Genomic DNA, 56,817 nt, shown 5'->3' with positions numbered 1-56,817 from the left:
GTGCACGACGTGACGGCGGACGTGCGCACCTTCGTCCTCGCGCCCACCGAGCCGCGGCTCTTCCGGCACGACCCCGGCCAGTTCCTCACGCTCTGCCTGGACATCGACGGCGAGCCCGTCGAGCGCTGCTACACCCTCTCCTCGGCGCCCACCCGCCCCGACCTCGCCACCATCACGGTGAAACGCGTCCCCGGCGGCCATGTGTCGAACTGGCTGCACGACCACCTGGCACCGGGCGGCACAGTGTGGGCGCGCGGCCCCCTCGGCCGGTTCACCATCAGGCGGCACCCCGCCCCGAAATACCTGTTCCTCTCGGCGGGCAGCGGTGTCACCCCGCTGATGTCGATGACCCGCACGCTGTACGACCTGGCCCATCCCGTCGACGTCGTCTTCGTCCACAGCGCCCGTACCTTCGACGACATCATCTTCCGCCGCGAACTGGACTTCATCGCCGCGGCGTCCCCCAACGTCCGGATCCGCCATCTCCTCGACGACCACGGCGAGCAGCTGAACGCCCAGGTGCTGCACGCGGTGGCCCCCGACTTCGCGGAACGCGAGGTCTTCACCTGCGGCCCGGCCGGCTACATGCGGGCGGTACGAGAGATCCTCACGTCCGAGTGCTTCGACATGACCCACCACCACGAGGAGAGCTTCACGTTCGACGCACCGGCGGCGGCCGAACCCGGCACCGGCTTCAAGGTCCAGCTCGCCCGCACCGGCCGCACCGTCGAGTGCGACGCGGAGACCCCGGTCCTGGCGGCCGCGGCCCGCGAGGGCATCACGCTCCCCGCGTCGTGCGCGCAGGGCCTGTGCGGCACCTGCAAGACGACCCTCCTGTCCGGGTCGGTCGACATGCGGCACGCGGGCGGCATTCGGCCCCGCGAGATCGCCGACAACAAGATCCTGCTGTGCTGTTCGACGCCGCGGGAGGACCTGGTGATCGACGTGTAGCGGGCGTCACTCGGCCCACGGGAGCGGGATCCTGTCCTCCTCCTTGCCGGGCAGCATCGCCCTGCCGCCGACCGCCATGGCGACCAGCGCCTGGGCGGGCCCGCCCACCGCCCTCACCTGCCGTACGACCCCGGCGGGCAGGACGACCACCTGCCCGGCCGTGGCCCGCTCGACCTCGCCCTCGACGTCCACCTCGAACTCGCCGCCCAGCGGCATCCAGACCTGCTCACGGTCGATGATGTGCACCGGCGTGCCGGACTCGGCGTTCAACTCCACCCGCCACGTGCTGACTTCGGTGCTGCCCTGGCTGGGGGCCGCGAGACCGAACGTCGTGCCGGCCGGGCTCTTGGTCGTTCGCTGTGCACTTTCACTGATCACGCTCATGACTCCTCCTGTGTAAAGTGGCTTTACTCGTCGCGAGTAAAGCCACTTTATTCAGGTGTGTCAAGATGAGGGCATGGCGACCAGTGACCCCCTCGAGCGCACCGAACTGACCTTCCTGCTCGGGATGGCGTTCCAGTTGGTCCTCACCGAGTTCGTGAGCCGCGTGGACGCCGCCGGATACGCCGACCTCCGCCCCGTGCACGGCCTGGTCTTCCAGATGCTGAAGAACTCCGGCGCGACCAGCAGCGAGCTCGCCGAGGGCCTCGGCGTCACCAAACAGGCCGCCGGCCAGATCATCGACGACCTGGAGAAGCGGGGATACGTCGAACGGCGGCCGCACCCCGCGGGCGGCCGCCGCAAGCTCGTCGTGCTGACCGACAAGGCCACGGAGCACCTCGCCGTGGCCGGACGCATCCTCCATGACCTGGAGGGGCACCTGGCCGCCCGGCTCCGCGAAGCCGGGCGGGAGATGCCGCGCGCGGAACTCGCCGCCATCGTCCGCACGTTGGCGGGCGACACGATTCCGCCGTTGCGGCCGGTCTGGTGAGGCGTCCGGGTTCCGCCAGCCGGTGACCCTGCCGCCCCGCCCGCCGTGTCGGCGCCGTAGCGGCAGATCACGCCCTGTTTCATGGCCCGCATGCCTGGCACAGCCGTACACGACGCACCCCCGCCCACACCGCAGGAGCAGTCGCTCGACCGCAAGGGCGGACCCGGGCACACGCTCCTGATGGCGCTCGCCCTCGCGATCCCCACCGTGAAGGTGGCCTACACGGTGGGCGGAGGGGAGCCCGCCCGGGACGTGTTCGTCGGGATGGAGCTGGGCAACTGGCCGGACGTGCTCATCGGCATGCTGCTCACCGAACCCGCCCTCGGCTCGGTGTTCGGCGTCGTGGTGTCCCGCGTCGTGTTCGCCCTGTTCGCCGCGCGCGGCTCCGTGCCGAAGGGGAGCGGGGTGGCGCGGGCGGCACGGCGGGTGGCGCTCACCCTCGTCAATCCGGTCGCCGTCGGGATCATCGCCGCCTGCTTCTACGGCCCCTGGTGGGGGCTCGGCACCGGGGCCGTGGCGTACGCGCTGCGGCTGGGGGTGGTCAGCGGGCACCGGTGGGAACAGGGACTCTCCCTGCTGCTGACCGTGGTCGTGCTGCCGCTGCTCGCCTTCGGCTCGGCCCTCGATGGGAGGGCGTGGACGTCGGTCCTGGAGTGCCAGGTGCAGGAAGGCACCCGGAACACGTCCCAGCGCCTCATCGAACTCGGCCGCAAGGGCAACGGTGTCGTCGGCTGGAGCCTGGACACCGAGGAGGTCGTCAACGGCGCCGGCTGCGTGGACACCGGAAGCCTGCGGGCGCGCCGCGCCTGGTGGTGACCGGCGCGGCGCCCCCGGCAGGTCAGGCCTTACTGCCCGCCCCGTTCGGCTGCGATGTGTCGGCCACCGGCGCCGCCACCCTGCAGCCGCGGCCGCCCGCCCGGTGGGCTGAACCGGGCCCCCGGTCAGTCGCGGGGCCCGGCCTCCTTGTCGTACCGGCCCCGCAGGTCCTCCCAGAAGCCGAGGCCGACGGAGTCGAACAAGCCGCGCACCGGCAGCTGCCCGGCGGTGTCGAGGTCGCCGGTGGCCGCGCGGGCCAGGGCGTCGCGCATCGCGGCCGCGGCACTGCCGACGTTGAGGAGCGGCATGATGACCAGCGCGTATCCGGCCTCGCGCAGCACGTCGAGGTCCGCTTCCGGTGTCTTGCCGCCGGGGACGAGGTTGAAGAGCGCGGGCGCGGCGACCTCGGACGGCACCCGCCGCACCTCCTCCACCGTCTGCGGCGCCTCGACGAACACCAGGTCCGCGCCCGCCTCGACGTACCGGTTGACCCGGCGCACGGCCTCGTCGAAGCCGTGCGTGGCGCGGCAGTCGGTGCGGGCGATGAGCACGGTGTCCGGATCGCGGCGCGCCTCGGCCGCCGCCTCGATCTTCGCGGCGAATTCCCCGGCGTCCACCACGCGCTTGGCGTCGAGGTGCCCGCAGCGCTTGGGGAACTCCTGGTCCTCCAGCTGGATCGCGGCCACCCCGGCCTGCTCGTACAGCTGGACGGTCCGGTACGTGTGCGTGATGTCGCCGAACCCGGTGTCCGCGTCGGCGATCAGCGGGACGTCCAACACCCCGGCGAGCAGCCCGGCCTGCCGCACCATCTCCGTCTGCGTGGCGAGCCCGATGTCCGGCAGCCCGTTCGCGGCGGCCACGGCCGCGCCCGACATATAGGCCGCACGGAATCCGGCGCCCGCCGTCAGCGACGCCGACAACCCGTCGTACACACCTGGCGCGAGCACCGCCGACCGCTCCCGCAGGATCTCCCGCAGCCGATTGCGCGTGTCCGTCATGAGTCTGCCTCCACCGGGTCGGTTCCTCGTTCGAGATCAATTTCTCATTCGACCCTTTGAGGGGCCGTCAGGGGAAGTGGGTGAGGGCTGTTGGGTGTGCCCGTCCGGATCGGCCGGGAGGGGGGAGAGGCGGTAGGCGCCGTCGTGGGGGACGACGCGGCCCGCCGTGGGCGGGGCGAAGTGGGTGCCCAGGACGAGTGTGTCCGTGCCCGCGAGTGAACCGAGCAGTGCCCGGCGTGTGCGCTCGGACGCCTGCGGGTCGATGTCCACGCAGGCGCCGATGGCGGGGTGGGCGAGCTGTACGGGGTGGTGGACGCTGTCGCCCGTGATGAGCGCCGTGGCACCGTGTCCGGCGAGTTCGACGGCCACGTGGCCCGGGGTGTGCCCCGGCGTGGGCAGCAGCCGCAGGCCGGGGGCGACGGTGACACCCTCGGCGGGGACGTCGACGAGGTCGAGCAGCCCCGCCTCCTCCACCGGGACCACGGAGTCCCGGAACATCTGCTCGCGCGCCTGGTCCATGTCGTACGAGGCCCAGAACTCGCGCTCCGTGCGGGAGACCAGGTAACGGGCGCGCGGGAACGTGGGTACCCAGGCGCCGTCCGCCTTCCGTGTGTTCCAGCCGACGTGGTCGGCGTGCAAGTGGGTGAGGACCACCAGGTCGACCGAGTCCGGTGGGAATCCGGCGGCGGTGAGAGTGCGCAGGTAGTCGGTGCTCAGGTCGTGCCAGGCGGGGTTGGCCCGCTCCTTGCCGTTGCCGATACCGGTGTCGACGAGGACGCGCAGGCCGCCGACGGTGAAGGCGAAGCTGTGGCTGTCGAGGCGGAGGGTGCCGTCAGCGTCCGCGAAGTGCGGGTGCAACCAGTCCTGTTCGGCGACGAGGCCACGGGTGGCACCGGGCAGCAGCCACGGTCCCGTGGCGGGCGGCAGGGGCGTCTCGTCGATGCGGTGGACGGTGAGGTCACCGACGGTCCAGGAGGGGGTCGTGGTCATGAGGGTCCGTCCTTCGAGTCGACACCGAACGCTAAAAGCAATCTGTTTGCGTTAGTGGACCATAGGCGCTACGGTCCACTAACGCAAAGGTTTTGCGTTTGGAGTGCAAGGGGGAACCGCCCATGTCCGAACCCGAGCGTCATGTCGGGGTCGTCGCCGCCACCGTCGAGCACATCCGTTCCGTCGTCACGGTCCTGCGGGAGCTGGACTTCGGCGACACCCCGCCCGCGCTCACCTACCGCGCGGAACAGCCGCAGACGCCGGAACAGGAGAAGTCCGTTGCAGCCGTTTGAGATGACCCTGAGCGAGGCCGCGGACGCGATCGGGCAACGGCGGTTGTCGCCCGTCGAGTTGGTGGAATCCGTACTGACCCGCATCGCACAGGTGGAGCCCGGGCTCGGGGCCTACGTCACCGTCACCGCCGAACATGCCCGTGACGCGGCACATGCGGCCGAACGCGAGATCGCGGCCGGGCGCCGTCGCGGCCCGCTGCACGGCATCCCCATGGGGCTCAAGGACATGATCGACGTCGCGGGCCTGCCGACGACGGCCAGCTCCCGGGTGCGGTCCGGTCATCGCGCCGAGGCCGACAGCACGGTCGCCGCCCGCCTGGCGGAGGCGGGTGCCGTACTGCTGGGCAAGATGCACACCCACGAGTTCGCCTACGGCCTGACCACGCCGCAGACCCGCAACGCCTGGGACGCCGACCGGATCGCCGGCGGCTCCAGCGGCGGATCCGCCGTCGCCGTCGCCGCGGGCATGGCGACCTTCGCGCTGGGCACCGACACGGGCGGCTCGATCCGCGTGCCCGCCGCGCTCAACGGTGTCGTCGGCCTGAAGCCGACCTACGGTCTCGTGCCCCGCCGGGGTGTCACCTCGATGTCCTGGTCGCTAGACCACGTCGGCCCGATCGCCCGCACCGTCGAGGACGCCGCGCTGGTGCTGAATGCTCTGGTCGGCCACGACGCGCACGACCCGGCCTCGCTCGATGTCCCGTCCGCGCACTACCGGCCCGGCGCGGACGCGCGTCTCGAGGGGCTGCGTGTCGGGGTGCCGCGGACCTACTACTTCGACCACGTCCACCCCGAAGTGGAGGCCGAAGTCCGGCATGCCATCGGCCAGTTGGCGGACCTCGGTGCCCGGCTCGTCGAGGTCGATATCCCGATGACACGCTACGTGCAGGCCACGCAGTGGGGGCTGATGGTCCCCGAGGCCACCGCGTACCACGAGAGCACCCTGCGCACGGTCCCCGAGCTCTACCAGGCCGACGTCCGCACCCTGCTCGAAGCGGGCGAGGCGATGGGTGCCGGGGACTACCTGCGCGCCCAGCGCTCGCGGACGCTGATGCGGGAGGAGTGGGCCTGTGCGCTCCGGCATGTCGACGTGGTCGCCGCCCCTGCCGTCCCGGCGACCGCCGTCGAGGCCTCCCAGGAGACGATCGCCTGGGCCGACGGCACCGTGGAGGCGGTGTCCGACGCCTACGTACGTCTGTCGTCCCCCGCCAACATCACCGGAATCCCCTCCCTGTCCGTACCGGTCGGCCACGACACGGCCGGGCTGCCCATCGGCATGCAGCTGCTCGGCCGCCCCCTCGGCGAGCACACCCTCCTGCGGGTCGGACACGCCTACGAGCGGACCCGGCCCGCCCGCGCGCTCGCCCCCACGGCACGAGGAAGCCGCGAATCCGTAGACGCAACGATTTCGCTTTAGCATGGGTCCCATGAGCAGGCAGATGGCACGCCCCGGTGGGCGCAGCGCCCGGGTCCAGGCGGCCGTGCACGAGGCCGTCCGCGCACTCGCCGCCGAGGTGGGCAGGGACGCGGTGACGGTGCCGCTGGTCGCCCAGCGTGCGGGCGTGACACCGTCGACGATCTACCGGCGGTGGGGAGATCTCCAGGCGCTCCTGTCCGACGTGGCGGTCGAGCGGCTGCGGCCCGAAACGGAGCCGGAGGACCACGGCAGCCTGTCCGAGGACCTGACGGCCTGGGCCGAGCAGTTCCTCGACGAGATGGCCTCACCCGCGGGGCGTGCCTACGTCCGCGACGCCCTGCTCGGCGACCCGGACGGCAGCAACGCGGGCCAGTGCTCCGCCTACGCCGCCGAACAGATCGACGTCGTCCTCGCGCGTGCGAAGGCGCGCGGGGAGCGGACGCCCGACGTCGAGGCGGTCATCGACGGCGTCGTCGCACCCCTCATGTACCGGATCCTCTTCCGCCCGGCTGGCCTCGACGCCGCGTACGCCCGCCGCCTCATGGGGGAGACGCTCGAGGAGGCGGGCCCGGCGACCTGACCGTCCGCCCCACCTCCGCCCGCAGCTTCACGAACTCCGGCAGCCCCCGTGTCGCGATCTGGTCGCGTTCCACGGGGAGTCGGACCCGCAGGTCGAGGGCGATGCCCGAGTCGGGGGCGGGGGAGAGGGCGACCACGCGGTCGCCGACGTAGACGCTCTCGTCGATGTCGTGGGTGACGAACACGATCGTGGTGCCGTCGCTGCGGTGGACGTCGAGGAGGAGGTCCTCCAGGTCCTCGCGGGTCTGTGCGTCGAGGGAGCCGAAGGGCTCGTCCATGAGGAGGAGCGAGGGGCGGACCACCAGCGCGCGGGCGATGGCGACCCGTTGCTGCATGCCACCGGAGAGCTGCCAGGGGTGCCGGCGGGCCGAGGCTTCGAGGCCGACGCGGGCCAGCATGCGGTCGGCCGCGGCCCGCCGTTCCGCGCGGCCCAGGCCCTGGCGGCGCAGCGGCAGCGCCACGTTGTCGCGGACCGTGAGCCACGGCAGCAGGGAGCGGCCGTAGTCCTGGAACACGATCGCGAGGCGGTCGGGCACCCCGGTGACCGGCGCCCCGTCGAGCGTGATCGTGCCCTCCTGTACGGGGAGCAGCCCCGCGATCGTGCGCAGCAGGGTCGACTTGCCGCACCCCGACGGGCCGACGACACACAGGAGTTGGCCGCTCGGCACGGTCAACGACACATCGTGCAGGACGCGATGGGAACCGTACGACTGGCTGACGGCGGTCAGGCGCAGCAGGTGCGGGCCTTCCTCCTCGCCGTGGTGTGGCGTCATGCCGTCCTCCCCGTGCCGAGGACACGTTTCTCGATGGCCAGCAGGCCGGTGTTGAGCAGGTAGCCGAGGACGCCGAGCAGGGCCAGCGCAGCCCATACGGTGAGCAGGTCGGAGCGCGACTGGGCGTCGGTGAGGACGAAGCCGATCCCGTTCTCGGTGCCCGGCAGCAGCTCCGAGAAGACCATGAGGATCAGGGCGAGCGACAGGCTGAGTCGCAGTCCGGCGAAGATGCGGGGCAGCGCGGACGGCACGATCACGAACCAGAGCCGCTCGGCAGTGGTGAGCCGCAGCGCGGCGGCGACCTCGAGGCGCAGCGGATCCGTGTTGCGGGCGCCCTCCGCCGTGTTCACGAGCACCGGCCACACGGCGCTGAACACGATCGACGTGATCTGCATCGGCGTGCCGAAGTCGAGCACCACGACGAAGACCGGGACCAGAGCGGGCGGCGGGACGGCCCGCGCGAACTGCAGCACCGGATCGCACAGCGCGTACACACGGCGGGAGCGGCCGATCGCCACCCCGAGCACGATCCCGGCGAATGCCGCGAGCAGAAATCCGGCGGCCATCCGGCCGAGACTCGGGCCGATGGTGTCGAACGCGGCGTCGGTGAGGAACACATGGGAGACCGGCCCCGAGAACCACAACTCGTAGGCATGGCGCGCGATGCGTGACGGAGGCGGGAAGAAGACGCTGCTGTGCGCGCGGGCCGCCACCTCCCAGAGCGCGACGGCGAGGGCCAGGACGGGCCAGCGGAGCAGGGCGCCGGACCGGCGGCGCACAACCTGCTTGCGCGGAAGGCGTGGTGGCGCCTGAATCGTCCGCGTCACGCCCGCACCGCCCGCCGCTCGGGCGTCCACGGGAACAACCGCCGTTCGCCCCACACCAGTACGCCGTTGATCAGCAGGCCGAGGGCGCCCGCCCACACCACGCCCGCGAGCACGTCCCGGTTGCCGTCCGTGGCCTGCTGGGCCTGGGCGATGAAGATGCCGAGGCCCTCACCGAACCCCGACAGGAGCTCCGTGGCGACGGCCACGACGAGCGCGACGGCCGCCGAGATGCGGATGCCCGCGGCGATGAACGGCGCCGCGCCGACCAGTTCGACGCGCAGCAGCACCGCGGCCCACCCGAAGCCGAAGGCGCGCAGTGTGTCCTTGGCCAGCGGCTCGCTCTCCCCGAGGCCGTACATCGTGTTGAACAGGATCGGCCACACCGAGGCGTACGTGACGAGCGCGACCTCCGTCCCGGTGCCGGAGCCCAGCAGTAGTGACACCAGCGGGATCAGCGCCACCGAGGGCAGCGGCCGCAGGAACTCCACGATCGCGCGGACCGCGGCGTCGACCACGGGCACGCTCCCGAGCAGCAGGCCGGCCGGTACGGCGATCGCGCAGGCGAGCGCGAGCCCGAGCACCCAGGCGCGCAGCGTGGCACCGACCCCGTCGAGGAACCCGGAGTCGCCCGCGAGCTCGACGGCACGGGTCAGGACCTCGGACGCCGGCGGCAGATAGGTGTCCCGCACGATCCCCGCGCGGGACACCGCCTCGCAGGCACCGAAGGCCAGCAGCACGCCGAGGAGGCCGAGCCCGGCGTCCCGGCGGCCGCGCCCGGTCACTTGACGACGAGTGTCGACGGGTCGACGGTCTTCTTCAAGAGCCCCTGCTTGTGCATGAGTTCGGTGAGCCGCCGCAGCTGTTCCACGTCGGTCCTCGTCGGGTACGCGGGCAGCCCCATCGACGCGGCCTGCGCCGACTTGACCTTGCTGTACGTGGGCACCACCTTGCGGACGACGGCCGGATCCTCGTCGGCGATCCTCGACGCGGCCTCGATGGCACGCTTGAACTTGGCGGCGGTGTCGGGGTTCTTCTTCGCGTACGTGGCGGTGGTGACGTACCCGCTGATGGGCAGTGACTCGACGGGGCTCGCGGCGCCGTCGAGGAGGACCTTGGCCTTCAAGTCGTGCTGAATCGCGCCGTCGAAGGGCTCGACGACATGCACCGCGTCGACCTGCCCCTTCTCCAGGGCGGCCCCCATCTGCGGGAACGCGATCTGCCGGTACGCGGGCCCGCCGGCGCCCCGCTTCTCCAGGATCGCGTCGAGCGTCAGCGTCTGGATGTTGTTGAGGATGTTGACGGCGACCTTCTTGCCCTTGAGGTCGTCCGCGCTCTTGATAGGGGAGTCCTTGGGCACCAGGACGTCCATCATGTGCGGCGCCGTCCGCACCCCCTCCGCGAGGATGCGGACATCGAGCGTGCCCTTCTCCTGGGCCTGCAGGAAGGTCACGTAGTTCGCGCTCGCGATCACGTCGACCTGCCCCTTGGACAGGGCGGGCAGCGCCTGGATGCTCTGCTGCACGGGCTGGATGCGGACATCGAGCCCTTCCTTCTTGAACAGTCCGCGGTCGCGGGCGATGTACAGCGCGGCGGAGTCGGTCAACGGCAGGGCGGCGACGGTGACTTGGCTGTCCTGGCCGCCGCCCGCTCCGCCCGATGCGTCCGACCCGCTGTCCCCGCACGCCGTCGCCAGCAAGGCGAGTGCGGTGACGGCCACCGCCGCCCCGACCGTTCGCGTCTTTCCCTGACGTAACGTCACCATCCTTGCCTATCAGGCGATCGACGGTGATCGCCACAGGGCCTCGGCCGCCGACACCGGATCACCGCTGGTCGCGGCGGAGCAGCAGATTCATCGCGGTCAGGGTCAGGACGGTCTCGCCGTGCTGGTCGAGGACCTCGACGTCGGTGTGGACGAGGCCCCGGTCGGGCTTGCTGCGCGAGGGGCGGGCCGAGCGGACCGTGGTGCGGATCGAGAGGCTGTCGCCGGGACGGACCGGGCGCGTCCAGCGCAGTTCGTCGATGCCGGGCGAGGCCAGGCTCGCGACCTTGCTGACGTAGTGGTCGGCGTACAGGCGCATCATCACCGACGCGGTGTGCCAGCCGCTGGCGATGAGCCCGCCGAAGGGCCCCGTGACGGCAGCCTCGGGGTCGGTGTGGATGTCCTGCGGGTCGAACTCCCCGGCGAAGCGGAGGATGGCCTCCTCCGTGACGGTGATGCTGCCGTACGTGTACGTCGATCCGGGGACGTAGTCCTCGAAGTACCGCTTCTCGACGGGGGTGTCGAAGTCGGGGCCGATGGCATGCGTCGATGAGGTGGTCATCGAGCGCACGTTAGCGGACGGGCGCGCCGGGCGTGGGCCGGCGGACCCGTCCGCGGGTGCGGTCGTCAGTCCCGTCCGGCGCCTCCGGCGATGGCGCGGACGACGGCCTCGGTGAATCCGGAGGTGGAGGCGGATCCGCCGAGGTCGCGGGTGGAGGTACCGGCGGCGATGGCCTGGGCGACGCCCGCCTCGATGATCTTCGCTGCCTGCGCGAGCGCCGGGTCCTCGTGGCGCGCGGCCAGCCACTCGAAGAGCATCGCGCCGGACAGGATCATCGCGACCGGGTTGGCGAGGTCCTGGCCCGCGATGTCGGGTGCGGAACCGTGCGAGGCCTGGGCCATCGCGCGGTCGGCGGAGGCGTTGATGGAGGGCGCCGTGCCGAGCGAGCCGGAGATCTCCCCCGCGAGGTCGGAGAGGATGTCGCCGAACATGTTCTCCGTGACGATGACGTCGAAGTCCTGGGCGCGGCGCACCAGATGGACGGTCATGGCGTCGATGTGGAAGTCGTCGACGGCGACGTCCGGGTACTCCTTCGCCACGTCCAGACAGACCGACTTGAACAGGCCCGTCGTCAGCTTCAGGACGTTCGCCTTGTGCACGATCGTCAGCTTCTTGCGGCGGGAGCGGGCCAGGTCGAAGGCGACGCGGGCGACGCGCTCGGTGGCCTCGCGGGTGATGATGCCCAGCATGATCGCGGTGTCGGGGGTGGGCATGAACTCGCCCGTCCCGGCGAAGGTGTTGCGGTCGGCGTAGAAGCCCTCGGTGTTCTCGCGGACGATGACGAGGTCGGCGTCGTCGCAGACCGCCTCGGCGCCCGGGAAGGACTTGGCGGGGCGGATGTTGGCGAACAGCCGAAAGTGCTTGCGCAGCGTTCCCGAGGGGTTGAGCTCGGACTTGTGGGGTTCGGGGTAGGACACCGAGTCGTGCGGGCCGAGGAACCAGCCGTCCAGCTCGGCGAGTGACTTCTTGGTCTCGTCCGGGACCGGGGTGCCGTGCGTCCCGATGGCGGAGGCGCCCAGCGGCAGCCCCACCCAGTCGACGCTCACGCCCGCCGCCCCGGCGGCGGCGCCGGCGATCTCGACGGACGCGGGGACGATCTCGGGCCCGATGCCGTCGCCTTCGAGGACACCGAGGCGATAGGTCTTGTTCACGGGGCTCATGCAGGTGGTTCCTTACGTGTGAGGGGTCGGGGTCGGGGCGAAGCGGGCGCGCAGCGCGCGGGCGGCGGCCCCCGCCCCGTCCAGGACGGGCACGCCCAGGAGTTCGGCGAGGGCCGGGCCCGCAGCGGCGAGCGAGTACTGGGCGAGGAGCACGGCCTGCACGCCGTCGTCGGGCGCCGCGGCCCGCAGTGCCTCGGCGAGGTGGCGCGCGGTCTGCTCCGGCGAGCCGGCCGCTGCCGCCTTCTCGCTGAGCGCGGTCGTGATGCGCACCGGGCGGTCGGCGCGCAGGTCGCCGGTCAGCGCGTCGAGCTGGCCGACGGCCGCGGGTACGGCGGGCGGCGTGGAGGCGAGCACCGCGAGGCGCTCGTACGGGCCCGTCAGCGCCGCCCGGAACATCGACTCGTCGGACTTGAGCAGCGGGACGTCCCACAGCGCCCGCGCCTCGTCGACGACGTCACCGTACGAGGAGCAGGTCAGGAGCACGCCGTCGGCGCCGCCCTCGACCGCGTGCTCGATGAGGCGGAGCATCCGGCGGCGCAGTGCCGCGTCGAGGCCGCCGACCGCGAGGGCGTCGTCCAGGAGGCGGTCGTCGAGCAGGTTCCACAGGCGGGCCCGAGGGAACTCGCGGGCGAACGCCCGCTGCGCGATCCGGGCGCCGGTCGGCACCGCGTGGATCAGCGCGATCAGGGGGCGAGGCGTGGTCATGCCGCCTCCGGGGACGGGTACAGCAGGCAGTCCTCGGGCCGGATCAGCAGATTGACGGTGTCGCCCTCGTGCCGGAGCGGGCTCTCGGCGTGCAGGTCGAGGCCGTCGACCGACAGCTCGTACTCGAAGCGGGCGCCCGTGTACGAGCACTGCTTGATCGTCGCGGGGAGGACGTTGAGGCCGGCGGTCGCGGCGTCGGCGTCCGCGCGCCGGGCGAGGGTGATGCGTTCGGAGCGCAGGCCGATGGTGGCTTTCTGTCCCGCCCGTAGTCCCTCCGGCCGCTTGGCCTTCAAGTGCCGCCCGGTGGTGCCGAGTTCGACGCTCACCGTGCCGGCCTCGCCCGGAGCCTCGTCGATCCGGCCCTCCAGCAGATTGCAGCGGCCGATGAAACCGGCGACCTCCGGCGTGGCGGGTGTCTCGTAGATCTCGGTCGGCGTGCCGATCTGCTGCAGCTCGCCGTGCATGAAGACGGCGATGCGGTCGGACAGGGACATCGCCTCGACCTGGTCGTGGGTGACGTACACCGTGGTGATGCCGACCTCGCGCTGCAGCGACTTGAGCCAGACGCGGGCCTGGTCGCGCATCTTCGCGTCGAGGTTGGACAGCGGCTCGTCGAGCAGCAGCACACCGGGCGCGTAGACGATGCCGCGGGCGAGCGCGACGCGCTGCTGCTGGCCGCCGGAGAGCTGATGCGGGTAGCGGTCCCGCAGGTGCAGCATGTCGACCTTGTCGAGCGCCTCGTCGATGAGGCGGCGCCGCTCCTCCTTGGACACCTTGCGCAGCTTCAGCGGCAGGGCCAGGTTGTCGGCGATCGTCATGTGCGGCCACAGCGCGTACGACTGGAAGACCAGGCCGAGGTTGCGGCCCTCGGGCGGCACCGCCCCGGCCGCGTCCCCGTCGAAGAAGGTGCGATCGCCCACGCGTATCGTCCCGGCGTCCGGGTGCTCAAGTCCCGCCACACAGGACAGGGTTGTCGACTTCCCGCAGCCCGACGGGCCGAGCAGGGTGAAGAACTCGCCGTCCGCGACGGTGAAGTTGATGTCCTCCAGGACGGCGTTGCCCGCGAAGGACTTCTTGAGGTTCTCGACGACCAGTTCAGGCATTGCTCTTCCCCTTCAGGAGGATTCCGGCCAGGCCGGCGACGACGGCGGTGACGGCGATCTGCAGGGTGGCGAGCGCGGCGACCGAGCCGGTCTCCCCCTGCGTCCACAGGTCGATGGCGGTGGTGCCGATGACCTGCGACTCGGCCCCGGCGAGGAACATCGCGGGCGCGTACTCGCGGATCATCTGGGTCCAGATGAGCAGGAACGAGGCGAGCATCGCCGGGACAAGGAGCCGCAGCAGGATCCGGGAGACCGTGCGCCACCAGTCGGCGCCCGCGACCCGGGCGGCGTTGTCGAGCTCCGAGCCCAGCTGCATCGTCGCCGGGGAGATCGCCCCGTACGCCGACGGCAGCGCCCGCAGACCGAACGCGATGATCAGCGCGAAGATCGTGCCGCGCACCGCGTCCCCACCCGGCATCCAGGCGAACGCCCAGAAGAAGCCGATGCCGATGATGAGGCCGGGCACCGCGTGCGGGGACTGGGCGGCGATCTCCAGGGCGCGGGCGAAGCGGAAGGAGGACCGGCGTGCCACCAGCACCACCACGGTGCCGAACACGGTCACCGCGACCGCGCCGATGAAGGCCACGGTGATGCTGTTGGTGATGGACTCGGTGTACGGACCGTACGCGAAGATCAGCTCGAAGTTGTCGAGCGTGAGCAGCTTCAGCGGGTTCACGAGCGGGGTGAGCAGCGTCGTGAACGCCCGCAGGACCAGCGCGATCATCGGCAGCAGCGCGCCGAACACGACGTAGATCCCGACGAACGCGAAGCCCGCCCACTTCCAGCGGCCGATGTCCAGGAGGTTCGAGCGGGTGGCCTTGCCGCGCACGGACACGAACCGCTGGGCGTGCTTGAGCAGCCGGGCCTGGAAGACGACGAGGCCGATCGTCGTCACGAGCATGAACGTGGAGGCCGCGCCGAGCAGTCCGTAGTCCGGGCTGACCGAGTCGATGCCCTGCTCGTACAGGAAGCTGGAGAACAGGGTGATCTCCGCGGGCTCGCCGAGGATCAGCGGGATGGACAGGGTCTCGACCGCCGTGCCGAAGATCAGCAGGCCCGCGTAGAGCATCGGCGGGCGCAGCATCGGGACGACCACGGACCGCAGGATGCGGACCGGTCCCGCGCCGACGGTGCGCGCGGCGTTCTCCAGTGAAGTGTCCGACGCAGCAAGGGCATTGGCGCAGAACAGGTACGCCACCGGCACCTGCGCGACCGCCTCCACGAACGCCATCCCCGGCAGCGTGTACAGGTCCCACGGCACCCAGCCGAGGCCCTCGCGCAGGGTGGTCGTCAGAAAGCCGGCCGGTCCGTAGACGACGATCCAGCCGAACGCGAGGACGAGCGGCGAGATGTAGATCGGCCAGCGCAGCACCTGGCCGATGACGCGGGCGGCGGGGAACTTCGTCCGTTCGAGGAGGATCGCCATGGGGACGGCGATGGCGAGCGCGAACACCGTGGTCAGCACGGCGAATTCGAGCGTGTTGAGGATGATCGAACCGAACCCGGCCTCCGTGAAGAGGTGCACGTAGTTCGAGAGCGTGAAGGCGCCGCCCGCCTCGTACAGCGGCTGGTTGCGGATCGACTGGAAGAGGATCGGGACGACGGGCGCGAGTACCAGTACGGCGGTGACGAGGAACGTCACCCAGTGGATGGTGACCTCGCGCCCGGCACCGAACAGGCGCCGGTAGTGAGGTGTGCCGAGCTCGCCCGCGCGCAGTCCGCGCGGTGGTGCGGGTGCCGGGGATGTCCGGATGGCCATGGCGACTCCGTACGAACAGGCCGATGGGGAAGGGGAGTTGGAGAGGTACGGGCGGGGTCAGCCCATGGCCTTCTCCCAGCGGGCCACGTACGTCTCCTGCGTCTTCGCGGGCACGCGCGTATAGCGGTACAGGTGCACCCGGTCCGCGCCGAGCTTGCGCTTGATGTCCCGGAGGGTGTCCTGGCCGTCGGGGTCCACCCCGTCGCGGTACGCGGTCAGTCCGCCGTCGGCGACCGCGCGCTGGCCGTCGGCGGAGAGCAGGAAGTCGAGGAAGAGGCGGGCGGCGGCCGGGTGCGGGGCGCTCTTCACCACGGACGCGGCGCGCGGCACGACGACCGTTCCCTCCTCGCAGTACGCCCAGCCGAGGAGCCCGCCGCTGTTGTCGGCCGCGGGGACGGCGACACCGCCGCTGAGGTTGAACGACGCGTCGTACTCGCCGGAGACGACCTTCTCCACGAGCGTGCCCGAGGAGTGGTCGGCGCGGGCGAACGGCAGCAGCCGCCCGAAGGTGTCCCAGCCGTGCCCGACGGCCGCGGTGTACCCCTGGTTCGTGGAGTAGCCGAACGCGTTGGTCGGGTCGTACACACCGAACTTGCCACGGAACCGGGAGGGCTTGGCCTCTCCGAGCTCGGCCAGCGAGATCAGACCCTTGGGGTACTGGGACGGGTCGAGTGTCTTGCGGTTGTACAGGACGACGGACGGGTCGACCGTGAACACCCACACACCGGGCAGCATCTGGGCCCAGTCCGGCAGACGGTCGCGCTCGGGCGAGAGGTACGCGGCGCCGACCTCGCGGTCCGCGAAGTCCGCCCACAGCGGGCCACCATTGGATACGAGCAGGTCGGCGGGGGAGCCGCCGGTGGCGTGCTCGCTGTAGTAGCGCTCGTAGACGGCGGAGCTGCCGAGGTTGGTGGCGCGGATGTCCTCCAGCCACGGGTAGTGCGCCGTGAACGCGTCGAAGATGGGCTGCCAGTTGGTCTGCGAGGTCTGCGAGTAGATCAGCAGCTTCTTCTCGCGCCGCGATGCGTCGACGAGCTTCTTGTACGAGGCCGGGTAATAGGCGGGGGTGGGTCGCCCGGCCGCGTGCGCGTCGGGGCCCGCGCAGCCGCCGAGCGCGCCGCCGGTGGCGGCGAGGGCGCAGGCGGCGCCGGCCCCGCGCAGCACGGTGCGGCGGGTGGGACGGAGCGCCGGTGGTGGTGCGGCGGCGGCCCGGCCGGAACGGGAGGCAGGCATGGCGGCTCTTCTCGTGGTGGTAGGGGCGCGACGGGGGAGGGGTGTGCGGGCTCAGGCGGTGCCAAGGGCCCGGCGGACCACGTACGGGAGGATCCCGCCGTGCCGCAGGTAGAGCAGTTCCTGGCGGGAGAAGATCCGCAGCCGGAGCGGCACGGTGGTGCGGTGTCCGGTCGTGGTGTCCCGCAGGTGGAGAGGGACGTGGTTCGTTCCGACGCCCAGGGCGTCCAAGTCGCCGAAGGACAGCTCCTGTTCGGCGGTGAAGGGGTGCGAGGAGGCGGTCTCGCCCTCCGCGAACTCCAGCGGCAGCACCCCCATCCCGATGAGGTTGCTGCGGTGGATCCGCTCGTACGACTCGGCGATCACGGCCCGCACACCGAGGAGCGCCTGTGCCTTGGCGGCCCAGTCCCGGCTCGACCCGGCACCGTAGTTGCGGCCCGCGACGACGACCAGGTCATGGCCCGCCTCCCGGTACCCGGGCGCGGCCTCGTGCACCGGCAGGACCCGGTCGCCGTCCGCGGCGTACGCGTGCCCGCCGGGCGGGGTGGTGTCGAGGAGCCGGTTGACGACGGCCGCGTTGCTGAAGGCGCCGCGCAGCATGACCTCGTGGTTGCTGCGGCGGGTGGAGTACTGGTTGAGGTCGCGGCGTGCCACCCCGCGCTCGGTGAGCCAGGCGCCGGCGGCGCTGCGGGCGGGGATGGAGCCGGCCGGGGAGATGTGGTCGGTGGTGACGTCGTCGCCGAGCCGCAGCAGGATCCGTGCCCGGTCGATCCGCAGCCGGTCCCGCGGTCGCGCGGGCAGGTCGGTGAGATGCGGCGGGCGCCGGACGTACGTCGACTCCGGGTGCCACGGGAAGCGGGTGCCGCCCGGTGCCTCGATCTCCCGCCAGGCGCGGGTGCCCTCGCGGATGCGCGCGGCGTTGGCGCGGAACATCTCGGGCCGCACGAACTCCCCGACGCACGCGGCGACTTCCTCGTCCGAGGGCCACAGGTCCTTGAGGAACACGGGCCGGCCGTCGGTGTCGGTGCCCAGCGGCTCGCCGTCGAAGTCGTGGAGGACGGACCCGGCCAGCGCGTAGGCGACGACGAGCGGGGGTGACGCCAAGTAGGAGTGCGAGACACGGGGATTGACCCGGCCTGCGAAGTTGCGGTTGCCGGACAGCACGGCCACCGGCTCCACCGCGCCGTCCTCGGCGAGCCGCTCCATCGTCGGGTGCAGTGGGCCGGAGTTGCCGATGCAGGTCATGCAGCCGAACCCGACGATGTGGAAACCGATGGCTTCGAGGGACGGCAGGAGCCCGGAGGCGCGCAGGTACTCCTCGACGACCTGGGAGCCGGGGGAGAGGGACGTCTTGACCCAGGGCCTGGTGCTCAGGCCCGCCGCCACCGCGCGCCGGGCGAGCAGGGCCGCCTGCACGATGAGCGCCGGGTTCGCCGTGTTGGTGCAGCTGGTGATGGCGGCGATGGCGACGGGCCCTTCCGGCAGCCCCGAGTCCTGCCCACGGACCTTCTGTGCCGTGCGGAAGGACTCCGGCACGCGCGCCAACGGCAGCCGCTGGTGCGGCAGATGGGGTCCCGCCACGCTCGGCCCGACGGTCGCGAGGTCGAGGTCGAGCAGCTGGTCGTAGTGCGGCACGGGCCGGTCGTCGGTGCGCTTGAGGTCCTGCGCGGTGAGATAGGCGTCGACGAGCCGGACGTGCTCCTCGGTGCGTCCGCTGAGCCGCAGATAGTGGGCGGTCTCCTCGTCGTACGGGAAGAAGACGCAGGTGGCGCCGTACTCGGGAGCCATGTTGGAGACGGCCGCGCGTTCGGCCCAGCCGAGGGTGGTGACACCGTCGCCGCAGAACTCGACGAACTTGTTGACCACGCCCGTGGCCCGCAGCAGTTCGGTGAGGGTCAGGGCGAGATCGGTGGCACCGACACCCTGGCGCAGCCGGCCGGTGAGCCGCACGCCGACGACCTCGGGATATGGGATGGTGACCGGCTCCCCGAGCATCGCGGCCTGCCCCTCGAGCCCGCCGACGCCCCAGCCGACCACACCGAGGGCGTTGATCATCGGGGTGTGGCTGTCGGTGGCGACGAGGACGTCGGGGTGGAGGACGGGCAGCCCGTCCCCGGTGTCGTCCGTCCAGACGACCCGGGCCAGCGCTTCCATGTTGACCTGGTGGATGATCCCCGTGCCCGGGGGCACCACACGGAAGTTGGCCACGCTCTTCTCGGCCCATTTGACCATCTCGTACCGCTCGCGGTTGCGCCGGAAGTCGATCAGCAGATTGCGCTCGACGGCGTCCGGGCGCCCGTACTCCTCGACGATCACCGAGTGGTCGACGGTCAGATCCACGGGGACGGACGGCTGCAGGTTCTCGGGCTCCCCGCCCAGTTCGGCCACGCAGTCGCGCAGGGCCGCGAAGTCGGCGAGCGCGGGTAGGCAGGTGGTGTCGTGCAGCATGATCCGGTTCGGCCGCACGGGGACTTCGCACGGCCCTGATCCGGCGCGGGTGCGGGAGACGACCTCGGGGAGCGCCTCCGGTGTCCCGCGGGCCACGTTCTCCAGCAGGATCCGGATCGCGTACGGGACTTCGTCCAGCTCTGCGGGTGTCAGGACCCGGTCGAGGGGGTGGTGGCGGTAGCTGCGGCCCCCGACGGTGAGCACGGCGGTGCGGTCGACGTTCATGTTCCCCTGCGGACGTAGGCAAGACGGCGGTCGAGGGACTGCATCGGCCAGCAAGGGAAGTGCGAACAGGGCTTCCCGTGGCCCGATGCCTCGGCCTGGTGGACACATATTGTCCTACGCCGCTGACTGATACAACCCTCGTGCAATCCCGCGGTCCGCCCGATCGTGACCGCCGCCGGTTACGCGCCGCCTTCGCCGCCGAAGCGTCGGCGGAACTCCTCGGCGAGGGTGCCGCCGGCCGCCGCCACGAGCTGACCGACGACGGGGTGGACGACGAGGCTGGTGACGGCGCCCGCGAGCGCGGGCAGGTGGCGGGCGAACCAGCGGCGCACGTACTCCATGGTGGAGAGGTCGGGCTCCGGCGCGGTCGCGGACTCCTCCAGTTCGTCGAGGAGTTCACCGGCCCGCTCCGGGGCGTCGTCGGGCAGAAGTGCGCGGACACGGGCGAACTCGGCGCGCAGCTCGGCCAGTTGTTGCTCGCTCACGGCCGCGGGGGCGGCAGGCCCCTCCACCCGGGACACGGTGTTGTCGCGGCCGACGACCACCTGGCCGGACACACCGCCTTCGGTCCGGATCTCGTAGTGGTCGCCGCCTGCTGTGTGGGACATGGGCTCTCCTCAGTCGATGCCCGGGGCGGGCTCGGAGGGGGGTTCCGTGCTGGACAGGGTGGGAGGGGGCGTCGGGGAGGGCGGGTCGGTGGTGACGGGACCGGTGGGGCCGACGACGGCCGTCCCGGCCACCGGCATCGACACGTCCTTGTCGCCCTCGTCGTCGGGCATGGTGACGAGCGCCTTGTAGGAGCCGGGTTTCGTGGGGGCGAAGGTGACCTGGAAGACGCAGTCGTGCGAGCCGCCCGCGGGCGGGCACGAGGTCAGGGCGGTCTTCCAGTTGGCGGGGTCGCTGGACCTCAGGGCCTGCTCGTCGTCGCACTTGAGCCACGAGGTGAAGTGGACGGTCTCGGTCCTCGTCTCACCGACCCGGACGGCGCCGAAGTCCCGTGCGGGCAGCCCGACCGGCGGACAGCCGTCCGAGCGCGGCATGGGCGTGATGCCGCGCGGCCCGGTGGGAGTCGTGGTCACCGGGGACGTCTCCTGCGTCGGGCTCGGGCTCTGGCTGGTGGCCGATTCGGTGGGGCTCGTGCTCAGGGACTGTGTGCCGAGCGAGGAGGTGGGCGTGGGCAGGGGGATGGCGCCCGGCGGAGCGCCTCCGACAAGGGTGGCGGTGCCGAACGCCACGCTCGCCGCCGCCAGTGCGCCACCGACTCCGACACCGACGGGGTGGGCCGCGACGGTGTGGTGCACGGCGTGGCGCGCCCGGTGCAGCCCCCAGCCCCGGGGGTGCGGTGATCCGGCGCCGACCACGTCCGGACTGCCCGCGCCGGGCGGGCCGCTCGGGGCGGCCGGGCCACCCTGGCCGGGCCCCGGCACTCCCTGACCGCCAACCCCGGCCCCGCCACCGCCGCCACCCGCATGCGCCGCCGCGTATCCGACGCCCCCGCCACCGCCGACGAGCCCCGAGGACGCCGTGCTCAGCGCGACGACGCGCACGTGCACCTCGTGGGCGAAGTACGACTCGTCCGCCACGGCGCCCAGGAACTGCGCCGCCGCCCTGCCGTAGCGCAGGACCTGCCCCCACGCTCCCCAGTGCAGCGAGAGCGCGAGCAGCGGGGCGGCGGCCCGGGCGAGGTCCCGCACGCCGCGGTGGTCCTCGACCATGGCCAGATTCCCCAGGACCCGCCGGATCGCCGCGGCCTCGGCGCACGCCTCCTGCCGGGTGGCGCGGGTCCGCAGCCAGTGGGTGAGGGCGGGCGCGAGTCGGGCGGCGCCGGGCAGCGCCCCGGCCTGCTGGGCGACGAGCACGGCGAACGGCCCGCAGGGACAGAGGTTCTCGCCGTCGACCTCGACCAGCCGGAGCGCGGTGAGTTCGGCGAGCGCCGCCGGATCGGGACGCACCCCGAGCGCCGCCAGCAGGACGGGGGACGAGGGCAGCGGGGCGAGGACGCACAGCGGCCGCAGCAGCCCGACCGCCCGCTCCGAAAGGCGGGCCGCGGTGCCGACGGCGAGGGCGGTGTCGTCGACCGGGAAGAACCCGGGCGGCCAGGGCGGGCCGCCGTGGGCACCCCGTCGCTGCGCGGCGTTGAACGCGGCGGCTGCCTGCAGGATGCTCTGCGGGTGCCCGTGGACGGTCGCGATCAGATGCCGGGCCGCGTCGGCCGCGGGCCCCGTCGGATACTGCCCCGTCTCACGGGCCAGCAGCGCGAGCGCATGCTGCTCGTGCAGCCCCTCCAGGCGCAACGGGCGGGCGTCGGGCCGCTCGACGCGGTCCACGGCGGCCGTGAGCAGCCGGCACCCGGGTGTCGCCTCGATCAGCGCGCCCAGGTCCTCGGGGGAGACCTGGAGGTCGTCGACGACGAGCACCATGTGCAGCGCGCCCAACAGCTGCCGCAGGGTGGCGGGTTCGGGTTTGTAGCCCTCGCAGGGGCGGCCGTCGGGAAGCTCGTAGCAGGCCTGGAAGATCTCCTGGAGCAGGTCCTCCACCGTTCTGTCGGCGGCGTGGAGATGGAGGACGGGCCGGCCCAGCGCGAGCTGTTCGGCGCTGCAGCGGCGCAACAGCGCGCTCTTGCCGATGCCGGGCGGCCCGAAGACCTGCACCCGCCTGCCCGCGCTCAACCAGCCGCCGATCGCGGTGAGTTCGCCGTCACGGCCGAGCGGCACCTCGCCCTGCCCGCGCAGCGCGGAGCCGCCCGGATACGGTCGCGCCCGAAGCCGCAGCTGTGGCGGTCCATCGGGCCGGTAGGCGACGTACGCGCCCTGTTCGGCATTGATGACGACGTTGTTGCGGCCGACGACAACCTGCCCGTTCACTTCCCCGCGTACGTCGACCCTGCCCACATCCCCCATGGGCTCGCCCTTCCCCCGTTGCGCCTTGACAGCGTTCTACGCCGACCGGCCGCCCCCTTCAAGGCAGTTACGGCGGATAGGGGCAAGGGGTGGAATGTGGGGCGGAAGTGGGGGACAGGTCAGGTCAGCGGCGGGAGTCGATCCCCGTCTTCTTGGCCCGCACCTTGTCGAGGTGCACGCTCAGGAACGCGGACGCCTCCGCCACCTTTCCGCTCTCCAACAGGTCGAGAAGTTCCAGGTGTTCGCGGGCCTGGCCCGCGACCCGGGCCCGGTCCAGCTGGTGGCGGTACTCGAGCAGGCGGCGCAGCCGGTTCTGGCGGCGTACGGAGTCGAGCAGGAACTGGTTGCCGGAACAGCCGACCAGCATCTCGTGGAACGAGGCGTTGACCTGGAACAGTTCGGCCCGCGGCAGCAGCAGGATGTCCCCGTGCAGCAGCGCCTCCTGGCGGCGGCGGTGCAGCGCGAAGGCCTCGGTGTCGACGGCGAAACCGGGTTCGAGCAGCGCGGCCGGCTCGACGATCATCCGGAACCGGTAGCTCTGGTCGTGCGCGTCGACGGTGGCCATCATGTGCTGGAACTCCCAGCCCCGGCCGCCGACCTTGCGCCGCACCAGGTCCTCGGACTCCATCTGCGACAGCACCCGCTCGGTCTGGCGCGGCGTGAGCCGGTAGCGGCGGCCGATGTCGGCGGCCGTGAACGCGCCGGTGAAGCGGCCCCCCACGTAGTCGTCGGCGATCTCGAAGTACGCCGACTGCTCGACGTCCTCGTCCCCGCCCGTGTCGGGACGGGCGAGGGCGTCCGCGTCCCGGGTGAGGAAGAAGCCCCGGTTGGGGATCCGCTCGAGGATGCCGACCTCGGTGAGGAACGCCATCGCCTTGCGCACCGGCGTGCGCGAGACGTCCAGCTCGTTCGCCGCCCACTGCTCGGTGACGTGGGCGCCCTCGCGCAGGCCGGCGCCGCGCATGAGATCCACGAGACGGGTGGCCATGGACGTGGTCAGGTTGGGCCGGGACATCGCTCCTGCGCTCGTCGTGAGGGAGTGGGCTGCTGGTGGCTCATCCTATGGATACCCCTGGACGCGGGTGAGATTGTATCGATAAGTTACCCGGAACAATATCAGTGCCGGTCTCCAGAGGGGTCCGGCCCCACGCCGTACGCACCGCCTGGAGGCCCCGTGTCCACGACGCGCATCCCGACCCCCACCGCCGACCTGTACGACGAGTACGGCGACGAACTCCGGGTCTGCGACGTCCAGTTCACCTCGTACGGCGCGGTCCGCTCCTTCACGGGCCCGGTCAGGACCGTGTCCGTGCACGAGGACAACGCCGTCCTGCACGCGCTGCTCCACGAGCCGGGGGACGGGGCGGTCGTGGTCGTCGACGGCGGCGCCTCACTGCGCACCGCGCTCCTCGGCGACCTCATGGCGGCGCGGGCCCGGGACAACGGCTGGGCGGGACTCGTCATCCGCGGGGCGATCAGGGACGCGGCCGTCGTCGGTGTCACGTCCGTCGGTGTGCAGGCCCTCGGCTCCACGCCGCGCAAGAGCGCCAAGGAGGGCAAGGGCGAGGTGGACGTGCCGGTGACCTTCGGGGGTGTCACGTTCCGGCCCGGCGACATCCTGCACGCGGACGAGGACGGGGTGGTGCTGCTCCCGGTGGCGGAGTGAGACCGGCGCCCGCGCACTGCTCGGGCGGGCCGGGCTAGCGCAGGCTCTCCCCGTGCGCGGGCTCCGGGCTGTTCCGGATCCGCTCCTCGAGCAGTTCGAGGAGGCCGGGCAGTTCGGGGGCGACGGCGAGGTCGTCCAGCGTGGCCGAGGGAAGCAGGCCGGAGTCCGCGATGCCCCGCAGTGCGCCCAGCAGGGGCGACCAGAAGCCCCCGGCGTCCAGGAAGCCGACGGGCTTGGCGTGGAAGCCGAGCTGGCGCCACGACCACACCTCGAAGATCTCCTCCAGCGTGCCGAGGCCCCCGGGCAGGGCGACGAAGGCGTCGGCGTGATCGGCCATCAGCGCCTTCCGCTCGTGCATCGAATCGCACATGAGCAGCCGCGACACACCCTCGTGCGCCCACTCCCGCTCGACCATGCTGCGCGGCATGACACCGATGACCTCGCCGCCGGCCTTCAGCGTGCTGTCCGCGAGGGCGCCCATCAGGCCGCGCCGGCCGCCCCCGTAGACGAGTCCGATCCCGCGCCGGGCCAGCTCCGCGCCCACGTGGACGGCCAGTTCGGTGTGTGCCGGGTCCATACCGCCGGACGAGGCGAGGAAGACGGCGAGGCGGCGCATGGGCTTCTCCTGATCGGTCGCGACGGGGGCTCCGGTCTACCACGGGCGTGGCGCGGCGTACCCGCCGAATCCTGCACTTCGGGCGACCCGATATCTGCGTCCGCGCGATGAGGATTTTGCGGACCATGCAGTGAGAGTTTTCGGAAGGGCGGAAAAACCGAAATTCCGTGGTGGGTGCAGGCTGTTCTTGCGTGCTACTGTCGGTCCTAGTTGCAGTTGTGGTTCCCAAGACTTCAAGTGCCTGACCTGCTCTCGCAGGTGGGGCACTCGTGTATTTCCGGTCATTTTCCGGTCGGGGCAATCATCGCGGCGACACGGTGTTCGCACGGTGCGGATTCCGATGTACTGCCCCAAGGAGATATGACATGGCTACTGGAACCGTGAAGTGGTTCAACTCGGAAAAGGGCTTCGGCTTCATCGAGCAGGACGGCGGCGGCGCCGACGTCTTCGCCCACTACTCGAACATCGCCGCCCAGGGCTTCCGTGAGCTGCTCGAGGGCCAGAAGGTGTCCTTCGACATCGCCCAGGGCCAGAAGGGCCCGACGGCCGAGAACATCGTTCAGGCCTGACACTGACGCGTACTTTTGCAGCTGGGGCCCGCATCCTTCGGGGTGCGGGCCCCAGCTGCATTTCAGCATCCGGACCCGCGTGGGTTTCTGCCGGTCGGCTCTGCTTGCTTTATCCATCGGTCCATACTTGTAATTCTCTGTGCCGCTCATCGCTGCGGGAATTCCTTGATATGCGCCGCATCGAGGAAGGTTCCGCATGAACCGCACACGTACAAACGACCGTGCTGCCCGTACCCGCGGTCACGGCCGCCGGCCCGCCGCGGTACAGGGCGAGTTCGCGCTCCCCGAGACGACCACGCCCGCCCTGCCCGCCGTCGAGAGCTTCACCGAACTCGGCATGCCCGAGCAGTTGCTGGCCGAGCTCGGCAGGCAGGGCGTGAGCGCACCGTTCCCGATCCAGGGCGCGACCCTGCCGAACGCCCTGGTCGGCCGGGACGTCCTGGGCCGCGGGCGCACCGGCTCCGGCAAGACCCTCGCGTTCGGCCTCGCGCTGCTCGCCCGCACCGCGGGACAGCGGGCCGAGCCCCGCCGGCCGCTGGGGCTGGTCCTCGTACCGACGCGCGAGCTGGCACAGCAGGTGACGGATGCCCTGACGCCGTACGCCCGCGTCCTCAGGCTGCGCACGGCCACGGTCGTGGGCGGCATGTCGATCGGCAGGCAGGCCAGTGCGCTGCGGGGCGGGGCCGAGGTCGTCGTCGCGACCCCGGGCCGGCTCAAGGACCTCATCGCCCGCGGCGACTGCCGCCTCGACCAGGTCGGCATCACGGTGCTCGACGAGGCCGACCAGATGGCCGACATGGGGTTCATGCCGCAGGTCACCGCGCTGCTCGACCAGGTGCGTCCGGAGGGGCAGCGAATGCTGTTCTCCGCCACCCTGGACCGCAATGTCGACCTGCTGGTGCGCCGCTACCTGAGCGACCCGGTCGTGCACTCGGTCGACCCGTCGGCCGGTGCGGTCACGACGATGGAGCACCACGTGCTGCACGTGCACGGCGCCGACAAGCACGCCGCCACCACGGAGATCGCCGCCCGCGACGGCCGCGTGATCATGTTCCTCGACACCAAGCACGCCGTCGACCGGCTCACCCAGGATCTGCTCAAGAGCGGGGTGCGGGCCGCCGCGCTGCACGGCGGCAAGTCCCAGCCGCAGCGCACCCGTACGCTGACGCAGTTCAAGACCGGAGATGTCAGCGTGCTGGTCGCGACCAATGTCGCGGCGCGCGGCATCCACGTCGACAACCTGGACCTCGTCGTCAACGTCGACCCGCCGACCGACCACAAGGACTACCTCCACCGGGGCGGGCGCACCGCTCGCGCCGGTGAGTCCGGCAGCGTCGTCACACTCGTCACCCCGCACCAGCGCCGGGCCATGGTCCGCCTCATGTCCCACGCGGGCATCCGGCCGCAGACCACCCCGGTCCGCTCGGGCGACGAGGCCCTGCACCGGATCACCGGCGCCCAGGCCCCGTCCGGTGTCCCGGTCGTCATCGCCGCACCGGCGGCCGAACGCCCCAAGCGCGGCGGCTCCTCCCGAGGCCGCCGCCGCCCCACTTCCGCGAACCGGCGCGCCCCCGCCCGTAGGCCCTAGCACCTTCGCGATCCGGAAGCCGACCCATCTCCCCAGGAGGCACCTTTTGACGCTGGTTCAGATGCAGTCCCGCCCGGCGACCGCCGACTCCGCGCACCGGACGGTGGCCGGACCGGTGGAGCGGTCCGGTCCCCAGGTCCGTGACGACATGAGCGTCGAGGTGGCGCTGTCCGTCATGGCCGCCGCCCGCACCGGCCGGCTGGTCGTCTGCGATCAGGACGACCAGGGCATCGGCCTGGTCACCCGGGCCGAACTCGCCGCCGTCCGTGACAGTTCCGCCTATACGGACCGCGTCTGCCTGCGCGACATGCTCGACGAGCAGAGCACCGCGTCGGCAGCCTTCGCTTTCTCCCGCTGAACCCGTCCCACTCCGGCCGAACCGTTCTTCCCTACCCCCTGTGAGGACCCATGCGCTGCGTCATCGCCCGCTTCCCGTTCGATCTCACCAAGGACGGCGTGCTGGAATCGATGAAGGGCATCAAGCCCGAACCGACCACCGGTGAGACCGTGACCATCGGTCGCCGTCAGTACCCCGTCAAGCAGGTCGGCCAGGTCATCACCCGCCAGGACCGCCGTGACTTCAGCGCCGCCGAAGTCCTGCGGGCCATGACCAAGCTCGGCTTCACCTGCCACACCGCCCCCGAGCCGGCGCCCGTGCCCGCCCTCGACCCGCTGGAGCGGGCCTCCGCGATGCTCGGCACCACCACGCCCGTCTGAACGGGCGAGCAGGGGTGCTGATACCTGAATGACAGTGGGGCCCGACCGTCGCGACGGTCGGGCCCCACTGTCATTCAGGTATCAGGTGTTCTCGACCGCGGCCGCGGAGTCCCCCGATGCGGCGGTGCGGCGGTATTCGGCGTTGATCCGCTGCGCTTCCTCGAGCTGGTCCTCCAGAACGATGATGCGGCAGGCGGCCTCGATGGGCGTCCCCTGGTCGACGAGCTCCCGGGCGCGCGCGGCGATGCGCAGCTGGTAGCGGGAGAAGCGGCGATGGCCGCCTTCCGAGCGGAGCGGCGTGATGAGGCGGGCTTCGCCGATGGCGCGCAGGAAGCCCTGGGTGGTGCCGAGCATTTCGGCGGCCCGGCCCATCGTGTAGGCGGGGTAGTCGTCGTCGTCGAGACGCCCGAACGAGTCGTCTGCTGTCACTTGCACCTCTCTGTTGAACATGCTCGAGGGGCCCTGGTGCCGAACGGCACCAGGGCCCCGAAGGAACTACTACACCATCTGCCGGTCCTGATACTTCGCCGGCCTTCTGTTTCCGCCTGCCCGGACGTACTGCCGTCGGGGCCGCGGGGATCGCGGTTGCTTGACCGGAGACCACCTCACTATCGATGTCCTGCGGTACCCGGGCTCCCACTTTCCGCCCGGGCGATCCTGATGGCGCTCGCTCCTCCGTTCTCTTTGGCTACGGGAGAAACCATAACCGGGCCGTGGGGCAATGTCTACTCCAGCGAACATAGATTTTCGCGTGTCCGAGGGGCAGGTAACCCGTCTCGAACACTATGAACGAAACGACGCGCCCCTCGTCCAGCGCTCCGCTTCCTCCTAGCCTCGTGGCGTCCGTGCAAAGGATCTTCCGCGCACTGACGCGCGGTGGTGTGCCGGGCGGTCGACCGACGAAGGAGGCTGGTGTGGCGAATGCCGGGCAGGCGCGATTCTCCAGACGACAGGTACTGGCGGCGACGGCCGCGGGAGCGGCCGGAGTCGGTGTGACGGCCTCGACCGCGGGCGCCGCGAGCGCGGCTCCCGCCGCCGAGCGGGACTACCGGGTGCCGGGCCTGCGGGCCCCGGTCGAGCTGATCGAGGACCGCTACGGCGTACCGCACATCTACGCCGACAACGAGCACGACGTCTTCCTCGCCCAGGGCTTCAACGCCGCCCGCGAGCGCCTCTTCCAGATCGACCTGTGGCGCAGGCGGGGACTCGGTGAACTCTCCTCCGTGCTGGGGCCCGACTACGTGGCGCAGGACCGGGCCACCCGGCTGTTCCTGTACCGGGGCGACATGGACGTCGAGTGGGCGCGCTACGCCGAGGACGCGCGCAGCATCGCGACGCGGTTCACCGCCGGGATCAACGCCTACGTGGACTGGCTGGACGCCCACCCCGACCAACTCCCCGAGGAATTCCGCCTCCTCGGCTACCGGCCGGCCCGCTGGGAGCCCGAGGACGTCGTCCGCATCCGCAGCCACGGCCTGACCCGCAACCTGACCAGCGAGGTCAAGCGCGCCCAGGTCGCCTGCGCCGCCGGGGTGGACGCCGACCTGGTGCGCCAGGGGCTGCAACCGGACCACAAGGCGACCGTGCCGGACGGCTTCGACCCCTGCGTGCTCCCCGACGACGTGCTCGAGGTCTTCGAACTGGCCACCCAGGAAGTGGAGTTCAAGGAAGGGGCGATACGGCAGGCGGTGGTGCGCGACGCCACCACCGAGGGCTCCAACAACTGGGTGATCGCCGGCGAGCGCACGGCCACCGGCCGCCCGATCCTCGCCAACGACCCGCACCGCTCCTACTCGGCGCCGTCCCTGCGCTACCTCGCGCACCTCAGCGCCCCCGGCCTCGACGTCATCGGCGCGGGGGAGCCCGCCCTGCCCGGCATCTCCATCGGGCACAACGGCACCGTCGCCTTCGGCCTCACCATCTTCCCCATGGACCAAGAGGACCTCTACGTCTACGAGTTGGACCCCGACGACCGCACGCGCTACCGGTATCAGGGCGACTGGGAGCCGATGAAGGTGCTGCGCGAGCGGATTCCCGTCGCGGGCGAGGACGACCGTCCCGTCGAGCTGAGTTTCACCCGGCACGGCCCCGTGATCCACGTCGACGAGGAGCACGACCTCGCCTACGCGGTGCGCACCGCGTGGCTGGCCCCGGGCACGTCACCGTACTTCGGCAGTGTCGCCTACATGCGGGCGCGCAACTACCGCGAGTTCACCGAGGCCATGCGCAACTGGGGCGCCCCGACGGAGAACCAGGTCTACGCCGACGTCGAGGGCAACATCGGCTGGGTCCCCGGCGGCCTCGCCCCCAAGCGCGTCGGGTACGACGGGCTGCTCCCGGTGCCCGGCGACGGCCGCTGCGAGTGGGACGGCTTCCACTCGGGCGACGACCTGCCGCGGACCCTCAATCCGGCCGCCGGCTTCATCGCCACCGCCAACCAGTTCAATCTGCCGCCCGAGTACCAGGACATGGGACTCGGCTACGAGTGGACCAACCCCTTCCGGCACCAGCGAATCGTGGAGGTCCTCTCGAAGCAGCACCAGCACACCGTCGCCGACTCGCAGAAGCTGCAGCACGACCAACTGTCCATACCCGCACGCCGGTTGACCGCCCTCCTGTCCGGGCTGCGCAGCAGCGAACCCGACCGCCGCCGCGCCCTGCGCCTGCTCGGTGACTGGGACGCCGTCGAAGCACCCGACTCGGCGCCGGCGGCCCTGTTCGAGGTGTGGCTCTCCAGGCACCTGGGGCCCGGATTCGTGCGGGCCGCGGTGCCGAAGGCCGCCGAGCTGATCGAGGACGCCGACACCCTCGTGCTGCTCGGTGAGTTGGAGAAGCCGGGCCGGTGGCTGAAGGACGCGGCGGCCCGCGACCGGCTGCTGCTCGACACCCTCGGGACGGCGTACGCCGAGGTGCGCAAGCTGCTGGGTGACGACGAGCGGGCGTGGCAGTGGGGCAAGCTGCACCACAGCCTCTTCCAGCACCCGGCGTCGGCCGCATTCGACGAGGCGGACCGGGCCCGCTTCGACGTCGGCCCGATGCCGAGCGGCGGCTCCCCGGACACCGTCAACGCGGCGACGTACCGCACCAGCGACTTCCTGCACACCAGCGGCCCGTCGTTCCGGGTCGTCATGGACGTCGGCGACTGGGACTCCTCGGTCGCGGTCAACACCCCGGGCCAGTCGGGCGATCCGGACGACCCGCACTACCGCGACCTCGCCGAACCCTGGCTCGAGGGCGGGTACTTCCCGCTCGCCTACACCCGCGCCGCAGTCGAGAGGATCGCGGAACGCCGCTGGAGGCTCCTGCCCGCCGAAGGGGCCTGAGTCTCCGAAGCCACCTGAACCACCCGCCGCAGGGCCGAGCGTGTCTCGGCCCTGCGGCCTTTTTGGTGTGTCCCGTTGCCGCCTCATTTGATCGATCATTTCTCGGCCCTTGACGTGTCCGCCGTGCCCAAGCAACATCCTCCTGCGCACAGTGATATTGCTTATCACTCTATGAGAAGAGGTTCAGGTGAAGGCAGGGATCATCGGTCTGGGCGAAGCGGGCGCGCTCTATGCGGCCGGGTTCGTCGAACAGGGCTGGCAGGTCGTCGGCTTCGACCCGGTCGACGTGCCCACGCCGGAAGGCGTCGAGCGGGCCGCGACGCTCGCGGAGGCCGTGCGGGGCAGCGCTCTCGTGCTGGGCCTGACCGGGGCGAAGGCCGCGCTCGCCGTGGCGGAGGAGGCCGCCCCGCAGCTGTCCGCGACCGCGGTCTACGCGGACATGAACGCCGCCGCCCCGGAGCTGAAGCGGAGGATCGCCGCGGCCGTCGGCGCCGCCTCGTCCGCGGCGTTCGCCGATGTGTCCGTGATCGGCTCCGTGCCGAAGCACCGGCACCGCACCGCGCTCGTGGCCAGCGGGGAGGGTGCCGGCGCGGTCGCCGAGCACTTCGGCGCGCTGGGGGCGCCCGTCGAGAACCTCGGGAGCGACCCCGGTGCCGCGTCGGCCCGCAAGCTGCTGCGCAGTCTGTTCATGAAGGGGCTCGGCGCCGTCATCGTCGAGGCCGTGGACGCGGGGCGCGCCGCCGGCGACGAGGCGTGGGTCAGGCAGCAGGTCGCGGGAGAGCTGGCGGAGGGCGACGCCACGCTGGAGCGGCTCTACCAGGGCACCCTCAAGCACGGCGAGCGGCGGGCCCGTGAGGTCGCCGCCGCCGCGGACCTCGTCGGCGAACTCGGCCTCGACGCGCGCCTCGCCGATGCCATCGGCCACGTACACACCTTGGCCGCGCGCCCGGAAGGGCTGCGCGACACCTCCCGTGTCACCACCGAACTGCTCGCCGGATACGAGGGCCTGGCCACGGCGAACATCGGCGACGCCACCGACCGCCTCGGCCTCCTCGACTCCGGCATCAGCGCGCTGTGGCCCGGCGCCCGGACCGTCGGCCGCGCCCTCACGGTATGGACTCGCGCCGGTGACAACCAGGCGCTGCACCAGGCCATCAAGATCGCCGAGCCGGGTGACATCATGGTCGTCAATGGGGAGGGGGATGTCTCCCGTGCCCTGGTCGGAGAGCTGATCGCCGAGCGCGCCCGAGCCCGTGGCGTGGTCGGCATGGTGCTCGACGGCGCCGCGCGCGACGTCGAGGTGCTCGCCGAGATGGGCTTCCCCGTCTGGGCGCGTGCGGTCACTCCGGCAGGCCCCTACAAGTTCGGTCCCGGCCACGTCGGGGTCCCGGTCGCCGTCGGCGGAGTCGTCTGCAGGCCCGGGGACCTCGTCGCGGCCGACGGCGACGGCGTGGCCGTCGTCCCCGCCGAGCGTGCGCAGGCCGTCCTGGCCGCCGCCCGCGAGGTGGAGGCCGAAGAGGCGCGCCGGCGCACCGACATCCGCGCCGCGGCCGCGGCGACGCCAGGAGGAACATCGTGATCGCCGTCTGGGCACTGGGCTGCTACATCGCGGCCATCATCGTGTGGAACGCCGTCCTCAAGCGGAACATCGGCGAGGCGCTCATCGTCGGCTTCCTCGTCACCGGCCTGTTCGCCGGCGGCGACATCGCCCATGTCATGTGGGACGGCCTTGTCGAGGCGATGCAGGAGGAGGTCACCTTCGCGGCCCTCGCCTTCGTCTTCATGAGCTATCTGCTCGCCCGCACCCCGGTCCTCGACCACCTCCTGGGCATCCTCAACTCGGTGCTCGGCAGGCTGCGCGGCGGCCCCGTCTACACCTCGACCGTCGCGGCCGGACTCTTCGGGGCCATCGCGCACGTCGGCGCGGCGGTGACCGCGGCGGTCGGCTCGGTCACCATCCCGTGGATGAAGCGGTCGAACGTGAGCGGCGAACTCGCGGCCACCGTCGCCGCGGGCGGCGCCGGCATGGGAGTCACCTTCCCCTTCAGCTCGACCATGTTCATCCTCATGGGCTCGGCAGGTGTCGCCTCGCTGGCCACCACCGACGACATCGTCCTGCCGCTCGCCATCGGCGGCCTGTGGTGTCTCGGGTACCGGCTCGTCGCCGCGTTCGTCATGGTGCGCCGCCACAAGGTGCAGCCCATCGACCGCGCCGACCTGCTGCCCCTGCGCACCAGCCTCGGTGTCGGCTGGACCAGCCTGTTCCTGTTCGTGGCGATGGCGATCCCCCTGGCGCTGACCAAGGGGCCCGTCGGGGCCGCGCTCGACAGCCACGTCGGGCTCGAACTCTCGGACGCCATCAGCCTCATCACCTGGATCCCCGTCCTCCTGATCGCCACCGTCCTCGTCCTCGGCCGACGCCACCTGCCCCGCTCGGGCCGCGAGTGGTGGAACGTGCTCGGCGGCGCCGCCCCGCACTTCGGTGTCATCGGCGTCACCATCGTCGCGGCGTTCTCCGCCTCCAACGTCCTGGGCGAGCTCGGGCTGCCCGAGCAACTGACCGAGCTGCTCGCCGGGGTGGAGGCACCGAAGTGGGTCATGGCGCTGATCGTCGGTGTCCTCGTCGTCGGCGTGGCCATCCCGCTGACGGCGTCCGCGACGATGGCCGCCATCGGACCCGTCGCCGTCACCTCGCTGGTCGGCGCCGGGGTGCCCCCGGCCACCGCCTGCGTCGCGGTGCTCATCTTCGCGTCCACGGAAGGGGCTTCGCCCCCGTCCGGGGCACCCATCTACGTCGCCAGCGGCATCGCCGGCATCGACCCGGCCCGCACCTTCCTGCCCCTGGCCACGTACTACTGCGTGCCCATCCTCCTGGTGGGCGCCGCGGTGGCCACCGGCGTCCTCCCCGTCTGACACCGTCCCCGACCCGCACGAACCGGAGGCCCGCTCATGACCCACCCCACGGCCCAACGCATCCTTCAAACGCTCTTCCGGCTGAGCATCGTCGTCTTCCTCGTCGGCGGCGCCGTGACCGTCCTGGGCCAGGCCCTCGGCATGGTCCTGGGCGACGCCGCCTGGGTGGAAGGCGTCGCCGCCGACGCCGGACCGGCCACCTGCGTCGCGGCGAGCATCAGCGGCATGCTCTCGTTCGCCCTCTCGTACGGGAAGCAGGAGGCCGAGCAGCAGGACGGCGCGGACGCCCAGGCGCCCCGGCCGGCCGCCTCCGCCACCACGCACTGACCGGCAATCGGCTCCTGACGCACGGCGGGTACTCGCGGGCTGATAAGTCTTATCGGGACCGTGTGTGCCGACCGACGATCCAGGAGCCGCCCCCATGCCCGCCGAGTCCTCCTCCACCATGCGCTCCCTCGACCGGGCCTTCGACGTCCTGGGCGTACTGGAGGACAGCCGCCAGCCCCTGCGCCTGAGCGAGGTCGCCCGCCGGGCGGGCCTGCACGTCGCCACCGCGCAGCGGATCCTCAACGTGCTCGTCGACCGCGGCTACGCGGCCAAGGAGGACACCGGCTACACCGCGGGCCCGGCATCCCTCGCCACCGCCCACGCCTTCCTGGTCACCAACCGGCTCAGCCAGGTCGCCCTCCCCGTCCTCCAGGAACTCGCCGCCACCACCCACCTGGCGGCCAGCCTGTACGTCCGCGTCGCCTCGGCCCGCGTGCTGATCGCACGCGTCGAGGGACGCAACCCGCTGCGCTACCAACTCCCCATCGGGGAGAAGCTCCCCCTCCACCTCGGAGCCGGAAAGGCGCTGGCCGCCTGGCTTCCGGAGCCCGAACTCGACACCTTCATCAAGGAGACCACCCCGTTCACCCGGATCGCGGGGGAGCAGGTCACCGCGGACGAGCTCGCCGCCGACCTGCGCCGCGTCCGGGAGGACGGCTACGCCCTCTCGCTGAACGAACGAGCCCTGGGAGTCGCGGCCGTCAGCGCCCCGATCCGCACCCCCGACGAGGTGCTCGGCGCCCTGAGCGTCACCGGCTCCAGCACCGAACTCACCGAGGACGACCACCCACACCTCATCAGCGAGGTACGCCGGGCGGCCGGCGCCATCGCGGCCCGCTGCCCCTGACGGAAAGCCACCCACCGTGCCACTGCCCACGTACCAGGAACTCACGGAGCGCACCGACGCGCCCGCCGGCTCCAGCTGGCACCTCTTCCCGACGACACCGGAACGCGGCATGGCCAACTTCGCGGGCCCGCACCAGGTCCGCCGCGCCACCGACTGCGTCCGCCGGGGCAGCGCCTTCAACCTCGATCACGCCCTGAACGCCTTCGACCCGCCCATGGCCAAGTCCCGCGGCGTCCCGCACCACCACATCACCGCAAAGCACGAGCAGGCCCGCGACGACTCCCTCGACAACTTCCACCTCCAGGCCACCACCCAGATCGACGGCCTGCGCCACCGCCGCGCCTCCGGCCACGGCTTCTACAACGGGGTCCCCGACGCCGACATCGCGGCCGGAACCCCCTCCCTGGGCGTGCAGTTGTGGGCCGAGCACCCGCTGGCAGGGCGCGGCCTCGTGATCGATGTGGAGGGCCTGCTGCGCGACCGCGGCACACCCCTGGACCACAGCGCCGGCCCGGCCCTCCCCACCTCCCTGCTCGACGAGGCGTTGGAGGCGCAGGGGTGTGCCGTCGAACCCGGCGACCTGGTCCTCGTCCACACCGGGTGGGCCGAGTGGTTCCTGTCCGCGAGCGCCGACCGGCGCGACGCCACCCGCGCCCAGCGCCGCGCCACCGGCTTCACGCAGAGCCGCGAGTTCGCCGCGTGGTGCTGGGACCACCGCGTCGCGCTCATGGCCACCGACACCTTCGCGGTCGAGGTCCTCCCGGTCGCGGCCGACAGCGACTTCCGGGACAGCGCGCCCGAGGACGCCGGCATGATGCACCAGGAACTCATCGCCAAACTCGGCCTCCCGCTGGGCGAGTTGTGGAACCTCACCGCCCTCACCCACGACAGCCGCCAACACGGCGTCTGGGACTGCCTGTTGACGGTGAAGCCGCTGAACCTCGTGGGCGGCGTGGGGTCCCCGGCGAACGCCACCGCGCTGCGCTAGGCGCCCCGGTTCAGGCCCCGTTCGCGTGAACGCGGGGTTCACGTGGCGGCACCGGCCCACCGCATTCCACGTGGGGTCTCCACATTCGTGGCCGACGCTTTGACCTCGGCAGAGACCGCTCAATAGGTTCGGGCGCCGAGTACTTCCTCGCGTACCGCCTTGCCCTGCCACGAAACGGAGCTTCCCCCGTGTCATCCCTTGACGCGTTCACGTCCCACGCGCTCAGCAGCGAAAACCCGGTGACCAGCGCCCCCGAGTGGCTGCGGGACAACCTCGGCACGTTCGTCGGTGTGCCGCTGCGGATCCTGCTCATCGTGCTCGGCGCCGTCCTGGTGCGGGCGCTCGCCCAGCGGGCCATCACCCGGACCGTGACCCGGGTCCTGCAGGCCAACGAGCACGACAGCGAGCCGCGGCGCACCACGCGCGGTCCCGCGGTGCTGCAGCGTGATGCCTCCCGTGCGCAGGAGCGGCGCGAGCAGCGGGCCCGCACCATCGGCTCCGTGCTCAGCAGCATCGTGACCATCGTCATCTCGGTCATGGGCCTCGCCATGATCCTCGACCAGATCGGCATCGCGCTCGGCCCGCTGCTCGCCAGCGCCGGCGTCGTGGGCCTCGCAATCGGCTTCGGCGCGCAGAGCCTCGTCGCCGACTACCTGGCCGGAATGCTCATCATGATCGAGGACCAGTACGGCGTCGGCGACTCGGTCGACCTGGGCGAGGCCGTCGGCGAGGTCGAGCACGTCGGGCTCCGCCTCACCCAGGTCCGTGACCTCAACGGCGGCCTGTGGCACATCCGCAACGGCGAGATCATGCGCGTCCGCAACGACAGCCAGGAGTGGGCCCGCGCGGTGCTCGACGTGTCGGTGGCGTACGACTCCAACCTCGAGAAGGTCTTCGCCGTGCTGGAGGAGACCGGCATGTCGCTGCGCTCGGAGGAGGACTACCAGGGTGTCCTGCTCGAGGACCCCTCGGTGTGGGGTGTGCAGTCCATCGAGGCCGACGGCATCGTGGTGCGGCTCGTCGTGAAGACCGCGCCGCTCAAGCAGTGGGCGGTCACCCGCGAGCTGCGCCGCCGCACCAAGGAGGCCCTGGACGCGGCCGGCATCGAACTGCCCTTCCCGCAGCGCTCGGTGTGGGTGCGGGGCACGAAGGACACCGACGCGGAGGACACCCGCGCGGAGGTCCCGATGTCGCGCTGACCGGCATCCGGCATCGGCCCGGGCGAGCCCGCCCGGGCCGATGCCGTGGGACTACGGGGCCGGGTTCCGGGCGGCGTCGAGTTCCGTCAGCCGCGCCACCAGGAGTGCGGACTCCTCGGGATCCATGCGGATGTCGAAGACGTCGTCCAACAGCTTGGGCACCTCGTGCGGGAGCACGGTCCGGGTCACCGGCTCCTGCCCCGGCCGCTCCGTCCTCCACGCCAGCGCGTCGAGTGTGTCGTACCTGTCCGTGCGCAGCCGCTGGATGAACGGGCGGGTGACGAAGGGCGAGCGCTCGTGCGTGGACACGAAGTGGTTCCCGAGCGTGTAGTCGATGGGGTACTGCGGGTTCTCGGTGAAGACCTGCCGCACCGTCCAGCCCTCCGGCCCCTCCGGGCCGTCCCCGCGCTGGTGCACCGCCCAGCCCTCCGCGCCGTGGGTGATGACCTGCCAGCGCAGCAGGTACGGCCACGGCCCGCTCTCGCTGCTGGCGCCATCGACCAGCTCGATCGGCTCCAGGGGGCTCGCGCCGAAACCGACGTCAACCAGCCAGCGCCTGTCGTCCAGCTCCACGATCAGCATCGCGTGCGTCGGCGGGCGGGGCGTGGTGGAGTCCGCGCCGAGCTGCACCCGCGCGGAGACGGCGGTGAACCGGAAGCCGAGCGCCTCCAGCGCGGCGGCGAACAGCACGGTGTGCTCGTAGCAGTAGCCGCCCCGTCCCCGGCGCACCAGCTTGTCCTGGACCGACGGCACATCGATCCGCACCTCGCGGTACAGGAACGAGTCGTAGGTGTCCCACCGCAGAGCCAGCACATGCGCGCGCTGCAGCGCCCGCAGCGTCTCCAGGGTGGGCGCACGGTCTCCCGCGTACTCCAGGCGGGCGAGATAGGCGTCCAGGTCGAGTTGCTCGCTGCTCCACATGTGAGGGACAACCCCGGCGTGCTCGATGCCTATTCCGGGCTCACCCCTTCAGCATCCGCTCGCTCAGCTCCCACAGCCGCCGCGCGGAGTCGGGGTCGAGGGAGTGCGACATGGCATCGGACGGGACGCTGTCGGCGGTCAGGGGACGTTCCTCGTCGTCCAGCAGAGCGATGTCACTGTCCTTGAGATAGACGCCACCGATGTCCGCGAGCGCCGGGTGCGCGGCGCCGAACACGATCGTCGCCGCGCCCTGCGCCGCGGTCTTCTTCCCGAGGACGGGGTCGATGACCGGTCGGCCCCGCTCGTCGATCAGGCCCTCGGCGCGCAGTGCCTCCTCGCCCGCCGCGCTGTTCAGCGCCGTGCCGACGACGACGCCGGGATGGGCCGAGAAGGCACGGATGCCGTCGGCGGCGTGGCGGCGGTCGAGTTCGACGCCGAACAGGACGTTGGCGCACTTCGACTGCGCGTACGCGAGGCCCGGACTGTAGTCGCCCGCCTCGAAGTTGACGTCGTCCCAGCGGATGCCGGACATGCGGTGCGCGCCGGAACTGACGTTGACGACGCGGGCTCCGCGGGCGGCGCGCAGGGCGGGCAGCAGGTCGAGGGTGAGCTGGAAGTGGCCCAGGTGGTTGACGGCGAACTGCAGCTCGTAGCCGCGTTCTTCGACCTCGCGGGTGGCGGGGGCGGCCACGCCGGCGCAGTTCACGAGGATGTGCAGGGGGCGGCCCGTGGCGTTCCACCGGTCGGCGAAGGCGGTGACGGAGGCCGGGTCGGCCAGATCGAGGCGGCCGGTCGCCACCCCTTCGACGCCGGCCTCGCCGAGTGCGTCGGCCGCGCGCCGCGGGTCGCGGGCGGCGACGGTGACCGCGGCGCCCCTGGCGGCGAGCGCGCGGGTGACCTCCCGGCCGATTCCGGCGTGGCCGCCGGTGACGACGGCGTGCCTGCCGGTCAGGTCGATGCCGGCGAGGACGTCGTCCGCCGTCGCCGCGGGCGTGAATCCGGAGCCGATGGGCTGCTGCTTGGTGGTCATGGGGCAGGTCCTCTCGCGGTGCGGCGCGTGCCGACCATGGTGCGGTCGCCGCGCACTTTCCGGAACGTTGCTCCGTTTAGCTTACGGAGCGCTGTTCCGTTTTTGCAAGCACAGTAGGGTTTCCCCCTGATGAGCAGTCCTCGGGAGGAACGCGTGGAAACCACGGAAGGCCAGGTCGGGGGAGCGGGCCGCGGCAAGCGGGCGGACGCCGCGCGCAACCAGGAGAAGCTGCTCGCCGCGGCGGCGCGGGTGTTCGTGACCTCCGGCGTCGACGCGCCGGTGCGGCAGATCGCCGCCGAGGCCGGCGTCGGCATGGGCACCATCTACCGGCACTTCCCGACCCGCGCGGAACTCGTGGTCGCGGTCTTCCGCCACCAGGTCGAGGAGTGCGCGGAGGCGGGCCCGCGCCTGCTGGCCGGGGCCGGATCCCCGTTCGAGGCGCTGCGCGCGTGGGTCGACCTGTTCGTGGACTTCCTGGTCACCAAGCACGGCCTGGCCAACACGCTGGAGCCGGAGAGCAGCGGATTCGCCGCGCTGCACTCGTACTTCATCGACCGCCTGATGCCCGTCGCCGAGGAACTGCTGGACGCCGCCGTCGAGGCCGGCGAGATCCGGCCCGGCACGCGGCCCTACGAGCTGTTGCGCGGCATCGGCAACCTCTGCATCGGCCACGAGAGCGACACCGATTACGACCCGCGCCGACTGATCGACCTGCTGCTGCGAGGTCTCCAGCAGCCGCGCTGACGGGAGGGGATCCGCCCTCGCTCGCCCACAGGTGTGACCCCCGGGCGCGCCACCCGCCCCCGCTCACGGCCGAACCGAAGACTGGCCGCATGACTACGCGCCCCTTCTCCGCCCGGCTCCTGCAGCGTGCCGCCCTGGTCGCCGCCACCGCGCTGACGACCGCCCTGTCCGCCACCCTCGTCGCCGCGCCCTCGGCGTCGGCCGCTCCGTGCGCCGCCGGGGCCTGCGGCGGCGCCGCCGTCGTGGCACCGCTGTCCCAGGAGCCGGCCGCCGTCGGCGCGTGTACGAGTCCGGAACCCGTGGTCTGCGAGATCCGCCGCTCCACGCCCGACGAGCGGGTGGAACAGCGCGACATCCGCATGCGCTACCTCGACCTCATCGGTGACATGGACCGTGTCCGGTGCGCGATGCGCGCCGAGGGGCACACCCCGGAGGAGATCGCCCGCCGCCTGGTCGACATGCGCAACGACGCCAAGGACATCACCCGGGCCGGGATGTCCCCGGAGGAGGTCCGGGTCCTCGAAGCGCGCAACATGGTGAAGTACGGCAACCCGCTCGGCCCCACGGCCGACCAGCTCCACGCCAAGTACGGCTCATGGGAGAAGGTTGCCGACGCCGCCACCCGCACCAGCCGCGCCGTCGACGGAGAACTCGGCCTGGCGTACCTGCCCTGCCCCTGCGACGTGCCCGCCGCGGCCTGACCGGCCGGGGCCCGCTCAGTGGCCCCCGTCCCCGTCCGCCGCGCAGGCCGCCCGTGGCGCGGTGGCGTCCTCGCCGCCGCGCACGGGCGGCGGCCAGACGGGGCGGTGGTGCCGGGGCAGGGCCTCCAGGGCGCCGCTCACCGTGGAATGCGACGGCAGCAGCTCGTTGCTGGCGGTCTGGCTGAGCAGATCGGACAGCCGCCGCCCGGGTCCGGCCAGCAGGAGCAGGCCCTCGCGGCGCTGCAGCAGCCAGCGGGCGGCGAGCAGGCAGTTGAGGCCGCGCGAGTCGCAGAACGTGAGCGCCGTGACGTCCAACACCAGATGTCGGTGCCCCGACAGCACCCGCGTCCCGATCGCCCGGAGGAAGAACTGCTCGCAGTTCTGGTCGAGTTCCCCGCTCACGCGCAGCACCGCACAGTGCTCGCACCGCGCCAGCTCGGTCACGGACAGGCGGCCGGCCTGCGTGGACATCGTGCCTCCTGTGAGTCGTACGGATACGACATGTCTTCTTCGGTTGCCCAGGACCAACCCGTGTACGCGCAGAAGTACATCAATGAACGCAGTCTTTCCGTAGACCCGCGCCGTATGTATGACGGTGCGTCAAGTTACAGGTGTGTAACGGGGGGTGGTGGGTAGGTAGGGGCCCTGCCCGACCGACAAGGGGAGCTGGTGAAGGCGTGAGGGGCTTCGGGAAGCGCGCCGGGGAGACGCCCCGGATGGCGCCCGGTGTCGCGCTTGCCGTGGTCGCGGCGAGCACGCTGCTGTCGATGAGTGTGTGGTTCTCCGCGTCGTTCGTGCTGCCGCAGTTGAAGGAGGAGTGGGGGCTGAGCCCCGGGTCCGGAGCGCTGCTCACCGTCGCCGTGCAACTCGGGTTCGTCGTGGGCGCGGTGTCGTCCGCGATGTCGGGTCTCGCCGACCGGGTGGCGAACCGCCTGTTGATGTGTGGTGGTGCGCTGGGTGCGGCCGTGGCCAATCTCGGGGTGCTGCTCGCCGACGGACTGTGGCCGGCCGTCGTCCTGCGGCTGGCCACCGGGTTCTTTCTCGCGGCGGTGTATCCGCCCGCGCTCAAGGAGACCGCGACCTGGTTCCGCGCCGGACGGGGCAAGGCGCTGGGCGTCATGATCGGCGCACTCACCGTCGGCTCGGCGCTGCCCCACGCCGTGAACGCCGCGGGCGGCGTGGACTGGCATCTGGTCATCGCGGTGACCTCGCTGATGGGAGCGTGCGGGGGAGTCCTCGCCCTCTCCCTGCGGGCGCCCGGCCCCTACCCGTTCCCGCGCCGCAGGGTCACCGTAGGGGGCGCCCTGCGGTCGCTGCGCAATCGCGATGTCGTGCTCGCCGACCTCGGATACGTGGGACACATGTGGGAGCTGTACGCGATGTGGGGCACGGTGGCCTCGCTGCTGGCAAGCGTCCCGGTGGTCGAGGAGTCGGGCCGGACCGACGCGCTGGCCTCCACCATCGCCTTCGTGTGCATCGGGGTCGGCGCGATCGGGTGTCTCGTGGGCGGGGTGCTCGGCGACCGCTGGGGGCGGGCCCCCGCCGCCCGGATCTGCCTGGTGTGTTCCGGTGGGGCCGCGCTGCTGCTCGCCGCTGGTGTCGACGCGATGCCGTCCGGCCTGATCGTCGCGGTGTGTGTCTTCTGGGGGTTCTGGGTGGTGGCCGACTCCGCCCAGTTCTCGGCGCTGGTCACCGAACGGGCCGACCCCGACTACGTGGGCGGGGCGCTGTCGTTGCAGCTCGCGCTCGGTTACTCCACCACCGCGCTCACGTTGTGGGGTGTTCCCGTCCTGGTCGAGCACACGTCGTGGCGGGTCGCGCTGTTGGTGCTCGCGGTGGGGCCCGCCGTGGGCGTGACGGCCATGACCCGGTCGATCGTCAGAGACCGGCGGGCGGCGCCGGCCTGAGGTCCGGCCGCGACTCCGTCATTTCGTCCGGCTCCACCGCTCGTAGCGCACGCAGCAGAGAGGCACCTGCCTCACCTGCCGACGTGTCCCGCCCGCCGTTCCCCGCGGTGCCCGTGACTTCGGCACGAGGCCCCTCGGGCCGTAGCGCAAGGGCCTCGGTAACCGCCCGGGCCCCGATCCGGCGGGCCCGGTATTCCGCCGGGTCCGTCAGGAACGCCAGCGCCGCCGCGGCGAACACCTCGGGGACACGGGTGAGGCCGGACGGGACCCCCGCCAGCAGACGGTCGGCGTGCAGCCGGGCGGCCGACGCCGAAGGAAGCAGATCCGGGAGGCGGCGGCGGCCGAACTGCGGGTAGCCGTCGTCGAGGAGGGCCCGCGCCACCCTCGTCGAGGAGGGATCGCCGCCGTCCACCGGCGCGGGCCACGCCGTCGGGTGTGGCTGGCCGGTCAGCTCGACGACGGCGCAACAGATCCGGAGACGGGTGTCGGGCGGCGGATGTGTCGTCAACTCCTGTGCATCCGCGGCCGGTTCGGCCTCCAGGGTGCCCAGGACGTCGGCGAGCACCGCGGGATACGCCACCCCGCAGGCCAGGCTCGCGCACACGTCCGCGAACACCTCGCCGAACCACGCCCGCGGCAGCGAGGTGCCCGAGAGCCGCGCGGCGATCGTGTCCGTCAGGCCGAAGTCGTCCTCGATGTGATGGCCCACCTCGTGCGCGACGGTGAGCACGGCGGGCACGTGCGAGCCGTAGTACCAGGGCACGTCGATCACCGGGAACGGCAGGCTGCGCACCAGCTGGACGCCCGCCCGCGTGTGCATGCCGCCACGCGGCAGCAGCTCGCGGTACTGCCCGCCGCGCCGGTGCGCACGTGGCGCCGACTCCCGGCTGAACGACACGAGCGGCGGCTCCTTGGACCGGGTGTGCCCCGCCGCGAGCGCAGCCTTCAGCGGGCCCGCGTAGCACGCCCAGGCGAGTTCGTCCGCGGCGTCGAGGAAGCCGCGGTACTCCGCCAGCCTGCGCAGCGCGAACTTCGAGCGGAAGTAGTCCCAGACGTGGTGCAGATCGAGGATCAGTACGTGCAGGACCGCCGCCCCGGAACCGGCGGCGAGCTCGGCGCGCGCCGTCGCGACGCCCTCGCTCAACATCGCCTCCACCGAACGGAGTTGGGTGCTGTGCTTCTCCAGTGGGGCCTTCGTGCCGACCGTCAGCCCGCGCCACGCGGCCAGTTCGTCCTTGAGGCCGTCGAGCAGTGACTCCAGCTCCGCCGACGGTGTCACGACTGACCCATCGGGCAGCGCAGCAGCGCGGAGGACGCCGCGTACAGGGCCGTCGCCCTGAGCGCGTCCTCGTCGGTGTCGAACGTGGTGCCTCGGTCCTCCCCTCCGTCACCGGCCCCCGCGCGCATGCTGCGTACCGCGTGCGCCACAGCGGCCTCCTCGGACAGCGCCCGGTAGAAGGCGAGCATGTGCTCGAGGCCGCTCTCGGGGAACAGGCCCGTGCACACGATCGCGGGGCAGTCCCCGAGCCGGAACAGCTGCGCCGCGAAGAGATTGCGCAGCGCCAACTGGACGTGGAGGTCCACCTCGGAACCGGGGCACGGCGGATCGAGCACCACCAGCGGCGTGCTCCCGGGCGCGAACCCGGCCAGCCAGCGCGACAGTTGACTCGGGAACAGGTCCGAGCCACGCGCCTTGCTCTCCAGTCGGCGGGTGTGACCGGGCGGCGAGAAGTCCAGGTACGGCATGCCGTCGCGCTGGCGCAGCGGGGCGGCGATGTGCAGGACGTCGGTGCCGTCCGGGGGCGCGGTCACACGGGCGGTCAGTTCGGTCACCGAGTCCACCACGACCAGCTTGATCGGGAACCGGCGCTGCTGCGGGTGGAGGCGGCGCTGCCAGTACGACAGAGGCACCACCCGCTCCTCCTGCTTCGTGCTGAACACCAGGACCCTGCGCGGCCCCGGCTCGCGGGTCTCGTCCCGCTGCAGCGCGCGCCTGGTCTCTGGGCCGACGAGCGGCCGCCCCGGAGTCGGGTCCCCGGGCTGGACGCGCCGCAGGGCCTTGCGGGTCTCGGGACCCACGAGGCCGTCGACGTCGAGGCTCAGGCCGAGCCGCCGGTTCAGCCGGAGCTGCAGCCAGCGCACGTCGATGCGGCGGGCCGCGGAGGGCAGCGTGCGGTACATCACGGGCTGTTCGTCGTCGCCCGCCGCGGCCAGCGCGTGCTGCAGCGTCATCTCCCACGGCAGCGCGTGCGCCGTGGGGTCCTCCGACTCGAGCCGGGCGAACCGCAGCCGGCGCAGCGTGGACTTGCTCAGAGCGGCCCGCAGGAGCCACTCGTCGGAGTGCCAGGCCGCCAGCTTCGCCGGGTGGGGCGAGGCCTCGTCGTCCACGGGGTCGATGTCCGGGCGCCGGCGCAGCGCCAGCGTCCGCTCGCCCGGCCAGTCCTGGAAGAGGCGCAGATCGTCCTGCCGGTCCGTGTCGCGCATCACCGGCCAGCTCAGACTGAGCAACAGGTCCTGGATCCGCTCGGGCACTCCGTCGACCTGGACGCGTCGCGCGCAGTCGGTCAGCGTCTGCGGGAGGCTGTGCTGGACGATGCCGGTGTGCGAGGCCAGCGCGACGGCGCGGTGGAAGGCCTGAACGGCCGCGGTGCGATCCGGCTCGATCCCGGCGAGCAGGACCAGCGCGGCGAGTGCGAGCCGGGCGTGCGGAACGCGCGGCGTGCCGCTCGGCACGGTGCGCGGCTGCTCCCACGGCACCCGGCGCAGCAGCTCGACGGCCGGCTCTCGCTGGCCGAGCCGCGCGGCGATGCGCCCGCACCGCCAGACGATCAGCCGGTTCTCGCCGGCCTCCTCGACGAGGCTCGCCACCGCCCGTTCCAGGCGGGCCGGATCGGCGCCGCCGACCTGGGCGATCAGCAGCCTGGCCAGCGCCTGATCGGGGTTGTCGCCGTCGTCCGTCATCTCGTAGAAGGGGCGCAGCAGCGGCCAGGGCACCCGGTTCTCGAGCGCCGGGTTGTCGACCAGATCGCGCAGGGTCGCCAGGCGCGCCTGAGCGGGCCGCACCTCGCCCAGTGCCCGCTCCAACTGCCGCAGCTGCTCCCCGGGATCCTGGTCCTCGGTCAGCGCCGCGATACGGCACAGCACCTGCAAGGGGCGGACCAGCGCGGGCAGTTCGCCGTACGGCATCGGCAGACCCTCGACGGACGTCACGCCCTGGGTGCGCTTGGCCCATTCGCGGGCGAGCAGGTGCAGGCGCAGGGCGAACTCCGGTTCCTGGCCCGGGGATTCCTTGGGTTCCAGGAGGCGGTGGGCGGAGGTGAAGTCCATGCTGTCGCGCAGCAGGAAACGGGCGAACAGATAGTGGCACTCGGGCTCGCCCGTCAGATAGCCGAGTTCGGACCACAGGCCCGCCGCGCTCGTGAACCAGTCGTTGGCGTCCGAGAGCTCCTGCAGCTCGCCGAAGGCCACGCCGCGCAGCTGGGCGTTCTGCGCGAGGTGCCGGTAGCGCTCGGCGCCCTGCAACTGCCCCGCGGCGACGTCGGCGCGGTGGATCGCGGAGAGCGCCGGCTCCTCCCGGCCCAGCAGCAACTGCGCCTTGGCCTGCAGCCGCGCCTTGTCCGCCTGCTCCGAGGGCGTCGTCACGCGTGCCGTGTCGAGCACGGTCAGGGCCTGCTGCGGGCGCCGGCAGCGCAGCAGCAGACCGGCCCGCTGGGCGACGGCCTGGAACGTGGGCTGCCCCGCCTTCTCCAGCAGCTCGGCGGCCTGCGCATACAGCTCGATGGCGCGGCCCACATCGCCCATGAGCCGGCGCTGCGCCGCCTCCGCGGATGCGGCGGTCGCCGCGACGACCCGCTGGCCCATCTCCCGTGCGAAGACGAGGACTTGGTGGTACGCCGCCGCCGTGTCCGGGGAGCGCAGCAGGCGCAGCTGTGCGGCGCGGATGCTCAGCGCCCACAGCCGCTCGAGAGTGGGGAGCTCCCCGCGCGTCAGCACATGCTCGTCGAGCAGCTGCACCGCGTCCCCGGCGTTCCCGCCGAGGCCCAGCATCGCGGCCCGTACGACGTCCTCGCGCACCGAGTGCGGCCGGTCCCGCGGGCTGACGCCGCCCTGCGCGAACAGCTCCTCGGAGCGGGTCAGATGCAGCTCGATGTCCGCCCACACGTGGTCGTGCGCCTCCGAGGGCGTGCCCTCGGCCATGGCCTCGCGGAACTGGGCGTAGGCGATGTTCAGATGGGCCTCGGCCATCAGTGAGAACGTGATGACGGTGCCGCCGCGCACTTGGCGCGGGACGTCGCGCTCCACGTACTCGTCCCCGAGGATCTCCTCGGCGAGGCCGCGCAGTTGGTCGGTGTTCCCGCCCGCCCAGGCGCGCTCCATCGCCTCGCGCCAGCGCCGGGGCGCCCGCGGGTCCCGCATCTGGAAGCGGTGGTAGAGGGATTCGCGCAGATACCAGGCCCAGTTCTCCGGATCGGCCTCTCCGGCTTCGGCGGCGCGCTGCTCGAAGCGGCGCGCGAAGTCCCGGTGCAGCTCGGTGAAGACGTTCTTGTCGGAGATCAGGTCGCGCATCGGCCCGAGGACCACGCTGTGGAAGACCACCGACTCCTCGTCGCCCGCGACCTCGCTGATCCAGGAGGAGCCGCCCGCGTACTGGAGCAGCTTGCCCCAGGCGTCGTCGAGGCGCTCGCGGTCCGGCGGCGGCACCGGCGGGAAGACCGTGCCCTCGCCGTGCAGTTGGTGCGCGTCGGTCAGCGGGTCGTCCGCCGCCTGCGTGGGCCCGGCGGTCATCCGCTTCTCCAGATGGGGCCGCAGGATGTCGTGGACGTGCTCGCGGCGCAGCCGCCGGGGGATCACCCCGTAGCGCACCAGCCACAGCACGACGGGGTCCTCGATGCGCCGCAGCACCCGCTTGACGAGGTAGCGGATCAGCGGGTCCCGCAGGCTCCCCAGCTCCTCCGCGGTGACATCGGGATTCTGGTCCGTGACATCCGCGAAGAGCGCGAGATGGAAGGGCATGCCGGAGCTGCGGCGCACGATGATGTCGCGCAGCTCCGGATGCCGTACGTCGCGTACGTCGCGCAGATAGCGGTCCGCCTCGTCGGGGGTGAACTGCACCACCTGGACGTTCTCGTAGTCACCGAGCGAGGCGAGCGCCCGGCCGTGCCGGATGCTCAGATCGGGGCGGCCGGAGAGGATCAGGCGGAGCGCCGGGCAGGCGCGCACGGTCTCGCCGAGCAGGCGCAGCAGGCCGTCCGTGTGCGAGGCGCTGCGCAGCACGACCTCCTCCAGGGTGTCCACCACGAGGAGCACGGGCCGCTCCGTGCCGAAGCCCTTGTTGAACCGGGAGGTGAACGCCTCGACGACCTCGCGCTCGATGCGGCCCTCGTCCTGCGACCGGATGCCGCGGGCCGCCTCCGCGGCCGAGCGCGAGGTGGGACGGCGCAGCAGGGAGCGGTACGCGGCGTACTTGTCGAGCCCCGTGAACACCCGCTGCGGCAAACGCTGTTCGAGCTGCTCGGCCGCCTCCAGGAGCAGCAGCCAGGGCCAGTGCGCCGCGTTCAGCGGATCGATGACGTCGAAGTCGATCCGGGCGCAGTTGATGTCCGCCTCCGCGGTGACCGCCTTGCGGGACACCAGCCAGCGCAGCTGCATGGTCTTTCCGGTGCCGCCCGTGCCGTGCATCTGCCACACCCGCGGGCCCTGCGCCGACAGCAGCCGCCTGGCCCGCTCCCACAGCCCGTCCGGCTCCAGGAACTGCGCGCAGCGGGCGTAGTCGGCGGCCCAGTACGTGCGCGCCCGCAGATACCCGGCCCGGTCCTCGGCCAGCCGCAGCAGCGGGCGCGGTGCGATCGCCGCCCGGTCCGGTTCCGTGAGTACGTCGACGAGGTCCTGGCAGCGCGTGAAGTCACGCGCGGTGTCACTGGCGAGGAACAGGTCGTCGAAGAGCGCGGCGGCGTCCTCCGGGTCGGCGAGCATCAGGTGGCGCAGCTGCTCGGCCGGGCGGTTCCGGGAGGCCCAGTGCTCGCTCAACTGCCGTTCGAGTTCGACCAGTCGCTTCGGGTACGGAGGGGGGCTGCCCTCCTCGAGCCAGGGGAGCAGATACGCGGAGCGGTACGTGTCCGGGACCTGGTAGCAGGGGCGCTGACGCCGGACGGCGGTCCTTGCCCTGGCGTCGCGACCCAGCAGGTCCTCGACGGCACCGCCGCGCAGCAGGTCGGTGAGGCTGGGGGCTGTTCCGCCCACGAAGGGCCGGATGACCGAGTCGTATGCCTCCTCGTCGAAGAGCCGCGCGAGAGCCGCGGCCCTGAGGGTGTCCGTCCAGTCGTCGGGCAGCAGAGTGCGCTGGATGTCGGCCAGGGACTCACCCCGGCCGAGGCGGTCGACGAGTTCGGAGAGGGCAGCATCGAGCCGCGCGTCAGGATCGGACATCATCCCGCCTCCTCCATGCCGTCGACGGTGGCCTTCTTGAGCCACATGCCAAGGGCCTCCTGGTACACCCCGATGGGAAACGACTGCGAGTTTCCCTCCGGCCCGTTGATGCTTTCCAGCAGCGCCTCGAAGTCCTGGAAGTCCCGGCGTCGCAAGACCGCGTTCCCGTGCCGCTGACGTTCCCAGAACTCCCTGGCCAGCCGCTTGTAATGGGGTTGCTGGAAGTCCGTCAGGACCACGGGGGAGCCCTGCATGAACTTGTGCAGATGCCGGAACCCCGGCCAGCTCTGGGGTGCCACGGCCAGAATGCGCAGCGGGAAATCGCCCTGGTAGGCCTGCACGGGGCCGAGGAGCAACGGCAGGAGGGCGTCCCGGAATTCGGGCTCGCTGATCCGCTGGGCGTTGTCGATGGCCAGCAGGTGGGGGCGGCGGCGAGCAATGGTCCGGTTGCGCAGGGTGTTCAGGAAGGCCTGGAAGATCTCGGCCCTACGGGTCTCGGCGTGTCGATCGGCGTCCACCTCGAAGGGACCGCCGAGGTCGAACGCGGGTGACGGGCCCCGCTCTGCCCACCGCCGGCCGCCCTGCGCGGCGAGGTTGAGCACCTGGTTGAACCTGGCGAACTCCGTGGCCTGCATGGCGTTGGGCTGCCGCCCGGAGTCCGTGCACGCCTCGCGCAGCGCCCGCAGCACGGCCAGCCAGTCCAGGGTCACCGGCTCGTCCCCGTCGCCCTGTGCCGCGTAGTCGGCGAGGTCCGCGTACGTGACGTCCTCGCCGCGCAGCATGCAGGTGAGCAGACACCACTTGGCGAGCCACGTCTTGCCGGACCTGCGGCGTGCGGAGGTGATGGCGAGGACACGGTCCGGTGGGGCCGGGTCCTCGGCCGGCTCCCACCAGCCGGTACGGCGCTCCTTGGCCCGCCCCACGAACATCGCGAGCTCGGCGAACGGCCAACTCTGGTTCAACCGGGTCAGTTCGGGCTCCGGGCGCCCGAACTCCACCCGCACCACGTCGCGGGGGTCCTCCACGCCGCACTGGAGGACCGGCAGCGCCCACGAAGGTCCGTCCGAGTCGTCTATGTGGAGATGATTCCGGGCCGCGGCCACGGCCGCGTCGATCGACTGGGCCTCGGCCAGGTCCTGGTACAGCGAATGAGAGAACTCGGCGGCGGCGGGCGATTCGATGTCGGCCTGCATGGCGACCACCGCCAAGGAGCCCTGTTCGAGACACGTCTCGATCAGATCCGCGAAGTCGGCCGCCGGAGCGTGCGCCTGCCGACAGGCGTTGAGCACCACGAGCCGCGGCTTCCAGGACACGTAGAGGTGTTCCATCTGTTCAGGACCGAGCGTCCAGGTCTCCTCGGGTACCTCCCGGTGCGGGCCCTGGGGCAGGATCACGGGCTGTGCCACATTGAAGTGAATGCCTCCCCTGTCCCCGGCGACCGCGCGCATGCCGTGCCCGATGAAGTGCAGTACGTGCGGCTGTACATGGGTGACTTCGGTGATCAGTTCACGCAGGCTCGGGCCGTCGATCACCTCGGTGTGCACCCGGCCGGGCAGATGTGTGAGGGCCGCGCCGATCATCGCCAGCTCACGGTCGGCGAGGAGACGGCGGTCGCTCGGATTGCACACCACCAGCAGAACGCGCAGGGGCCCCTTCTCGTGCGGGTTCTCCACGGCGGCGCCGACGCGCCGCCCGCGACGGAGCAGCACACGGCTGTTGCGCCACCACGCCTGCCGCCTGTCGCGCATCAACTCCCAGGGCAGGTGGGCGAGCGTCGGGCACTCGATGTCCACCCTGACCCGCAGGGGGTCTTTGTCGGAAGCCTCGTCCCGCAGCTCCTGCCAAATACCGGCGGGCGACGCGTCGAACACCGCCCGGCACAGCCGGAGACCGATGTCGGCCCGCTGCTGGGACGTCGCCCCGACTTCCAGCGCCTCGGTGAATTCCGAGGCCCTGTCGCCGGCCGGATCCTTCGCAATCTCCACCAGCTCGTCGCCCAGTGCCCATGTGAACTCACCGGTACTCGTGTCCAGTCGGACCCGGTCCTCAGTGATGCAGAGAACTACGTCGGTCATGTCGGCCCCCGTAAGGTCGTGCTGTGCCGTGCTGTGCTGTCACGCGCCGCGCCCGACGCGCCACGTGCTCCGCGCTCAGGCCGGTCCCCCCGTCTCGACCGGACGAGTGGGCTCCCTGCGCCCTGTCTGCTCCACGTGTTCGACGACCGCCCCGGCCTCGTCGTGGGCCTCGTCCAGCAGGACCGGGGGCACGGGCCCCGCGGCGAGACCACGGCCGGGCTGCGGCGTTCCGTACTCCTCCCGGACGCGCTTCAGCCACGTCCTGCGGATCCGGAGGACCCGATAGCAGGGGGTGAGGTTCGTCCCGGTCCAGTTCAGGCCCAGGCGGCTCGACGCGCTGAAGGCGGCCCGGCCGGCGAGGTCGACCAGTTGCAACGGTCCCGGGCCGACCGCTCCTTCGAGCCGCAGTTCGGCGCTGGCGCCCTTCTGGTCGGCGATGAGGACCGTGCCGGCGCGGGCGGCGACCACGTCGGAGACGACGAGCAGATCCGGGTCCCAGTCACCCCGCCACAGCCGCCGCACCAGGGAACCGGCCAGCGCCGCGAGGTCCGCGAGGCCCGACTGTTCGAGTCCGGTGTAGACGATCAGGGCGCTGTGCTCGTCCCGGAACTCCACCAGCGCACCGGCCTCGGCCGCCGCCACCGAAGAGAACCCCTGCGCCGCGACGCCCGCGGCCTTGAAACGTACGGCGACCGTGCCTCCGGCGTCGTACGTGATGTCACCCGGCGCGCCCGCGGGGCCCCGCTTCGCCTCGATGCCGCGCTCCGCGAGGCTGCCCGCCGGGACCGAGCCGCGGCGGTGCCACTTGCGTACGTCGCCGACCGCGACGCGCTCCGTCAACGGCCAGGCCAGCCACCAGCCGCGGTAGACGTCCCCGAGCGCCTTCCGGTACGCATCGTATGAACCCTTGGCCATGGCCGCTCCCCCTTGCCCCCGTGAGAACGCGGCAGCTTTTTTGGAGGCTAGCAGCGGTTCCGCTCCCGGGCGCCGGGCCGAACGGCCCCTGCTTTCGGGGCGGTCCGGGACCCGCGGAAGGCCCTCGGCCCGCACCGAACAGGGGCTCGCATCACCGGTGCGCCGCGGCCTCTGGAGACCCGGGAGCTGCGGCTCGTACGCAGTCGGCGGTAGGCGGGCGGGACGCGGAGCGTAGCGGGATGCCGACCGGGCGGGCGCCCGCGCCCCGCGCCGCCTAGCAGTCCGAGAGGGTGCCGCGCTGCTTGTCGTTGTGGGTGGGCTCCGTGGAGCCGTCCGCCCGGGGAGGTGACGGGGGAGTGGCGGGGCCGCCGCCGGTGCGCAGGGTCACCACCGCCGCGATCGCCGTCGCCACCGCCATCAGCAGGAAGCCGACGGAGAAGGTGGACACTTGGGCGGCGAGGCCCAGCAGGAGTGAGCCGAGGCCGGTGCCCGCGTCGAAGCCGATGTTCCAGGCGACGGATGTGGTGTGCCGGTTCTCCACGCCCGCGCGGTTCAGCGCCTGGACGAGGGTGACGCTCTGCAGCCCTCCGTACGCCGCGCCCAGCAGCAGGAGCCCGGCCAGCAGGGCCGGAAGGACGGCAGGACCGGAACGGACGGCCCAGGCGACGAGGCCGAGCCCCGCGCACGCCGCGAGCAGCAGGCCGAAGTTGAGCGGCCGGGCGCTGAACCGGTCCGCGAGCACGCCGCAGCTCCAGCGGGTCACCGCCGCGGTCGCCGTGAACGTGACCAGCGCCCCGGCGGCCGCTCCCGGCGAGCCGGCGAACTGCGGGGTGAAGGTGAGGATCGCGCCGCCGGCCACGGTCACGAGCAGCAGCAGGACCACCGGCATCAGGATGCGCCGCAGCGTGGCCACCGTCGCCGCCCGGGAGGCGGAAGGACCGGGGTCGGCGTCCGGGTCGGGCGAGGGTGTGTCGGTGTCGGCGTCGAGCGCGCGTCCCAGGCCAGGGGTGAACGGCAGGGCGAGCACCGGCAGGATGCCGCACACGAGGATCGCGGGCAGGGCGAACGCCGCGACCAGGGCCGGCGCCGCCGGGGTCAGCACCATCTGGGGCAGCGCGATCGACAGGCCGTAGACACCGATGGCCGCGCCCTGCCGACCCGCCGGGGCCAGGGCCGCCACGGCGGTGGCCCCGCACACGGTCATGATGCCGAAGCCCGCGCCGCGCAGCGCCGTGGTGGCCAGAATCGGCCACAGGTTGTCGCTGAGCGCCTGCAGCGGGGCGGGCAGGCCGAGCAGCAGGGCGCCGAGCGCGAACGTACGCGCCCAGCCCAGCTTGCGGAGCGTGGCCTTGACGCACAGCTGGGACGCGACCGTCATGGTCATCAGGACCGCGGTGACGAGCCCGGCACCGAACTCGTCGGCCCCTCCGTCCAGCGCCCACTGCGGGGACACCGGCAACAGCAGCGCGAACCCCGAGAAGCAGAAGAGCACCACCGCCATCAGGTGCGGAACACCGGGCGACCGTATGACGGACGGTCTCGTTCCTTCAGTCATGCAACTCAGTCCTCTTTTCCATCGCCTTCGCGGGACAAGAGACGAGCCTAGGGGCTGTCGTTCGCGTCGGGCGCGGTCAGTGCCTGCGGACCAGTGGGAAGGGCAGGGTCTCGCGGATGGTGCGTCCGGTGAGGAACATGACGAGCCGGTCGACGCCGATGCCGAGTCCGCCGGTGGGCGGCATCGCGTACTCGAGGGCGTCGAGGAAGTCCTCGTCCAGCTCCATGGCCTCGGGGTCGCCCCCGGCGGCCAGCAGCGACTGGGCGGTGAGGCGACGGCGCTGTTCGACGGGGTCGGTCAACTCGCTGTAGGCGGTGCCGAGTTCGGTGCCGAAGGCGACGAGGTCCCAGCGTTCGGCGAGTCTGGGGTCGCCCCGGTGCTGGCGGGTCAGCGGCGAGACGTCGGTGGGGAAGTCCTTGTAGAAGGTGGGCAGCTGCGTCTTCTTCTCGACGAGCCGCTCGTACATCTCCAGGACGACGTCCCCGCGGGCCTCGTCGGGTGCGCACGGCACCTGGGCCCGCTCGCAGAGCCGCAGCAGCCGCGGCAGCTCGGTGTCCGCGTCGACGCTCTCGCCGAGTGCCTCGGAGATCGCCCCGTACACCGTCTTCACCGGCCAGGGTCCCGAGATGTCGTGCTCGACGCCGTCCTTGCGGGCGACGGGCGAACCGAAGGCGGCGACGGCGGCGTCCTGGATCAGCTCGCGGGTGAGATCGAGCATCACGTCGTAGTCCGCGTGCGCCTGGTAGGCCTCCAGCATCGTGAACTCGGGGTTGTGCTTGAAGGAGACACCCTCGTTGCGGAAGGTGCGGCCCATCTCGAAGACCTTCTCCAGGCCGCCGACGCAGAGCCGCTTCAGATACAGCTCGGGCGCGATGCGCAGATACAGGTCGAGGTCGTAGGCGTTGATGTGGGTGGTGAACGGGCGGGCGTTGGCGCCGCCGTGGATCTGCTGCAGCATCGGCGTCTCGACCTCCAGATAGCCGCGCTCCAGCAGGCCCTGGCGCAGCGCCTGCACCGCGACGGAGCGGGCGCGCACCACGTCGCGGGTGTCGGGGCTCGTCACGAGGTCGAGGTAGCGGCGCCGGACCTTGGCCTCGGGGTCGGACAGGCCGTGCCATTTGTCGGGCAGCGGGCGCAGGCACTTCCCGGTGAGCGTCCAGTCGGTGACGAAGACGGTGACCTCGCCGCTGTCGCTCGCGCCGACTGGGCCGGTGACCGAGACGTGGTCGCCGATGTCGGTGTCGGCCGTGAAGGTGTCGATGAGGTCCTGTCCCGCACGGTCCCGGCTGAGGGCGAGCTGCCGGTCGCCCGACCAGTCGCGGAGCACGGCGAAGACGATGCCGCCGAAGTCGCGTACGAACATCAGCCGGCCCGCGACGGCGACCTGTTGGCCGGCGAGGTCGGCGGTGACCTCGTCCAGTGTGTGGGTGTGGGCGGGGCCGGCCACGGGGTAGGGGTCGACGCCCTTCGCGAGCAGCCGGTCGAGCTTGCGGTGGCGCATCCGCACCTGCTCCGGCTGCCGGGAGGCCGCGCGCTCCTCGGGCCTGTCCTGGCCCGGCTCCAGTGCCTCGATGGGCGGCAGGTGTGCGGTGGTCGCCGGGGCGGTGACCGCGGAGGTGGTGTGGCCCTTGCCCCACAGGCGGCGCAGCGAGGGGACGGAGACGAAGCCCTCGGCGATACCGGAGGCGAGGCTGATCCGGGCGAGGGAGGCGGCATCCGCGTAACAGATGAAACGGGGATACCACTGAGGGCGGTACTTGGCGTTGGCGCGGTACAGGCTCTCCAACTGCCACCAGCGGGAGGAGAACAGGAGCAGTCTGCGCCACAGCCGCAGCACCGGGCCCGCGCCGATCCGCGCGCCCTCCTCGAACGCGGAGCGGAACACGGCGAAGTTCAGCGAGACCCGGCGGATGCCGAACCGGGAGGCGGCCTCGCAGAGCTCGGCGACCATGAACTTGGTGACACCATTGGGCGCGCTGCGGTCACGGCGCATCAGGTCCAGGGACACACCGTCCTTGCCCCAGGGCACGAAGGACAGCAGCGCCAGCAGCCGGCCGTCCTCCCCGAGCGCCTCGACCAGCAGACAGTCACCGTCGAGCGGGTCGCCGAGGCGGTCGAGGGCCATGGAGAACCCGCGCTCGGTCTCGGTGTCGCGCCAGGCGTCCGCCTTGTCGACGACGTCCCGCATCTCCGCGTCGGTCAGGGTGGAGTGGCGGCGGATACGGCAGGTGGCACCGCTGCGCCGCACCCGGCCGACGGCCTGCCGGGTGACGCGCATGTCGCGGTGGCCGAGGTCGAAGTCGGCGGTGTGGACGATGGCCTCGTCGCCCAGTTGCAGAGCGCCGAGGCCGGCCCGGGCGAAGGCGGTCGCCCCGTCCTCGGAGGCGCCCATCGCGGCGGGGGACCAGCCGAACCCGCGGGCCACGTCGAGCCATGCGGCGATCGCGTGCGGCCAGGCCTCCCGGTCGCCGACGGGGTCACCGCTGGCGAGACACACACCTGCCTCGACGCGGTAGGTGACGGCGGCCTTGCCACTGGGCGAGAACACCACCGCCTTGTCGCGGCGCGTGGCGAAGTAGCCCAGGGAGTCGTGCGCGCCATAGGCGGCGAGCAGGAGACGCAGGCGGGGTTCCTCGTCGCCGTGCAGGGCCGCCTCCATGCGCTGCGAGCGGAACAGGACCGCGCAGGCGTTGAGGAGGACCAGGGCGCCGAAGAGCCCGAGGAAGAAGGTCAGCGGGCGGGGCGGGGAGCCGTCGTAGTGGCTCGCCGACACCAGGCCACCACAGACCTTGTCCGCCGCCCAGATCAGCCGTTGACCGGCCCGGAGGCTGCCGGGGAAGAGCGCGACGAGCCCCCAGCCCACGAGGACGGCCACGACGAGCCCGAGCAGCAGCGCCGACAGCGCCCGGCGCAGCGAGCCGTGCCGGGTCCGCGCGCGGAACTCGCGGCGTGCGAGCAGCAGAACGACCAGGACGACCGCGCACACGATCAGGGACGGAAGCGACTCGGCGAACAGTCCGAAGCAGACACCCACCGCGTCCGCCACGATCAGCAGGCCGAGATAGACCACGACCAGCCACCAGGCGACCTTCTTGCGGGCCGCGGCCGCCCCGGCGAGCAGCAGCAGGAAGGCCGCGTAGGCCAGGTTGGCGCTGACGGGGACGGTGAGTGTGTCCAGGAAGCGTGTCACCGGGTGCAGCAGCCGGCGCAGCGGCGCGACGACCGCGATCAGCGCGCAGTAGGCAGCCACCGCGGCGAAGGCGGCCGAAACGGCCTTCGGTACCTTCCGCGTCCACGGTCGGGGACCGTCACTCTCCGGCAGCGCCGTGGTGGGGGACTCGGTCGAAACGCTGGTGGCCATGTG

At 71.9% G+C, this 56,817-nt stretch carries 49 protein-coding genes (1 of these 49 cut by a window edge); 21 read left to right on the top strand and 28 right to left on the bottom strand.

Annotated features, from left to right (window positions below):
* Positions 1-951 carry the 3' portion of an FAD-binding oxidoreductase gene (locus ACZ7L4_RS27305; RefSeq protein WP_472106553.1) on the top strand. Its footprint begins 72 nt before the window's first position, so only the last 951 of its 1,023 coding nucleotides appear in the window; its start codon lies off the left edge, out of view; the stop codon is at positions 949-951.
* Between the two features lie 6 nt (positions 952-957).
* On the opposite strand, the gene ACZ7L4_RS27300 is transcribed toward ACZ7L4_RS27305, so the two are convergent.
* Positions 958-1,335, bottom strand: a complete 378-nt coding sequence (locus ACZ7L4_RS27300; RefSeq protein ID WP_472106551.1) for a cupin domain-containing protein — start codon at positions 1,333-1,335, stop codon at positions 958-960.
* Between the two features lie 73 nt (positions 1,336-1,408).
* Here ACZ7L4_RS27300 and ACZ7L4_RS27295 point away from each other — a divergent pair, with 73 nt between their 5' ends.
* Both ACZ7L4_RS27295 and ACZ7L4_RS27290 read left to right on the top strand, forming a co-directional pair.
* Complete coding sequence (locus tag ACZ7L4_RS27295; protein WP_472106549.1) at positions 1,409-1,882, top strand: MarR family winged helix-turn-helix transcriptional regulator; 474 nt, start codon at positions 1,409-1,411, stop codon at positions 1,880-1,882.
* A gap of 90 nt (positions 1,883-1,972) precedes the next feature.
* Positions 1,973-2,698, top strand: coding sequence for a hypothetical protein (locus ACZ7L4_RS27290; RefSeq protein WP_472106548.1), 726 nt, complete (start codon positions 1,973-1,975; stop codon positions 2,696-2,698).
* Positions 2,699-2,823: 125 nt separating this feature from the next.
* On the opposite strand, the gene ACZ7L4_RS27285 is transcribed toward ACZ7L4_RS27290, so the two are convergent.
* The gene (locus ACZ7L4_RS27285; protein ID WP_472106546.1) at positions 2,824-3,696 is read right to left on the bottom strand and encodes an isocitrate lyase/PEP mutase family protein; all 873 of its coding nucleotides are present in this window, start codon (positions 3,694-3,696) and stop codon (positions 2,824-2,826) included.
* 36 nt (positions 3,697-3,732) lie between these two features.
* Positions 3,733-4,686, bottom strand: a complete 954-nt coding sequence (locus tag ACZ7L4_RS27280) for an MBL fold metallo-hydrolase (protein ID WP_472106544.1) — start codon at positions 4,684-4,686, stop codon at positions 3,733-3,735.
* Between the two features lie 122 nt (positions 4,687-4,808).
* On the opposite strand from ACZ7L4_RS27280, the gene ACZ7L4_RS27275 reads away from it, so the two are divergent.
* From ACZ7L4_RS27275 to ACZ7L4_RS27265, 3 genes are read left to right on the top strand one after another with little or no spacing between them, the layout of a single operon-like run.
* Positions 4,809-4,979 (top strand): hypothetical protein, encoded by a 171-nt coding sequence (locus tag ACZ7L4_RS27275; protein ID WP_472106542.1) that lies wholly within the window; start codon positions 4,809-4,811, stop codon positions 4,977-4,979.
* Position 4,980: 1 nt separating this feature from the next.
* The gene (locus ACZ7L4_RS27270) at positions 4,981-6,396 is read left to right on the top strand and encodes an amidase (protein WP_472107367.1); all 1,416 of its coding nucleotides are present in this window, start codon (positions 4,981-4,983) and stop codon (positions 6,394-6,396) included.
* Between the two features lie 10 nt (positions 6,397-6,406).
* Positions 6,407-6,976 (top strand): TetR/AcrR family transcriptional regulator, encoded by a 570-nt coding sequence (locus ACZ7L4_RS27265; RefSeq protein ID WP_472106540.1) that lies wholly within the window; start codon positions 6,407-6,409, stop codon positions 6,974-6,976.
* Here ACZ7L4_RS27265 and ACZ7L4_RS27260 read toward each other — a convergent pair.
* From ACZ7L4_RS27260 to ACZ7L4_RS27195, 14 genes are all read right to left on the bottom strand, one after another.
* Positions 6,936-7,712, bottom strand: a complete 777-nt coding sequence (locus tag ACZ7L4_RS27260; protein WP_472107365.1) for an ABC transporter ATP-binding protein — start codon at positions 7,710-7,712, stop codon at positions 6,936-6,938. The genes ACZ7L4_RS27265 and ACZ7L4_RS27260 overlap by 41 nt on opposite strands.
* Positions 7,713-7,744: 32 nt before the next feature.
* On the bottom strand, positions 7,745-8,575 hold the full coding sequence (locus ACZ7L4_RS27255) for an ABC transporter permease (RefSeq protein ID WP_472106538.1): 831 nt from the start codon (positions 8,573-8,575) through the stop codon (positions 7,745-7,747).
* Positions 8,572-9,357, bottom strand: a complete 786-nt coding sequence (locus tag ACZ7L4_RS27250) for an ABC transporter permease (RefSeq protein WP_472106536.1) — start codon at positions 9,355-9,357, stop codon at positions 8,572-8,574. The genes ACZ7L4_RS27255 and ACZ7L4_RS27250 overlap by 4 nt, the downstream gene beginning before the upstream one ends.
* Positions 9,354-10,334, bottom strand: coding sequence for an ABC transporter substrate-binding protein (locus ACZ7L4_RS27245; protein ID WP_472106535.1), 981 nt, complete (start codon positions 10,332-10,334; stop codon positions 9,354-9,356). Before ACZ7L4_RS27245 ends, ACZ7L4_RS27250 begins: the two co-directional genes overlap by 4 nt.
* A gap of 61 nt (positions 10,335-10,395) precedes the next feature.
* Complete coding sequence (locus ACZ7L4_RS27240) at positions 10,396-10,896, bottom strand: MaoC family dehydratase (RefSeq protein ID WP_472106533.1); 501 nt, start codon at positions 10,894-10,896, stop codon at positions 10,396-10,398.
* A 65-nt stretch (positions 10,897-10,961) separates the two neighbouring features.
* Complete coding sequence (locus tag ACZ7L4_RS27235) at positions 10,962-12,056, bottom strand: isocitrate/isopropylmalate dehydrogenase family protein (protein ID WP_472106531.1); 1,095 nt, start codon at positions 12,054-12,056, stop codon at positions 10,962-10,964.
* A 12-nt stretch (positions 12,057-12,068) separates the two neighbouring features.
* Positions 12,069-12,761: an aspartate/glutamate racemase family protein gene (locus tag ACZ7L4_RS27230; RefSeq protein ID WP_472106529.1), complete on the bottom strand. Its 693-nt coding sequence runs from the start codon at positions 12,759-12,761 to the stop codon at positions 12,069-12,071.
* Positions 12,758-13,864, bottom strand: a complete 1,107-nt coding sequence (locus ACZ7L4_RS27225; protein ID WP_472106527.1) for an ABC transporter ATP-binding protein — start codon at positions 13,862-13,864, stop codon at positions 12,758-12,760. Before ACZ7L4_RS27225 ends, ACZ7L4_RS27230 begins: the two co-directional genes overlap by 4 nt.
* Positions 13,857-15,623: an ABC transporter permease gene (locus ACZ7L4_RS27220; protein WP_472106525.1), complete on the bottom strand. Its 1,767-nt coding sequence runs from the start codon at positions 15,621-15,623 to the stop codon at positions 13,857-13,859. Before ACZ7L4_RS27220 ends, ACZ7L4_RS27225 begins: the two co-directional genes overlap by 8 nt.
* 57 nt (positions 15,624-15,680) lie before the next feature.
* Entirely contained in the window at positions 15,681-16,856 is a 1,176-nt protein-coding gene (locus tag ACZ7L4_RS27215) for an ABC transporter substrate-binding protein (protein ID WP_472106523.1), read from the bottom strand.
* 51 nt (positions 16,857-16,907) lie between these two features.
* A complete protein-coding gene (acnA, locus tag ACZ7L4_RS27210; protein ID WP_472106521.1) occupies positions 16,908-19,526 on the bottom strand; it encodes an aconitate hydratase AcnA in 2,619 nt (872 codons plus the stop codon).
* 179 nt (positions 19,527-19,705) lie between these two features.
* Positions 19,706-20,134, bottom strand: a complete 429-nt coding sequence (locus ACZ7L4_RS27205; protein WP_472106519.1) for a hypothetical protein — start codon at positions 20,132-20,134, stop codon at positions 19,706-19,708.
* Positions 20,135-20,143: 9 nt separating this feature from the next.
* Positions 20,144-22,426, bottom strand: a complete 2,283-nt coding sequence (locus ACZ7L4_RS27200) for an ATP-binding protein (RefSeq protein WP_472106517.1) — start codon at positions 22,424-22,426, stop codon at positions 20,144-20,146.
* A gap of 124 nt (positions 22,427-22,550) precedes the next feature.
* A complete protein-coding gene (locus tag ACZ7L4_RS27195; RefSeq protein ID WP_472106515.1) occupies positions 22,551-23,441 on the bottom strand; it encodes an FCD domain-containing protein in 891 nt (296 codons plus the stop codon).
* Between the two features lie 159 nt (positions 23,442-23,600).
* Here ACZ7L4_RS27195 and rraA point away from each other — a divergent pair, with 159 nt between their 5' ends.
* Positions 23,601-24,092, top strand: a complete 492-nt coding sequence (gene rraA / locus ACZ7L4_RS27190; RefSeq protein ID WP_472106513.1) for a ribonuclease E activity regulator RraA — start codon at positions 23,601-23,603, stop codon at positions 24,090-24,092.
* A 34-nt stretch (positions 24,093-24,126) separates the two neighbouring features.
* Here the strand turns inward: rraA and ACZ7L4_RS27185 are convergent, their stop codons facing one another.
* Complete coding sequence (locus tag ACZ7L4_RS27185) at positions 24,127-24,708, bottom strand: LOG family protein (protein ID WP_472106511.1); 582 nt, start codon at positions 24,706-24,708, stop codon at positions 24,127-24,129.
* A gap of 365 nt (positions 24,709-25,073) precedes the next feature.
* Here ACZ7L4_RS27185 and ACZ7L4_RS27180 point away from each other — a divergent pair, with 365 nt between their 5' ends.
* The 4 genes from ACZ7L4_RS27180 to ACZ7L4_RS27165 all read left to right on the top strand — a co-directional run bounded on the left by ACZ7L4_RS27180 (position 25,074) and on the right by ACZ7L4_RS27165 (position 27,582).
* On the top strand, positions 25,074-25,277 hold the full coding sequence (locus tag ACZ7L4_RS27180) for a cold-shock protein (protein WP_472106509.1): 204 nt from the start codon (positions 25,074-25,076) through the stop codon (positions 25,275-25,277).
* Positions 25,278-25,473: 196 nt separating this feature from the next.
* Positions 25,474-26,865: a DEAD/DEAH box helicase gene (locus ACZ7L4_RS27175; RefSeq protein WP_472106507.1), complete on the top strand. Its 1,392-nt coding sequence runs from the start codon at positions 25,474-25,476 to the stop codon at positions 26,863-26,865.
* 46 nt (positions 26,866-26,911) lie between these two features.
* Positions 26,912-27,223, top strand: coding sequence for a CBS domain-containing protein (locus tag ACZ7L4_RS27170; protein WP_472106505.1), 312 nt, complete (start codon positions 26,912-26,914; stop codon positions 27,221-27,223).
* A 50-nt stretch (positions 27,224-27,273) separates the two neighbouring features.
* Positions 27,274-27,582: an SCO5918 family protein gene (locus tag ACZ7L4_RS27165; RefSeq protein WP_472106503.1), complete on the top strand. Its 309-nt coding sequence runs from the start codon at positions 27,274-27,276 to the stop codon at positions 27,580-27,582.
* An 81-nt stretch (positions 27,583-27,663) separates the two neighbouring features.
* On the opposite strand, the gene ACZ7L4_RS27160 is transcribed toward ACZ7L4_RS27165, so the two are convergent.
* Entirely contained in the window at positions 27,664-28,011 is a 348-nt protein-coding gene (locus tag ACZ7L4_RS27160; RefSeq protein ID WP_472106501.1) for a MerR family transcriptional regulator, read from the bottom strand.
* Positions 28,012-28,496: 485 nt separating this feature from the next.
* Here ACZ7L4_RS27160 and ACZ7L4_RS27155 point away from each other — a divergent pair, with 485 nt between their 5' ends.
* From ACZ7L4_RS27155 to ACZ7L4_RS27125, 7 genes are all read left to right on the top strand, one after another.
* Entirely contained in the window at positions 28,497-30,905 is a 2,409-nt protein-coding gene (locus ACZ7L4_RS27155) for a penicillin acylase family protein (RefSeq protein WP_472106499.1), read from the top strand.
* Between the two features lie 187 nt (positions 30,906-31,092).
* Positions 31,093-32,484, top strand: coding sequence for an RraA family protein (locus tag ACZ7L4_RS27150; RefSeq protein ID WP_472106497.1), 1,392 nt, complete (start codon positions 31,093-31,095; stop codon positions 32,482-32,484).
* Positions 32,481-33,818 (top strand): TRAP transporter large permease subunit, encoded by a 1,338-nt coding sequence (locus ACZ7L4_RS27145; protein WP_472106496.1) that lies wholly within the window; start codon positions 32,481-32,483, stop codon positions 33,816-33,818. The genes ACZ7L4_RS27150 and ACZ7L4_RS27145 overlap by 4 nt, the downstream gene beginning before the upstream one ends.
* A gap of 36 nt (positions 33,819-33,854) precedes the next feature.
* Entirely contained in the window at positions 33,855-34,145 is a 291-nt protein-coding gene (locus ACZ7L4_RS27140; RefSeq protein ID WP_472106494.1) for a hypothetical protein, read from the top strand.
* Between the two features lie 94 nt (positions 34,146-34,239).
* Positions 34,240-34,992 (top strand): IclR family transcriptional regulator, encoded by a 753-nt coding sequence (locus tag ACZ7L4_RS27135; protein ID WP_472106493.1) that lies wholly within the window; start codon positions 34,240-34,242, stop codon positions 34,990-34,992.
* A 16-nt stretch (positions 34,993-35,008) separates the two neighbouring features.
* Positions 35,009-35,980 carry a cyclase family protein gene (locus ACZ7L4_RS27130; protein ID WP_472106491.1) on the top strand — a complete coding sequence of 324 codons (972 nt, stop codon included), beginning with the start codon at positions 35,009-35,011 and terminating at the stop codon, positions 35,978-35,980.
* 188 nt (positions 35,981-36,168) lie between these two features.
* The gene (locus ACZ7L4_RS27125) at positions 36,169-37,179 is read left to right on the top strand and encodes a mechanosensitive ion channel family protein (RefSeq protein WP_472106489.1); all 1,011 of its coding nucleotides are present in this window, start codon (positions 36,169-36,171) and stop codon (positions 37,177-37,179) included.
* Positions 37,180-37,230: 51 nt separating this feature from the next.
* On the opposite strand, the gene ACZ7L4_RS27120 is transcribed toward ACZ7L4_RS27125, so the two are convergent.
* Positions 37,231-38,100 (bottom strand): arylamine N-acetyltransferase family protein, encoded by an 870-nt coding sequence (locus ACZ7L4_RS27120; protein ID WP_472106487.1) that lies wholly within the window; start codon positions 38,098-38,100, stop codon positions 37,231-37,233.
* A 40-nt stretch (positions 38,101-38,140) separates the two neighbouring features.
* Positions 38,141-39,130 (bottom strand): SDR family NAD(P)-dependent oxidoreductase, encoded by a 990-nt coding sequence (locus tag ACZ7L4_RS27115; protein ID WP_472106485.1) that lies wholly within the window; start codon positions 39,128-39,130, stop codon positions 38,141-38,143.
* A 153-nt stretch (positions 39,131-39,283) separates the two neighbouring features.
* Here ACZ7L4_RS27115 and ACZ7L4_RS27110 point away from each other — a divergent pair, with 153 nt between their 5' ends.
* Together ACZ7L4_RS27110 and ACZ7L4_RS27105 are read left to right on the top strand one after the other, a co-directional pair.
* Positions 39,284-39,874, top strand: a complete 591-nt coding sequence (locus tag ACZ7L4_RS27110; RefSeq protein WP_472106483.1) for a TetR/AcrR family transcriptional regulator — start codon at positions 39,284-39,286, stop codon at positions 39,872-39,874.
* An 89-nt stretch (positions 39,875-39,963) separates the two neighbouring features.
* Complete coding sequence (locus tag ACZ7L4_RS27105) at positions 39,964-40,575, top strand: hypothetical protein (protein ID WP_472106481.1); 612 nt, start codon at positions 39,964-39,966, stop codon at positions 40,573-40,575.
* Between the two features lie 15 nt (positions 40,576-40,590).
* Here the strand turns inward: ACZ7L4_RS27105 and ACZ7L4_RS27100 are convergent, their stop codons facing one another.
* Positions 40,591-41,046, bottom strand: coding sequence for an STAS domain-containing protein (locus ACZ7L4_RS27100; RefSeq protein WP_472106479.1), 456 nt, complete (start codon positions 41,044-41,046; stop codon positions 40,591-40,593).
* Positions 41,047-41,252: 206 nt separating this feature from the next.
* Between ACZ7L4_RS27100 and ACZ7L4_RS27095 the strand changes: the two genes are divergently transcribed.
* A complete protein-coding gene (locus ACZ7L4_RS27095) occupies positions 41,253-42,482 on the top strand; it encodes an MFS transporter (protein WP_472106477.1) in 1,230 nt (409 codons plus the stop codon).
* Here the strand turns inward: ACZ7L4_RS27095 and ACZ7L4_RS27090 are convergent.
* The 6 genes from ACZ7L4_RS27090 to lysX all read right to left on the bottom strand — a co-directional run bounded on the left by ACZ7L4_RS27090 (position 42,454) and on the right by lysX (position 56,814).
* Positions 42,454-43,761 (bottom strand): hypothetical protein, encoded by a 1,308-nt coding sequence (locus ACZ7L4_RS27090; RefSeq protein ID WP_472106475.1) that lies wholly within the window; start codon positions 43,759-43,761, stop codon positions 42,454-42,456. The genes ACZ7L4_RS27095 and ACZ7L4_RS27090 overlap by 29 nt on opposite strands.
* Positions 43,758-48,908, bottom strand: a complete 5,151-nt coding sequence (locus ACZ7L4_RS27085; RefSeq protein WP_472106473.1) for a hypothetical protein — start codon at positions 48,906-48,908, stop codon at positions 43,758-43,760. Before ACZ7L4_RS27085 ends, ACZ7L4_RS27090 begins: the two co-directional genes overlap by 4 nt.
* Positions 48,908-50,983, bottom strand: a complete 2,076-nt coding sequence (locus ACZ7L4_RS27080) for a CHAT domain-containing protein (RefSeq protein WP_472106471.1) — start codon at positions 50,981-50,983, stop codon at positions 48,908-48,910. The genes ACZ7L4_RS27085 and ACZ7L4_RS27080 overlap by 1 nt, the downstream gene beginning before the upstream one ends.
* A 75-nt stretch (positions 50,984-51,058) precedes the next feature.
* Entirely contained in the window at positions 51,059-51,898 is an 840-nt protein-coding gene (locus tag ACZ7L4_RS27075) for a hypothetical protein (RefSeq protein ID WP_472106469.1), read from the bottom strand.
* Positions 51,899-52,172: 274 nt separating this feature from the next.
* Positions 52,173-53,453: an MFS transporter gene (locus tag ACZ7L4_RS27070; RefSeq protein WP_472106467.1), complete on the bottom strand. Its 1,281-nt coding sequence runs from the start codon at positions 53,451-53,453 to the stop codon at positions 52,173-52,175.
* A 76-nt stretch (positions 53,454-53,529) separates the two neighbouring features.
* Positions 53,530-56,814, bottom strand: coding sequence for a bifunctional lysylphosphatidylglycerol synthetase/lysine--tRNA ligase LysX (gene lysX, locus ACZ7L4_RS27065; protein WP_472106465.1), 3,285 nt, complete (start codon positions 56,812-56,814; stop codon positions 53,530-53,532).
* Positions 56,815-56,817 lie beyond the last annotated feature (3 nt).

The organism is Streptomyces sp. NPDC107575, assembly GCF_055657265.1.
Note: the sequence above shows the minus strand (reverse complement) of the source record. Positions and strands in the feature narration are given on the sequence as shown.

Excerpts from the sequence above, each read along its gene's own strand:
- ACZ7L4_RS27205 (WP_472106519.1), bottom strand. The coding sequence starts at position 20,134 with ATGTCCCACACAGCAGGCGGCGACCACTACGAGATCCGGACCGAAGGC.
- ACZ7L4_RS27290 (WP_472106548.1), top strand. The coding sequence starts at position 1,973 with ATGCCTGGCACAGCCGTACACGACGCACCCCCGCCCACACCGCAGGAG.
- ACZ7L4_RS27200 (WP_472106517.1), bottom strand. The coding sequence starts at position 22,426 with ATGGGGGATGTGGGCAGGGTCGACGTACGCGGGGAAGTGAACGGGCAG.
- acnA (WP_472106521.1), bottom strand. The coding sequence starts at position 19,526 with ATGAACGTCGACCGCACCGCCGTGCTCACCGTCGGGGGCCGCAGCTAC.
- ACZ7L4_RS27120 (WP_472106487.1), bottom strand. The coding sequence starts at position 38,100 with ATGTGGAGCAGCGAGCAACTCGACCTGGACGCCTATCTCGCCCGCCTG.
- ACZ7L4_RS27285 (WP_472106546.1), bottom strand. The coding sequence starts at position 3,696 with ATGACGGACACGCGCAATCGGCTGCGGGAGATCCTGCGGGAGCGGTCG.
- ACZ7L4_RS27235 (WP_472106531.1), bottom strand. The coding sequence starts at position 12,056 with ATGAGCCCCGTGAACAAGACCTATCGCCTCGGTGTCCTCGAAGGCGAC.
- ACZ7L4_RS27165 (WP_472106503.1), top strand. The coding sequence starts at position 27,274 with ATGCGCTGCGTCATCGCCCGCTTCCCGTTCGATCTCACCAAGGACGGC.
- ACZ7L4_RS27085 (WP_472106473.1), bottom strand. The coding sequence starts at position 48,908 with ATGTCCGATCCTGACGCGCGGCTCGATGCTGCCCTCTCCGAACTCGTC.
- lysX (WP_472106465.1), bottom strand. The coding sequence starts at position 56,814 with ATGGCCACCAGCGTTTCGACCGAGTCCCCCACCACGGCGCTGCCGGAG.
- ACZ7L4_RS27295 (WP_472106549.1), top strand. The coding sequence starts at position 1,409 with ATGGCGACCAGTGACCCCCTCGAGCGCACCGAACTGACCTTCCTGCTC.
- ACZ7L4_RS27105 (WP_472106481.1), top strand. The coding sequence starts at position 39,964 with ATGACTACGCGCCCCTTCTCCGCCCGGCTCCTGCAGCGTGCCGCCCTG.
- ACZ7L4_RS27080 (WP_472106471.1), bottom strand. The coding sequence starts at position 50,983 with ATGACCGACGTAGTTCTCTGCATCACTGAGGACCGGGTCCGACTGGAC.
- ACZ7L4_RS27240 (WP_472106533.1), bottom strand. The coding sequence starts at position 10,896 with ATGACCACCTCATCGACGCATGCCATCGGCCCCGACTTCGACACCCCC.
- ACZ7L4_RS27230 (WP_472106529.1), bottom strand. The coding sequence starts at position 12,761 with ATGACCACGCCTCGCCCCCTGATCGCGCTGATCCACGCGGTGCCGACC.
- ACZ7L4_RS27175 (WP_472106507.1), top strand. The coding sequence starts at position 25,474 with ATGAACCGCACACGTACAAACGACCGTGCTGCCCGTACCCGCGGTCAC.
- ACZ7L4_RS27300 (WP_472106551.1), bottom strand. The coding sequence starts at position 1,335 with ATGAGCGTGATCAGTGAAAGTGCACAGCGAACGACCAAGAGCCCGGCC.
- ACZ7L4_RS27115 (WP_472106485.1), bottom strand. The coding sequence starts at position 39,130 with ATGACCACCAAGCAGCAGCCCATCGGCTCCGGATTCACGCCCGCGGCG.
- ACZ7L4_RS27275 (WP_472106542.1), top strand. The coding sequence starts at position 4,809 with ATGTCCGAACCCGAGCGTCATGTCGGGGTCGTCGCCGCCACCGTCGAG.
- ACZ7L4_RS27070 (WP_472106467.1), bottom strand. The coding sequence starts at position 53,453 with ATGACTGAAGGAACGAGACCGTCCGTCATACGGTCGCCCGGTGTTCCG.
- ACZ7L4_RS27265 (WP_472106540.1), top strand. The coding sequence starts at position 6,407 with ATGAGCAGGCAGATGGCACGCCCCGGTGGGCGCAGCGCCCGGGTCCAG.
- ACZ7L4_RS27135 (WP_472106493.1), top strand. The coding sequence starts at position 34,240 with ATGCCCGCCGAGTCCTCCTCCACCATGCGCTCCCTCGACCGGGCCTTC.
- ACZ7L4_RS27075 (WP_472106469.1), bottom strand. The coding sequence starts at position 51,898 with ATGGCCAAGGGTTCATACGATGCGTACCGGAAGGCGCTCGGGGACGTC.
- ACZ7L4_RS27220 (WP_472106525.1), bottom strand. The coding sequence starts at position 15,623 with ATGGCCATCCGGACATCCCCGGCACCCGCACCACCGCGCGGACTGCGC.
- ACZ7L4_RS27215 (WP_472106523.1), bottom strand. The coding sequence starts at position 16,856 with ATGCCTGCCTCCCGTTCCGGCCGGGCCGCCGCCGCACCACCACCGGCG.
- ACZ7L4_RS27225 (WP_472106527.1), bottom strand. The coding sequence starts at position 13,864 with ATGCCTGAACTGGTCGTCGAGAACCTCAAGAAGTCCTTCGCGGGCAAC.
- ACZ7L4_RS27185 (WP_472106511.1), bottom strand. The coding sequence starts at position 24,708 with ATGCGCCGCCTCGCCGTCTTCCTCGCCTCGTCCGGCGGTATGGACCCG.
- ACZ7L4_RS27100 (WP_472106479.1), bottom strand. The coding sequence starts at position 41,046 with ATGTCCACGCAGGCCGGCCGCCTGTCCGTGACCGAGCTGGCGCGGTGC.
- ACZ7L4_RS27140 (WP_472106494.1), top strand. The coding sequence starts at position 33,855 with ATGACCCACCCCACGGCCCAACGCATCCTTCAAACGCTCTTCCGGCTG.
- ACZ7L4_RS27180 (WP_472106509.1), top strand. The coding sequence starts at position 25,074 with ATGGCTACTGGAACCGTGAAGTGGTTCAACTCGGAAAAGGGCTTCGGC.
- ACZ7L4_RS27270 (WP_472107367.1), top strand. The coding sequence starts at position 4,981 with ATGACCCTGAGCGAGGCCGCGGACGCGATCGGGCAACGGCGGTTGTCG.
- ACZ7L4_RS27280 (WP_472106544.1), bottom strand. The coding sequence starts at position 4,686 with ATGACCACGACCCCCTCCTGGACCGTCGGTGACCTCACCGTCCACCGC.
- ACZ7L4_RS27195 (WP_472106515.1), bottom strand. The coding sequence starts at position 23,441 with ATGTCCCGGCCCAACCTGACCACGTCCATGGCCACCCGTCTCGTGGAT.